Raw genomic sequence first — 57,198 nt, forward strand, 5'->3', positions numbered from 1 at the left:
GCGCGCCATCGTCGTGGGCGACCCGCTGCAGATCGAACCCGTGTTCACCGTGCCGGGCCGCCTCGTGCAAACCTTGTCCGCCCTGTCGCCGCATACGCAGGATGGCAGTTACGCGCCGACTTCCGTTTCCGTGCAGACCCTGGCCGACAAGGCTAACCGCTATGGCGCGACGGTCGGCGCCCATAGCGCCCAGCCCCTGTGGATCGGCAGCCCCCTGCGCGTGCACCGCCGCTGCGTGGAACCGATGTTTTCGCTGGCCAACGCCATCGCCTATGAAGACAAGATGGTCTATGGGCTGGCTGAACGCACGCCGCCGGCCGGCGCGCGGGGCCTGACGCGGGGACCGAGCCGCTGGATCGACGCCGTCGGCGCCGTCAGCTACAAGCAGGTGGTGCCGGTGCAGCTCGATTTCGTGCTGGAAGTGCTATTAAAACTGTATCGCCGCGACGGCAAGCTGCCGGACATGTATGTGATCACGCCGTTCAAGGCCGTGCGCAACGAATTGCGTTCGCGCATCATGGACATGGACTGGGACCGCCGCCTCGGCTACGGCAAGGCGCCGACGGCGCGCGAACTGCGCCAGTGGAGCAGCCAGATGGTGGGCACCGTGCACACCTTCCAGGGCAAGGAACAAAGCGTGGTGATGCTGGTTCTCGGCGCCGACGACAGCACGGCCGGCGCCGCGCAATGGGCGGCAGCCACGCCGAATTTGCTCAACGTGGCCCTCACGCGCGCGCAGCATTATGTGTACATCGTCGGCAATCCGTTGCTGTGGGGCCAGTTGCCGCATTTTGCGCCAGCGTGCGCACAATTGCCGCATACGGGCATGCATGAGTTTTTGGTGGAAATGGGCTGATTGGCAGGCGTAGGTCGGATTAGCGCGCAAGCGCGTAATCCGACACCACCACCGTCAATATTACGCCGGGAAAACCAAGGTAAATGTCGTGGCGGCAGCGTCGGATGCCACGCTCGCGCTGCCGCCATGCAATTGCATGATGGCCGTGACGATGGCCAAACCTAAACCTGTGGAGGCGGCCGAGTCGCTGCGGGCCGGGTCGGCGCGGTAGAAACGTTCGAACAGGTGGGGCAAATGGCGCGCGGGGATGGCGGGCCCCAGGTTGCTCACGCTCAGTTCCACACCCGCGTTCGTCGCGTGCGAACGCAATAAAATCGTGCTGCCGGGCGCCGCGTGGCGGATCGCGTTCGACAGCAAATTGCCCAGTGCACGGCGCAGCAGTTGCGGCTCGGCCGTCACCGTGCCGCTGCCGTGGCAAGCCAGCGCCAGCTCGCGCTCTTCGGCCAGGCCTTCAAAGAAATCGGCCAGGCGCAAGAACTCGTCCTGCACGGGCAAGACTTGCTTGACGAGCACCATTTCATCCTGCTGCGCGCGCGCCAGAAACAGCATGCTGTCGATCATGCGCGACAACCGTTCCAGCTCTTCCACATTCGACGACACCAGCTGTTCATATTCGTGCGCGCTGCGTGGGCGGGCCAGCATGACCTGGCTTTGTCCCAGCAGATTGGTGACGGGCGTGCGAAATTCATGCGCCAGATCGGCGGAAAATTGCGACAGCCTCGCATACCCCTCCTGCAGCCGCGCCAGCATGGCGTTCAAGGCCTGGATCAGGGGCAGCAGTTCCGTCGGCGCGCCGCGCGCCTCCAGTTGCTGGCCCAGCTTGCCGGGCCGCACGAGGGCCGCGTGGGCGGCGATATTGCGCAGCGGCCGCAATCCCCGCAGCAGCATCACGCTGGCCAGTATCGCCGCCACCAGCGCGCTGATGGCGACGGAGACGACGATCTGCCAGCGGTAGGCGGCAAACATGGCCGTGCGGTCGCCGTAGACCCGGGCGACGACAATATCGGCCATCTGCGCCGGATCGCCGATGCGCGCGCTGGCCGCCACCACCCGGGCCGGATAGCCGTCGCGGCTGGTCCAGCTGACAATCGCACTGGCCGTGACGGGCGCATCGACGGCCACGGGAACAGCATGCGCGACGTTCTCGCCGTTCGGATTGACATCGATCAAACGCGTGCCATCGGCGCGCACGATGCGCACCAGGGAATTCTCTTGCCCGCTCATGGTGTCGCGGAAATACTGGGGCCGCTCACGGATGATGTCCAGGGTGCCGGCATTGCCGAGTAATTGCTGAATCTGCCGCAGTTTTCCCAGCAACAAAATGTCGTCGCGGCGCTCGATTTCCGCCACAAAGGAACGGTACAGATGCATGCCCAGCCCGGCCGACACGAGCGCCACGATCAGCACGAACACGAGCGTGACGCGCAGGGTCAGCGAGCGGCGGAGTTGCGCCAGCTTCATGCGGCTGCGCCGCTGTCGGGAGCGCTGGGCGCGCGCAATTCGCAGACATAGCCCATGCCCCGCAAGGTGTGGATCAGCTTGGGCTCGAACGGATCGTCGAGCTTGCTGCGCAGGCGGCGGATGGCCGCGTCGATGACGTTGGTGTCGCTCTCGAAATTGATGTCCCACACTTGCGAGGCGATGATGGAGCGCGAGAGCACTTCGCCCTGGCGCCGCGCCAATAAATGCAGCAAGCCGAATTCCTTGGCCGTCAGGGTGATGCGCTGGCCTTGCCGGCTGACCTTGCGTTTCATCACGTCGATTTCCATGTCGCCGATGCGGATCACGTCGTCTTCACGGGGCGGCCCGCGCCGCAGCAGGGTGCGGATGCGCGCCACCAGTTCGGCAAAGGCGAACGGTTTCACCAGGTAATCGTCGGCGCCCAGTTCCAGCCCTTTCACGCGGTCCTGCACTTCGTCGCGCGCCGTCAGGAAAATCACGGGCACGTCGGCGCCGCCCTCCTGCAGGCGCAGCGCGCGCAGCACTTGCCAGCCATCCATGATGGGCAGCATGACGTCAAGCACGATCAAATCGGGTGCGTCCGTGCCGGCCATGTGCAAGCCGTCGCGGCCATTGCGCGCCAGGCTCACCGTGAAGCCGGACTCGGCCAGGCCGCGCAGCAGATAGTCGCCCGTCTTCGGTTCGTCTTCAATGACCAGGATGCGCATGGCAGCTTTCTAAGGGGAATATAAGACCATTCTACGCCGCGCGCCGGGCACCGCGGATGATAAAAATGTCATGCGGCGATCATCTTCTCGTAGGGCAAGCCTGGCCATACTGACGCCATTCTTTTACATGGATGCCAGATGAAAACCCTACTTTTCGGCAGTACCCTGCTGTGCCTGCTGGCCAGCCCCGCCCATGCCCAGCTGCGCAAGGTCGATGAGCTGTCGCTGGCGGCGGCCAACAAGCTGGCCGATGCGGCCATCGCCGCGTGCCAGGCGCAAGGCCGGCATATCGTCGTCAGCGTGCTCGACCGTGGCGGCAATCTCGTGACCGTGCAGCGCGCCGATGGCGTCGGGCCGCATAACACGGAAGCGAGCCGGCGCAAGGCCTACACGGCCCTGTCGACGAAAAACGATACCCAGGCGCTCGCCGTGGCCGCGCGCGGCAATCCCGACATGGCCAATTTGACGACCGTGCCGGAACTGTTGCTGCTGGGCGGCGGCCTGCCTTTGCGCGCCAAGGGCGAAGTCGTCGGCGCCATCGGCGTCGCCGGTGGCGGTGGCGCCCTGCAAGACCGCGCCTGCGCCCATGCCGCCCTGGCAGCCATCCCTGAACTCGATTCCCCCACCCTGTGAAAGCAACAACGATGACCTATCTGAAAAAACTCACCGCCGCCCTGGCCTTCGCCAGCCTGTCCAGCATGGCGCTGGCCGCCAATCCCTTGAGCGTGCACATCCTCGACCTGCAAAGCGGCCAGCCGACGGCGGGCGTGACGGTGACCCTGGAGCAGAAAAAAGGGGATGCTTGGCAACAGCTGGGCAGCGCCGTGACGAATGCCCAGGGGCGCATCGCGGCCATGTATCCGGCCGATACGCCCATGCAGGCGGGCGATTACCGCATCGTGTTCAAGACAGGCGAACACTATGCACGGCTGAAACAGGAAACCTTCTTCCCGGAAATCCCCGTGCAATTTCACGTGGAAAAGACCGACCAGCACTATCACATACCGCTGCTGCTCAGCCCTTTCGGTTTCTCCACTTACCGGGGCAACTGAAGCTTAGAGCCTATCCCAGTAGATGAATACATCCCCTGCTGGCGCCCCTCAGAAGCGGGGACTGCGTTGATCGTCGTCGCGTGGCTCGCCACGCGTCCTCCTCACGCCTTGTCCGCGCTCCTGATGAACGGCCAGCAGAAGACGCTCCCTACTGGGATAGGCTCTTAGCCAAGCGTCTTCGCCGTCTGCCCGAACAGCACGCTTTTCGCGTCGCCGCTGACGGTGGGCTGCACATTGATTTCGGCCGCGCGGGCATACGCGCGCACGGTGGCGGGACGGGCGGCAATGGCCGCGAACCAGCGCGCCAGGTGCGGGAAGTCTTCCAGCTTCTGGCGCTGGCGCGCGTGCGGCACGATCCACGGATAGATCGCCATGTCGGCGATGGAATAGCTGTCGCCGGCAACGAAGGCCCGGTCGGCCAGGCGCTTGTTCAGCACGCCGTATAGCCGGTTCGTTTCGTTGACGTAGCGCGTGATGGCGTAGTCGATCGGTTCGGGCGCGTATTGCACGAAATGGTGGTTCTGTCCGGCCATGGGGCCAAGGCCGCCCATTTGCCAGAACAGCCACTGCATGACTTCCGCGCGACCGCGCACGTCGGCCGGCAGGAATTGCCCGCTTTTCTCGGCCAGGTATTGCAGAATCGCACCCGACTCGAACAGCGACAGGGGCGCGCCGCCATCGGCCGGCGCCTGGTCGACGATGGCGGGGATGCGGTTGTTCGGCGCGATGGCGAGAAATTCAGGCTTGAACTGCTCGCCCTTGCCGATATGCACGGGAATGATGTTGTAGGGGATGCCCGCTTCTTCCAGGAACATCGTCACCTTGTGCCCGTTGGGCGTGGTCCAGTAATACAGGTCGATCATCGTGGTCTTTCCAGGTAGATGAGTAGGGGCAGGCGCACTTGGCAGAACTATTGTCGCGCCGCAACTGATATGCATGGATATAATGCCACGTAAGCGGAAAACAAGACGGCGCCCCGGCAGCGCAAGCATTCACCAGCGCCGTCACGCAGGCATCCCGACATTCCAGAGCACAAACAAAGAAAGCCGACCATGCGCAAACTCCTGATCGTCACGCTGTCCGTCCTGCTGTCAGGCTGTGTCCAGGACTTCGCCATCTACATGTTCGATGGGCAAGACCATTCCCTGACCGTGCGCCGCCAGCAGCGTTATTTTTGGCAAGATACCGTGGAAGTACAGCTGATGGCCACCAACCTGCCGCAATGCCAGCGCCTGCATACGCTGTCGACCGATGCGCCGGCCGACATCAAGGTCGAGCTGTTCGCGGCCGGCGATGGCTTGTGGAATATCCGCATGGGCAAGCAGCTGTGGCAGGCGGAAACGAATACCTGCAATGAACTGACGGAAATGGAAAACGACCCGAAAGCCGACCTGGGCCAGCCGGTCGGGCAATTCGTGGTCGTCGATGACAAGCTGGAATTCGAGCCGGCACCGCAAGCGGCGGCGCCGGCCCGGTAAATCAGCGCGCCGCCAGACTGCGCAACGGTTTTTTCGCCACGGCGCGCGGCGCGCCAGCCGAGCTTGCCGCCAGACGCGGCGACGTTCCCGGCTCCTGCGCCGACAATTTGAAGCGCGCCACCAGCTGCGCCAGCACGGCCGCCTGGTCCTGCATGCTCGACGCCGCTGCCGCCGCCTCTTCCACCAGTGCCGCATTTTGCTGCGTCACGCTGTCCATTTCCGTGATCGCCTGGTTGACGTGGCCGATACCCGTGCTTTGCTCGTGCGAGGCGGCCGTGATGTCGGCCATGATGTCGGTCACGCGCGAGACGGAAGCGACCACCTGATCCATGGTCGTGCCCGCCTGTGCGACGAGCGTGCTGCCGGCCGCGATGCTGTCGACGGAAGCGCCGATCAGTTCCTTGATTTCCTTCGCCGCGCCCGCCGAACGCTGCGCCAGGTTGCGCACTTCCGACGCCACCACGGCAAAGCCGCGGCCCTGCTCGCCGGCCCGGGCCGCTTCCACGGCCGCGTTGAGCGCCAGGATATTCGTCTGGAAGGCGATGCCGTCGATGACGCCGATGATGTCGACGATCTTGCGCGACGAAGCGTTGATGGTGTCCATCGTGCCGATCACTTGCGCCACCACGGCGCCGCCCTGGCGCGCCACGGCGGAAGCGGACTGCGCCAGTTCATTTGCCTGCACGGCATTGCCCGCGTTTTGCGTCACGGTCGAGGTCAATTCCTCCATCGAGGCTGCCGTTTCTTCCAGCGAACTGGCTTGCATTTCCGTGCGCGCCGACAAGTCCATATTGCCGCTGGCAATCTCGCTCGATGCCGTGGCGATCGTTTCGGCGCTGTGGCGGATTTCGCTGATCGCGTCGACCAGGTTGGCTTGCATGGTTTTCATCGCGTACAGCACGCTGTGGCGGTCGCTGGCATGCGTGCGCACGACGCCGCTCAAATCGTTGTTCGCGATCTTTTCCGCCACGTCGGCCGCATATTCAGGGTCGCCACCCAGCGCATGGCGCAGGCTGCGGTTGATCACGACGACGACGGCCGCCAGCAGGCCGCACACCAGCAGCAGCACGCCCAGCGAGGTGAGCAGCGACTGGCGGAAGGCCGCGTCGATATCATCCATGTACACGCCCACCACCAGGGTCCAGGCCCACGGTTTATAAGCCACCACGCGGCTCATCTTCGGTTCGGGGGTCTTCTGGCCGGGACGGGGGAAATAATAGTGGACGAAGCCCTTGCCCGCATCGCTCTTGCCGACGGCAACGATGTCGCGGTACAGATAGGTGCCGTTGGCATCTTTAAAATCCGACATGTTCTTGCCATTGGTTTGCGGCGCGGCGGGATTCATCACGACGACGGCATCGAGGTTGATGATGGACAAATAGCCGGTCTCGCCGAAACGCATGCTCTTGATGACGGCGGTGGCCTGCTTTTGCGCTTCTTCCTTCGTCAGGGCGCCGCTGGCGGCCAGGTCGCCGAACATCTTGACGGCGCCCAGGCCCAGGTCGGCGGCATTGCTCAGGTCGGCGCTGCGCTCTTCGATGCGGATCTTGCGGATTTCCAGGGCGTTATAGACAAAAATAACGGTGATGCACAACAGGCTGCAAATCAGGGGAATCCATAACTTCTGCTGGAACGTCAATTTCTTCATGCTGTGTCTCCAACTCTCTATTGTGCGGCGAAGGGGCGTGGCCCGCTTCCAGCTCTGCAGGCCAGGAATGCGGCGGCGACGGTGCTCTGGCGGCACCGTTCAGACGTCTCCAGCATACGCTCGAACGACCGATATTTACAATGCCGGGAAGCAATGAATTTTGCCCGGTGTTGTTAATGCGTTGCGACAATTGATGAGAATTCATGCTGCGTCGCAATAAAAATGCTGGCTGCGGCCGCCCTTCTTTTACGCTACAGTCATTACAGTTGCTTACCGCGCAGGGAGTCCCATGTCGACCACGTTAACCTGGCAAGGCTTTGCCATCCTGTCGGCCGTGTTTGCGGCCCTGACGGCCATCCTGGGCAAGCTGGGCGTGGCCCATCTGAACAGCAACATGGCCACCCTGATACGCACGGGCGTCATCCTGCTGGTGACGGCGGCCATCATCTCGCTGCGCGCGGAATGGCAGCGCCCCAGCGGCGGCAACTGGGTGGGCTGGACCTGCCTGATCGCCTCGGGCGTGGCCACGGGGCTGTCGTGGCTGTGCTATTTCCGCGCGCTGCAGCTGGGGCCCGTCTCGCTGGTGGCGCCCGTCGACAAGCTCAGCGTGGCGCTGGTGATGCTGGCCGGCTGGCTGGTGCTGGGCGAGCCGTTCACCCTGAAAGCGGCGGCCGGCGGCGGCTTGATCGTGCTCGGTTCGCTGATTTTGCTACTCTGAGGCATTCCACGGCACGCGGCGGCGCGCCTGTGTCAGAATGCACGCCGCATAGATCGAATCACGAAAGAACAGCATGACCAAGAATGAAGCCATGAAACGCATCAACGACCGCCTGGGCAAACCCACGCTGACGGACAAGAACACGCATTTTGCCAGCGTCGCCAGCTATGGCACGGACGAAGGCTGGTGGCTGAAGATCCCCTTCCTGACGTTCAAGCAGGAATTGCACTTCATCCTCAACAACGAAAAGACGAAAAGCTTCCAGCACCTGAAGATCGGCGCCAACCAGATCCTCAGCCCGGGCATGAAGTTCCGCAGCACGGGCGGCGCCGCCGACGCCTTCATGTCGGCCTCGGCGCCGAAACGCCTGGTCGACTTGCTCGACGGCGGCAGCAAATACAACTTCACAAAACACTTTGTCAACGATTATCGCTACTAAAACACCTGACCAAACCTACTGCGCGGCGCGCTTTGCGGCCTGCGATGCTCACCGTACTAGAAGTACGGTTGCGCTTCTTAGCCACAAATCACTGCCGCTCGCTACGGTTTTGTCAGGTGCTCTTGAGTTTGCCAGCCCTCCCTTGGCGGCAGCCACGCCTTGATCAAATGCTGGGCGATGTCGAGCGCGTCGTCGCGGCTGGTGCCAAAGTGTAAAGGGTAGCCCCAGAACTGGCCGAACATGACGGCGAAGGCCTTGCCGGCCAGGCGTTTGGCCGCGCTCGGCTCGACCAGCACCATGCCCTGGATATACGCGCGCAGGGCGGCCTTGTGCCGTTTCATCCACAGCACGGCGCGCTTGCGCGCCTCCTGCGGATGGTCATGGCCATCCTCGTCCAGGCCTTCGTCGCTGAGAATCACAAACGCCTGCTGGCGCGCCAGCAGGGATTCGAACTGGGCGAACAAGGCTTCGTCGTGGCGCTCCGCGGCAGGATCGCGGCGCATCCAGACGAGGGGAAAATCGGTGATATCGAGTTGCATGGGAGACTCCTTCAAGGGGGTTGCCGTTCCTCCTGGCCTTCATCAGAACTCTGGCGGCGGCGGTTGCCGTTGAAGCGGGGCTGCGGATAGCCATACGATACCGATGACGGCGTCCGACGTCATTGCATACAATAGCCACAATATTGTTCAATCCAGCCAAAGTATTCCCATGCCCCACCCCCTCTTGCCCAGCATGCTGACGGCCCACCTGGGCCTGGACACCGGCGCCTCCATCATCGATTTCGACGTCGACGGCGTGCTGCGGCCCCTGCTGGCCGTGGGCCTGGCCAGCGTGCCCGAGGATGCGGAGCAGGCGCCGCACCAGCACCGCAAGGGGCAGCTGCTGTACGCCACGCGGGGCGTGATCCATTGCGAAGTAGAAAGTGGGGTGTGGATCGTGCCGCCCCAGTGCGCCGTGTGGATACCGGGCGGCCTGATGCATTCAGCGCAGGGCGTGGGCGAGGCCGAGTGCTACTGCCTGTTTGTCGAGCCGGCCACGGCGCCGGCCTTGCCCGCCGTCTGCTGCACCGTGGCCGTCTCGCCCCTGTTGCGCGAACTGATCGCCAAGGCAGCCGGTTTTCCCACCCTGATCGCGCTGCAGGGCGCGCAGGAACGGCTGGTGGCCACCCTGCTCGATGAATTGGCGGTCGCGCCCGTGGAAGACTTGCATCTGCCGATGCCGCGCGATGCGCGCCTGCGCCGCCTGGCCGCCCTGCTGCTGGCGCAGCCCGCCGATAAAAGCACCCTGGCCGAGTGGGCCGGGCGCATCGGCATGAGCGAGCGCAGCATGACCCGGCAGTCGCTGGAGGAAATGGGCATGAGCGTGGGCCGCTGGCGCCGGCAACTGCACGTGATCCTGGCCTTGCAACGGCTGGCGCAAGGCCACAGCGTGAAAGCGGTGGCGCTGGAACTCGGTTATGAAAACACCAGCGGTTTTGTCACCATGTTCCGCAAGGCGGTGGGCAAGCCGCCGGCCCGCTACCTGGCGGAACGCGAATCCGGACGCGCATGAAAAAAGGCGGCATATGCCGCCTTCGTCCCGCATCGTCGCCGAAAATCAGACTTCGCGCGCCAGGGCCAGAAATTCCGTGCGCAGCGCCAGGTTCGGCTGCATCTCGCCCAGCATGGCCGAGGTGATGGTTTCTTCGCCCGGCGTGCGGATGCCGCGGCTTTCCATGCACAGGTGACGGCAGCGCACGACCACGCCCACCGATTTCGGTTCCAGCACTTCCATCAGCGCATTGGCGATCTGCATCGTCATGCGTTCCTGCACTTGCAGGCGCTTGGAGAAGCAATCGACGAGGCGCGTCAGTTTCGACAGGCCGACGATCTTGCCGTTGGGCACGTAGCCGATGGTGGCCTTGCCGAAGAACGGCGCCAGGTGGTGTTCGCAATGGCTGTAGACGGGGATGCCGCGCACGACGATCAGCTCGTTGTACTGTTCCGCGCCATCTTCAAACGCTTTCAGCAAGTCCACCGGGTCCTGGCCGTAGCCGGACGTCCAGTGCTTCCACGCCTTGGCCACGCGGGCCGGCGTTTCCAGCAAGCCAGGACGCTGCGGATCTTCACCCAGGCTGCTGATCAGCCGGCGCCAGTCGTTTTCGGAGAATTCTTCTTGAGACATGCTAAACCACCCTAAAATTTTCAATTGCCGCCAGTATATAGAAAATGCGGCAGGCTGCCTGAGCAGCCTGTGGTTTACGACTGCGCCGGCGGCCGGTGCGCGCCGACCAGCAGCGCGGAAATCGACACGCTCGAACTCGCTTCCGGCCACGCATCACCGGGGCCGAACCAGCGCGCCTCGGCGATCTCATTTTCGTCGAGGCGAATCTCGCCATCGAGATAATCGGCCGTAAACGCGATCATCAGCGAATGGGGAAACGGCCAGGATTGGCTCATGAAGTACTGCAAGTTATGCACGCGCAAGCCCACCTCTTCCATCACTTCGCGGTGCACGGCTTCCTCGATCGATTCGCCCGCCTCCAGGAAACCGGCCAGCGGACTGAAGCGCTGCGATGGTGAATGCTTGTGCATGGCCAGCAACACCTGCTCGCCCTTGCGGATGAGTACCATCATGGCGGGCGAGATGCGCGGGTAGGCCAGCATGCCGCAGGCGGCGCACGTGAAACAGCGTTCGCCGCGCGTGCGCTGCATGGGCGTGGCGCACACGCCGCAATGACGGTGCGTGCGCGCCCACTCGGCCAGCTGCACGGCGCGGCTGGCCAGGCCCAGGAAGGTATCGTCGACGGCGTTGAACAGCGAACGCATGCCGTGATACGCCAGGGGACTGTCGGCGGGCAGCAATTCCGTATCCGTCCAGACGGTCTGGCAATAGCGGCCCTGCCACCAGCCCACGGGCTGGGCACGGCTCAGGTCGATACCGAGCGCGGCCGCCTCGGCGGCCGTGGGCAAGAGCAACGCGGGCGTACGCAACAGCAGGCGTCCGCGGTGAAAGACGAAGGTGAGCGTCTCGGTGGCGGCCGGGGCCGGTTCGGGCGTGTCGATCAGGGGGACGAAGGCATCGGGAGTCTGGAGCATGCTGGAGGTCGCTTGTAAAGGTTGCTCATCATACTCCCGCCGCCGGATGCCTGCGCGCGTAGCAGCGACGGGGCCGCAAGGCAAGTATTCATGCGCCATCACCGTGTTTTTTTTGCGGCACACGCAATTCGTTGCGTAAACGAGACTGATAACGATTCTCATTTACGAATTAGCGCCCGATAATTACAATGTCTGCCAACCCGTCCATCGCCAGCCACTTGCCCGCGTGCCACCGCACCGCCGCGCAGCGCCAGCCAGGAACCACTACCTGACCTTATCGAGAGAGCAAGATGGCAATCAAGAGCCGCAAACACGCCCCAACCCGTTTCAACCAGCACATCGGCGCCGCCCTGGCCGTGATGCTGCTGCCCGTCGTCGCCCAAGCGGCCGACCCGGCCGGCCAAAGCGCCCCGGCATCGCAGCAAACCCTGAACGAAATCAAGGTCGTGGGCTCCAAGGAAAATGATTTCAAGGCCGAAAAAGCCTCGTCGCCGAAATACACGGAAGAGCTCGTCAATACGCCGCAAACCATCGTCGTGATCAAGAAGGAATTGATCGAACAGCAAGGCGCGCTGACCCTGACGGATGCGCTGCGCAACACGCCGGGCGTCGGTACCTTCTTCCTCGGTGAAAACGGCAACACGAACACGGGCGACGCCGTCTACATGCGCGGTTTCGATTCGTCGGGCAGCATCTATGTCGATGGCGTGCGCGACGTGGGCTCCATCTCGCGCGACGTCTTCAACATCGAACAGATCGACGTATTGAAGGGCCCGGCGGGCACCGATAGCGGCCGCGGTTCACCGACCGGTTCGATCAACCTGGTCAGCAAGACGGCGACCATGGAAAACAAATTCAACTCCCTGCTGACGGCCGGCAGCGGCAAGCAGAAGCGCGCCACGGCCGACTGGAACCGCGTCCTCGACAGCGATACCGGCACGGCGCTGCGCCTGAACCTGATGACGCAGGACAGCGGCGATCCGGCGCGCGACGAAGTCAAGAACAAGCGCTGGGCCTTCGCGCCGACCGTTACCTTCGGCATCGGCAAACCGACGCGCATCACGGCCAGCTACCTGCACGTGGACCAGGACAACGTACCCGACGGCGGCGTGCCGACCATCGGCTTGCCTGGCTACTCGACGCCGGATGTCGCCACGAAGGAAAAACCGGTCGTCCGCACCTTCCTGAATGGCGCCGCCAAGGTCGATCCGAAGAATTTCTACGGTTCCACGTCGGACTACAACAAGGTCAAGGCCGACATGGGCACCTTGCGCATCGACCATGATTTCTCGCCCAACGTGCAGATTCAAAACACCACGCGCTATGGCAAGACCAAGCAGGATTACCTGCTGACGGCCTTCATGGGCAGCACCGCCAACCTGAAGACGCCGGTCGCCACCGATCCGTCGACCTGGACCCTGGCGCGCTCGCTGCGCACCGTCAAGGACCAGGAAAACACGATTCTGACCAACCAGACCGTGGTCAGCGCACAATTCGACACGGGCGTGCTGAAGCACTCCGTGGTGGCCGGCGCCGAATTCACCAGCGAAAAACAGACCAACTACAGCTATGTGCCGGCCAGCCTGGGCACCTTGCCGGACGCCAATCTGTACCATCCGAACCCGCGCGATCCCGTTACCGGCCACAAGCCCGTGCGCAGCGGTGCCTTCACCGAAGGCGAAGTCAACACGCAAAGCCTGTATGTGTTCGACACCGTCAAGTTCGGCGACAAGTGGCTGTTCAACGGCGGCGTGCGTTTCGACCATTTCAACACCACGTATGACGCCGTCACCCTGCAAACGGCCGTGACGCCGCCCGCGGTACAGCCATTGCCAGTGGGCACGCCGATTCCGACCCATCTGACCCTGAGCGACACCTTGGCCAACGGCAAGATCTCGGCCATGTACAAGCCGACGCCGGACAGCAGCGTGTATGCCTTGCTGGCCACGTCGAAAGCGCCACCTGGCGTCAACTTCGCCCTGAGCAGCGGCGCCAGCAGCGCGCAAAACCCGAGCTATGACCCGCAGGAAACCCTGACCAAGGAAATCGGCACCAAGTGGGACTTCCTGAAGCAAAAACTGTCGTTCTCGGCCGCCGTCTACCAGACCACCGTCAAGAATGAAGTGGAACAGGATCCTGTCATCCCCACGATTTACTATCAAACAGGCAAGAAGCGCGTGGAAGGCCTGGAACTGGGCGTGGTGGGCGAGATCATGCCGAACTGGCTGGTCAGCGCCGGCTATACGCGCATGAATACCAAGGTCGAGTCGGGCAAGGTCGTCACGGCCAGCGGCGTAAATAACCTCAGCTACACGCCAAAACAGGCGTTCACCAGCTGGACCTCGTACACCCTGCCCTTCGGCCTGAAGATCGGCGGCGGCGCGCGTTACGTGGGTGAAATGCTGCGCGGTACCGATGGCGCCGTCGGCACCCCGGCCCGCGTGGATGCCTACTGGGTCTTCGACGCCATGGCAACCTACACCGTCAACAAGAACCTCGACTTGCAGCTGAACGCCTACAACCTGGCCGACAAGACCTATGTGGCAGCCATCAACAAGTCCGGATTCCGCTACACTCCGGGCCAGCCCCGTTCGTTCAGCCTGACGGCGAATATCAAGTTCTGACGTCAAGAAAACAGGTATTACGCCACATCCAGCCCCTCCTCGCAGGGGCTTTTTTATTGTCCTGATAATCTTGTCTTTTTGGCGTACCGCCACCCTGCCGCGACTAGCGTATGAAAAGTCATACAGCGATGGCCCGCCGCGTCCAATATTTCGCGCAAACGTGCAAAGTTGCAACATCTAAGCAACAAAAAAGCCTCCTCAAATCAACAACTTAAGAAGTTAGGTCCCAAATTCCGATTTCAGGCATATCCTTTGCTATGTACAGGTTTTGCTGCAAATAATCGCTGGCACGCAAGGGCTTGTTTTTGAGAAATATTGGCTCCAAGCTTGAGTTGCTCGCAATCAATAATCCGCTCACAGCGGCGTTTCACCGGAGGAGTCAAAATGAAAAAGAAACGGCCATTAACCCTGTACATCCTGATTGCCATGATCCTCGGCATTGCCGTCGGTTATGGATGCCATTCCGCTTTCCCCGATGCGGACATGAGCAAGCAAATCGCTGGCAATATTTCCATCGTCACCGACGTCTTCCTGCGCCTGATCAAGATGATCATTGCGCTGCTGGTGTTCTCCACCCTGACGGTCGGCATCGCCCACATGGGCGACGGCAAGACAGCGGGCCGCATCGGCCTGAAAGCCATGTGCTGGTTCGTGGTCGCCTCGCTGGTCTCGCTGGCGCTGGGCATGGTGCTGTCGAACCTGATGCAGCTCGGTACCAACCTGGGCTTGCCATTGCCGGACGTACACGCTTCAACGAATCTGAAAACGGCCGCCTTCACCTTGAAAGATTTCTTCACGCACCTGGTGCCGAAGTCGCCGATCGAGGCCATGGCCAACAATGAAATCCTGCAAGTGCTGGTGTTCTCGATCTTCTTCGGCGGCGCATTGGCCGGCCTGGGCGAGTCGGGCAAGACCCTGACGGCCGTCGTCGACCAGCTGGCGCAAGTCATGCTGCGCATCACCGGCACCATCATGAACCTGGCCCCACTGGCCGTGTTCGCTGCAATGGCTTCCGTCATCACCACGCACGGCCTGGGCGTGCTGGTCACGTTTGCCAAGTTCATGGGCGGCTTCTATCTGGGCCTGATGTGCCTGTGGGCCCTGCTGATCGGCGCAGGCTTCGTCGTCATCGGCCCGCGCATCTTCAAGCTCGTCGGCCTGATCCGCGAACCATTCCTGCTGGCATTCTCGACGGCCAGCTCGGAAGCGGCCTATCCAAAACTGCTGACGGCGCTCGACCAGTTCGGCGTGGACCGCAAGATTTCCAGCTTCGTGTTGCCGATGGGCTACTCCTTCAATCTGGACGGCTCGATGATGTACTGCACCTTCGCCGTGCTGTTCATCGCGCAAGCCTACGGTATCGACCTGTCGATCGGCACGCAGATCACCATGCTGCTGCTGCTGATGCTGACCTCGAAAGGCATGGCCGGCGTGCCGCGCGCCTCGCTGGTGGTGATTGCCGCGACCCTGAACCAGTTCAATATTCCGGAAGCGGGCCTGCTGCTGCTGATGGGCGTCGACCAATTCCTCGACATGGGCCGTTCGGCCACCAACGCGGTCGGCAATGCCGTCGCCACGGCCGTCGTCGCCAAGTGGGAAGGCGGCCTGGCCACCGAGGAGGAAGCAGCCGCGGCCAACGCGGCCAGCCAGAACACGGAAAGCCATTGGGGCGAAGCGGATCACGCTAGCAAAGCCTGATAGCGCCATGGCCCGCCACAAGCGGGCTATTTATTTGTTGTCCATGTTGAGTAACAAGCAGTCAGGTAGTGCGATCAGTAGTCATTCCAACTTATTAGAGAGATTTTCATGAAAAAAGTCCTGTTTACCCTGCTGACCCTCGGCGCCGCCTCCACCGGCGCCATGGCCCAATCGAGCGTGACCGTCTACGGCGTGGCTGACGCCGGCCTGGTGTTCGACAAGGATGCGGCCGGAGACCGCCTGAACCGCGTCGCTTCCGGCGTCGCCTCGGGTTCGCGCATCGGCTTCAAAGGCAAGGAAGACCTGGGCGGCGGCCTGGCCGCTACCTTCGTGCTGGAAAGCGGCTTCAATATCGACACTGGCACCTCGGGCCAGGGCGGCCTGCTGTTCGGCCGCCAGGCCTATGTCGGCCTGACCGGCAGCGCCGGCGCCGTCACCCTGGGCCGCCAATATTCTCCGTACTACCTGGCCCTGCGCGACGTGGCCGATCCGTTTGTCATCGGCCTGGCCGGCACGGCATCGAACCTGATGGTGACGAATATCCGCGTCGACAACATGGTGCAATACAGCACGCCGACCTGGAGCAAGCTGTCGGCCGACCTGGCCTACGGCTTCGGCGAAGTGGCTGGCGACAATGCGAAAAACCGCAGCATGGGCGGCGCCGTCCATTACATCGATGGTCCGCTGAACGTGACCCTGACGCACCACCGCAAGGAAAATGCGCTGGCGACCCAGCAAACGCGCAACACCCTGCTGGCCACGCGCTACGACTTTGGCGTCGTGCAAGGCAACTTCGGCTATGCCGACAACCGCGCCCTGGACAACAGCAAGAGCAACGACATCCTCGTCGGCTTCAGCGCCCCGTTCGGCGCCACCAAGCTGGTCGCCTCGTACATCCGCCACAACGACAAGAGCAACCTGAACCGTGATGCCCAGCAGTGGGCCATCGGCGCGTTCTACTCCCTGTCCAAGCGCACCGACCTGTACACCGGCTATGGCCACATCAGCAACAAGAACGGCGCCACCTTCGTCGTCGGCAACGCCACCGACAATGGCACCGGCAACAGCGGTTTCAATTTAGGTATGCGCCACACCTTCTGATCGCGGCTCACGCTAGCGCAGGCCGCCGGATGCACATCCGGCGGCTTTTTTATTTCCGCGATTACTTAAATGCGATACTGTGGGTTCTTGCAAGTTGGCAGCTGATTTTATGAATAGCAGTAGTACCAAATCCTCCCTTTCCTGGCGCCAGCGCCTGTCGCAACGGTCCGGCCGCGAAACGCTGGCCTGGGGCGTGGTGCTGGCCGCCTGCCTGGCCACCGTCTGGCTCGTGTATTTCTGGACGGAACGCATCGCCATCGGCAAGCTACAGGCGAGCGGCGCGCAGCGTCTCGAGGTGTATGTGAGCAGCCTGGAAAACGCGCTGGAGAAATACGACTTCCTGCCCAAGACGCTGGAACTGAACCGCGACGTGATCCGCCTGCTGCAGCACCCGGAAGACCCGGTGCTGGTCGACACGGTCAACCATTACCTCGAGCAGATGAATGCCCAGGCGAAATCCTCGACGATTTTCATCAGCAACCTTGACGGCAACACGCGGGCCGCCAGCAACTGGCAACAGCCCGACAGCTTTATTGGCGACAACATCTCGTTCCGTCCCTACGCCCAGGATGCGCTGCGCGGCACGCCGGGCCGCTTCTATGGTGTGGGCACGACGCGGCTGGAACCTGGCTACTTCTTTGCCCACGGCATCTACCAGAATGGCCACATGCTGGGCCTGGCAACGGTCAAGGTGAACCTGGAAAACCTGGAAAAACGCTGGGTGCAGGGCGCCGACAAGGTGATGCTGGCCGACGAGCACGGCGTGATCTTCCTCAGTTCCATGGCGGACTGGAAATACAAGACCCTGGCGCCGCTGTCGCCCGCCATCGTCGAGGAACTCAACCGCACGCGCCAGTATTATTCGAAGCAGCTGGAAGCCATCCCCTTCGTTTCCGACCGCCAGCTGGGCAATGGCGCGCGCGTGATCAGCGTGCGCGAGCAGGAACACGCCGACACGCCACCGAAGACCAGCTCGAGCGTCATGACGCAGATCAAGCTCAAGTCGCCGCAAGGCTGGACCTTCATTTACCTGTCCGACCTGGCGCAGGCCAAGGCCAGCGCGCGCGCGGCGGCCGCCTTCTCTTGCGTGCTGCTGGGCTTTTTCATGCTGCTGTTCTTTTACCTGCGCCAGCGCCGCGCGGCCGTGGCGCAAAAACTGCGCGCCCGCGAAGACTTGCAGCATGCCTACGACAACCTGGAAGCCATGGTCGAGGAACGCACGTCGGAACTCAATGCCATGACGCAAAGCCTGAGCCAGGAAATCGAGGTGCGCAGCAAGGCCGAGCAGAAACTCCACATCACGCAGAATGAACTGTTTCAAGCTGGCAAGATGGCCGTGCTGGGACAGATGTCGGCCAGCATCACGCATGAGCTGAACCAGCCGCTGACGGCGCTGCGCACCATGTCCGACAATGCCGTCATCCTGCTCGAGCGGGGCCGGCTCGACGATGCGCGGCGCAACCTGGCGAAGATCTCGCAAATTGCAGCCAGGATGGGGACCATTACGGGTCAATTGAAGATTTTTGCGCGCAAGTCGACGACCAGCCTGACCTCCGTCTCGATCCCCACGGCGATCAGCAACGCCCTGTTCCTGGTCGAGCGCCGGCTGCAGGTGGAAAATGTGCGTTTTACTTTGCAACTGCCGCCCGAAGACATCTTCGCCATGTGCGAAAGCAACCGCCTCGAGCAGGTGCTGGTCAACCTGTACGCCAATGCGCTCGACGCCATGAATGGCAGCGACGTGCGCAGCCTGCGCGTGGCCGTCGAATGCACGTCCGAGCACGTGCTGATCCACGTGGCCGACACGGGGCCGGGCCTGTCGACGGAAGTGTATGAACACCTGTTCGAACCGTTCTTCACGACCAAACCGCAAGGCCTGGGCCTGGGTTTGGGACTGGCCATTTCCGAACAGATCACGCGCCAGTTCGGCGGCGTGCTGCGCGCCGAAAACGCCCCCGGCGGCGGCGCCATCTTCACCATCGAACTACAGATTGCAACGCAGGAGGAAAAACATGTTTGACGGCTTGAAGGTCTTGCTGGTCGAGGACGACCCCACCGTACGCGAAGGCAGCGAACAGGCACTGCAGCTGGCCGGCCTGGACGTGCTGGCCTTCCACTCGGCCGAACTGGCCTATAAACTGCTGACGCCCGATTTCCCCGGCATCGTCGTGAGCGACGTGCGCCTGCCCGGCATGAGCGGCCTGGAATTGCTGCAAGCGGTCAAGACGCTCGACGCCAACCTGCCCGTGATCCTCGTCACGGGCCACGGCGACATCACGATGGCCGTGCACGCCATGCGCACCGGCGCCTACGATTTCATCGAAAAACCGTATTCGTCCGACCAGTTGGTCGACGTCATCCTGCGCGCGCTGGAAACCCGGCGCCTGACCCTGGAAGTGCACAGCCTGCGCCGCCAGCTCGAGGACGGCGGCGGCATCGAAGCGCGTTTATTGGGCAATTCCGTGGCGATGCGCGACATACGGCGTCTGATACTCGACGTTGCCGACGAACCAGCCGACGTGCTGATCTATGGCGACACGGGCACGGGCAAGGAAATGGTGGCCCGCTGCCTGCACGACTTCAGCCACCGCCGCAAGCACAACTTTGTCGCCGTCAACTGCGGTGCGATTCCCGAAAGCATTTTTGAAAGCGAAGTCTTCGGCCACGAACCGGGCGCGTTCACGGGCGCGGCCAAGCGGCAAGTGGGCAAGATCGAGCATGCGGACCAGGGTACGTTCTTCCTCGACGAAATCGAAAGCCTGCCCCTGTCCCTGCAAGTGAAATTGCTGCGCGTGCTGCAGGAACGCTATATCGAGCGGCTGGGTTCGAACGTGCCCACGCCCGTTGACGTGCGCGTCATCGCGGCAGCCAAGCTGGACCTGGAAGACTTGTCGCAGCAGCAGAAATTCCGCAGCGACCTGTACTACCGTTTGAATTTGATCGTGCTGCACCTGCCGCCGCTGCGCGAACGGCGCGAAGACATTCCCATCCTGTTCGAACACTTCGTGCTGGCCGCCGCCGCCCGCTACAACCGCGCCGCGCCCGTGGTCTCCAGCGCGCAGATGCGCAACCTGATGGCCCATTCCTGGCCCGGCAATGTGCGCGAATTGCGCAATATCGCCGACCGCTTCGTGCTCGGTATCGCCGGCGGCGCCTCGAGCCTGCTGGCGGGCGGCCAGACCAGCCCGTTGTCGCTGGCGGAGCAAGTGAACGGCTTCGAACGCGCGCTGATCGAGCAGGAACTGCGTGCATATTCGGGCAACGTCAGCGAAGTGAGCACGGTGCTGGGCCTGCCGAAACAGACCCTGTATCACAAGATGCAAAAGTACAATCTGGTGGCGGAAGAGTTCAGGTAAGCACGCCGACCCGGCCCGTGCGCAAGGGCGTGACCCAGTCGGGCCGGCCGTTGGCCAGCGCCAGCCGGGCCGCCTTGTCCCAGTCATATTCCACGGCATGCAATTGCGCCGTCCAGGCGCCATCGGCACCCTGTTCGGCGATGGCATAGCGCGCGTGCGGCGTGCAGTTTTCCATCACGTGCGGATAGCCGTGGTCGTCGTCGTAGGCTTGCAAGCCCACGCTGCCCGGATTGACGATCAGCCTTCCATCGGCCAGGCGCACCTGGCGCGGCATGTGCGTGTGGCCGCACAGGATCAAGGCCGCGTCGGCCTCGCCGGCCCGTTCGGCCACCTCCTGCGGCGTGGCGGCGCGGCTGCCTTGCGGCGTGACGCTGTCGAGAAAATATACGAGGTCGCTTGTCGGCGTGCCATGCACGAGCAGCACATCTTTGCGCAAGCGCAAGGTGGCGGGCAGCGCCGCGATCCAGACCAGTTGCTCGGGTAACAGTTGCGCGCGCGCAAAAGCGTCGGACACGCCCATGCGGGCCGGGTCGCCGAACAGCTGGCGCTCGTGGTTGCCACGGATGGTGGGCAAGCCGAGCCCCATCAGTCGCGCCGCCGTGGCGCTCGGCTGCAGATGGCCCGAGACGATGTCGCCCAGGTTGACGGTCACGTCCACGCCACGCCGGGCGATGTCGGCCAGCACGGCGTCAAGCGCATCCAGGTTGCCGTGGATATCGGAAATGGCGGCGATTCTCATATTCCCTCCTGTGCGCACCATTCTGCGCGCGTCAGACGATACAGGCAATGCGTGCGCAATGCGTGTCCTGGCGGCAGGGCCGGATGCTCGAAGGTGGCGGCATCGCGGCGCATGCCCAGGCGCGCCATCAGGGTGCTCGAGCGCACGTTGGGCAAGGCCGTGAACGAGACGATCTCCGGCAGTTGCAAACGCCCGAAACCGGCCTGCAGGGCGGCGTGCGCCGCCTCCTGCGCGTAACCTTGTCCCCAGTAATCGAACGCCAGGCGCCAGCCGATTTCCACGCATGGCGAGCACGGCAATTGCGCGTCGGGACTATGCAGCCCCGTCATGCCGATGAAGGTATTGTTTTCACGCAAGGTTACCGCCCATAAACCCCAGCCCCGCCCGGCGATCAGGCCGCTGCAGCGCCGCGCCATGGCGTCGCTGGCGTCGCGCGACAGGGCCGCCGGGAAATATGCCATCACGCGGGGATCGGCATTCAGCGCTGCGAATGGCGGCAAGTCGCTGTCGCGCCATTGGCGCAGCAGCAAACGCGGTGTCGCCAGCTCGATGATTGCTTGCATCGTTTTCTTCTCCTCTAACCAGGTCTTACATACGGTAGGACAAATCCGACGGTAATTTGCGCCGTGCGGCTACGTAATCCAAAAGTAACAATTGCTACCATTTCCTCATTGCACTGTTGCCCAAAACGTCGCGACAGTTTTCACTTTATTTTGAGGAGTTACCCCATGTCTGTCATGTCCGTGTCCACCCGCCTGTCCCCACCACGCCCGCACCACCTCGCCTTGCGCGGCGCCATGATGATGGGCGTGCTGGGCATTGCCACGGCGGCGGCCACGGCGCGGGCCGAGCCATCTCCCGCGCTGGACCGTGTCAGCATCTCGGTGGGCGCGTTTTCCGCCGATCCGCGCATCAATATCGGCGCCGACACGCAGTTTGGCCGCATCGACGCGCCCGAATCGAAGCAAAGCCATACGACCATCCCGCGCATCAAGGCGGACTTGCTGATCGGCGACCGCCATGGCCTGGCATTCGACTACTACCGCTACGACAAATCCTACACGCCAAGCCTGACTGGCGAGACCATCATCAATGGCCAGCCCGTCACGGGCACGGCGACGGCGAATGCCGATCTGAAGCTGGACCTGGCCAAGCTGGCCTATAAATGGTGGCTCGGCAGCGGCAACGACACCTTCGGCATCGGCCTGGGCGCCGCCTACTACCACGCCAGCCTGAACGGCACGGCCACCGGCATCGTCAATGGCGAAACGGCCACGGCACGCGACTCCATCGGCGAACACGCGTTTGCGCCGTTGCTGGAAGTGGGCTGGCGCCACGCCTTCACGCCGGACTTGCGCATGTATGCGGAAGCGTCGGGCATCAAGAAAAACGGCGGACGCATCAACGGCCACATCTACGGCGGCAATGTCGGCGTGGAGTGGTTCCCGTTCAAGAATATCGGTTTCGTGGCCGATTACGGCATCTCGAAAATCAAGCTGCACCGCGACAGCGAACGCGATGCCGACCTGAACATCCGCCTGACGGGACCGTCGGCGTATGTCAAAGTACGCTTCTAAACGGGCTCACGCCGCCGGTTTCAGCAAATAGAGCTGAAACTGCGGCAAGTCCGGAGCGTCGTACGCCTCGACCCTGGCAAACGGCAGGCGCGCAAACGCCTGCCGCCAGAACGCATTCGCATCCGCATCGGCGCGGAACATCGCCACCAGCCAAGTCTGCTCGCTGCCCAGCAGCACGCGCCGCACCACTTCCAGCGCCAGCCCCCGGCGCCGGTATTTCTGCAAGATGAAAAAGTCGCTGAACTCCTGCACCGGCAGCCCGCCCGCCACGCCGGGTTCCGTGACGAAAAAGCCCGCCAGCGCGCCATCGACCTCGATCCAGACGGCCGCATGTCCGGGCGCATGCACGTACTCGGCCAGCCCGGCATCGCACACATCGTAGCGGCCGTCGGCCAGCACGTCTTCGCCGCTCCAGGCGGTATTCTCGTAGCAGTACAGCTGGAACAGCCGCGCCAGCGCCCCTGCTTCGCCGGGCGCAACGGCGCGCAATGTCATGTTCTGTGCGACTGGCATGGTCCCCTCTTTCCGACGCCTGGCGTCGCTGAAAATGGCGAGTGTAGCACCACGTCATTCATCCCTCTCTCCTGCATTTCAGCCCCGCATTGCCACACCTGGTCGCAAAAACATTAATTTTCTTCCAATTGGTTATATATTATTGTTTTTGAGTAACATCCGCCATCGCGGCTGAAAAACAAGGGGGATCCCCTTCCACAGACCGGCAGACACGTATCTGCCGGCTTTCATACCCAAGCTCTGGAGAGTGCTGCACATGCTATCGATCAAACAGCTGAACAAAACGTATGCCAATGGCGTCAAGGCCATCAACAATGTCAGCCTGGACATTCCCAACGGGATGTTCGGCTTGCTGGGACCGAATGGCGCGGGCAAGTCCTCGCTGATGCGCACCATCGCCACCTTGCAGGATCCCGATAGCGGCAGCATCCACTTCGATGGCGTCGATGTGCTCAAGGACAAGGAAGGCTTGCGCCGCCAGCTCGGCTATTTGCCGCAGGATTTCGGCGTGTATCCGAAGGTCAGCGCGGAAACCCTGCTCAACCACTTTGCCGTCTTGAAAGGCTTGACGGAAAAGGGACCGCGCAAGGAAGCCGTGGAAGCCTTGTTGCAGCAAACCAATCTGTGGGAAGCGCGCAAGCGCAATCTGGGCACGTATTCGGGCGGCATGCGCCAGCGCTTCGGCATCGCCCAGGCGCTGCTGGGGGCGCCGCGCCTGGTAATCGTCGACGAACCGACGGCCGGCCTGGACCCGGACGAGCGCAACCGCTTCCTGAACCTGCTGGCGAAGATCGGCGAGCAGGTGGTGGTGATCCTGTCGACGCACATCGTCGACGATGTGACGGACTTGTGCCCGCGCATGGCCATGATCGTCAAGGGCCAGGTGCTGGTGCAGGGCGAGCCGCAGGCGGCCATCGACACCTTGCACGGCAAGGTCTGGCGCCGCAGCGTCAGCATGGACGAGCTGGCGCAATACCAGCAATCCTTGAACGTGCTGTCGACGCGCCTGGTGGGCGGCAAGCCGCAGATCAATGTGTTTGCCGACAGCCAGCCCGACAGCGGCTTCGCGCAGATCGCCGCGGACCTGGAAGATGTGTATTTCTTGCACGTACGCAACGCTGCCCGCAGCGGCGCCGCCGCTCCCGCCGCCGCGCCGGCCGCCGTCGCAGCGTAAGGGGCCGCCATGTGGAAGGAATTTTTCAAGTTTGACCTCGGCTACCAGCTGAAACAGCCGCTGCTGTGGATATTTGCCGTCATCCTGGCCCTGATGGCCTTTGGCGCCAGCAGCAGCGATTCGATCCAGATCGGCGGCGCCATCGGCAACATCAACCGTAATGCGCCCACCGTGGTGGCGCAGCTGCTGACGATGTTCAGCCTGCTGTCGATGTTGCTCATCACCATCTTCATCGCGGGCGCCGTACTGCGCGACAGCGAAGTGGGCATGGCCGACATGCTGTTCGCCACGCCCATGCGCAAGTGGGATTACCTGTTCGGCCGCTTCGCCGCCGGCTTTGTCGCCTGCCTGGTGATCTTTGCCGCCATTGCCCTGGCGCTCATGCTCGGCCCCCTCATGCCCTGGGTCGACCCGCAGCGAGTGGGTGCGTTCTCGCTGCATGCGTATGCGTGGAGCTTCGCCGTGATGGTGATCCCCAACCTGCTCTTCATCGGCGCCCTGCTGATGCTGCTGGCGGCCACGACGCGCTCGATGCTGCTCGTCTACGTGGGCGTGCTGGGCTTTTTCGTGCTGTGGGGCATGGCTGGCGCCTTTACGCGCGACATCAACAACGAATGGATCGCCGTCCTGCTCGACCCCTTCGGCATGCGCGCCCTGGGTCGCATGACGCGCTACTTCACGTCCGCCGAAGCGAACGCGGGCCTGCCGCCGTTCTCCGGCTTCCTGCTGGCCAACCGCCTGCTGTGGCTGGGTATCACGGCCGTGCTGTTCGCCGCCACCGTGCTCCTGTTCAAGCCGCAGCGCACGGGCACGGGCAAGCGCTGGTTCGGCAAGCACAAGGCCGAGCCCGCCGCACCGGCCGTGGCGGCGCCGCTGCACCTGCCGCGCAGCGTCCCCGCCTTTACGGCCGCGACAGCCTGGCGCCAGTGGTGGCAAATCCTGCGCTTCGACGCCGCCGGCGTGTTCAAGAGCGTGCCCTTCCTCGTCATGCTGCTGTTCGCCGTAATCAATCTGATTACTACCGCCAATGTCGGCAAGAACATGTATGGCACGGCCGTGTATCCGATGACACATTTGCTGTTGCAGCAGATCAATAACAGCTTCAGCTTCATGCTGATCATCATCGTCACCTTTTACGCCGGTGAACTGATCTTCAAGGAACGGCAAGCCAGGATCGCCGATGTCAGCGACGCCATGCCCGTGCCCGGATGGGTACCGCTGCTGGCCAAGTGCACGGCCCTGGTCGGCGTCATCGCCGGCTATTTGCTGGTGGGCATCGTCGCGGCCATCGGCTTCCAGCTCTACAAGGGCGGCGCGCCCGTGGAACTGGGGCTGTACCTGAAAGGCACGCTGCTGGGTGCCCTCTTCTTCGTGCTGATGGCCTTGTGCGCCCTCACCCTGCAAGTGCTGTCAAATAACAAGTTCATCGGCTACCTGCTGGTGATCCTGCTGATGGTGGCGCAAATGGTGCTGGGCATGCTGCACTTCGAACACAATCTGTACGCCTTCGGCGGTACCCCGGCCATCAAGTATTCGGACATGAACGGCTATGGCCACTTCCTGACGGGCTGGTCCTGGTTTGCGCTGTACTGGAGCCTGTTTACCGTGGCCCTCGTCATGCTGGCGCAGGCGTTCTGGGTGCGCGGCCTGTCCGCCGACTGGCGTGCGCGCCTGCGCCTGGCCCGCCAGCGCCTGCAGGGTGGTGCAGGTATTGCACTGGCCGTGGTCCTGCTGTGCTGGGCAGGTACGGGCGGCTGGATCTACTACAACACGAATGTGCTGAACCAGTATGAAACAGCCAATATCGGCATGGACAAGCAGGCCCGCTACGAGAAATTGTACAAACAATACAAGGACTTGCCACAGCTGAAGATCACCGACATCCAGGCCGACGTGGATATTTATCCAGAGCAACGTCAAGTGTTGATCAAGGGCCACTACGTACTGCAAAACAAGACGCAGCAGCCGCTCGACACCCTGCGCATCCAGCTTAACCCGGACCTGGAAACGCAGTGGGTGAACTTGCCGGCGCACAAGATCGTGCTCGATGACAAGGAACTCGGCTTCAGCATCCTCAAGCTGGCCCAGCCCTTGGCGCCGGGCGCCACCTTGCCGCTCGATTTCACGGTGGCCGTCACGCATGAGGGCTTTACCAACAGCGGCACGCCGGACCAGGTCAACCTGAACGGCAGCTTCTTCAACAACCAGGCCTTTTTCCCCCACTTCGGCTATGCCAAGGAAATGGAGTTGACGGACCGCAATGAGCGCCGCAAGCGGGGTCTGGGCGAACCGCAGCGCATGGCCAAGCTGGAAGACAGCTCCGCGTACGGCAATACGGTGCTGGGCGGCGATGCCGACTGGATCCATTTTGACACGACGGTGTCCACCAGCGGCGAGCAGACCGCCCTGGCGCCCGGCTATCTGCAAAACAGCTGGGAAAAGGATGGCCGCCGCTATTACCGCTACAAGATGGACCAGCCGATGCTGCCCTTCTTCGCCTACCTGTCAGCGCGCTGGGAAGTCAACAAAGGCGACTGGCGCGGTTTGCCGATCGAAGTGTATGTCGATAAAAAGCATGGCTACAATACGCAGCGCATGATTACCTCCGTGCAAAAGTCGCTCGACTATTACACCACCCAGTTCACGCCCTACCAGCACAAGCAGGTGCGCATCCTGGAATTCCCCGGCTACCAGAGCTTCGCGCAGTCGTTTGCCAATACGATTCCGTATTCGGAAGGCATCGGCTTCATCGCCGACCTGCGCGACAAGGATGACATCGACTACGTGTTCTACGTCACGGCGCATGAAATGGCGCACCAATGGTGGGGCCACCAGGTGATCGGCGCCAACGTGCAGGGCGCCACCATGCTGATGGAGTCCTTGGCGCAGTATTCGGCCCTGATGGTGATGGAAAAGGAATACGGCCGCGACAAGATGCGCCGCTTCCTGCGCTATGAACTGGACCGCTACCTGAGCGGACGCGGCGGCGAAGCCATCGAGGAATTGCCGCTGGCGCGCGTGGAAGGACAGCAATACATTCACTACAACAAGGGCAGCCTCGTGTTCTACCGCCTGCGTGACGAGCTCGGCGAAGAAGCCCTGAACCGTGCCCTGAAGCGCTACCTGCAGGACAAGGGCTACCAGCAGGCGCCGTTCACCACCTCGCGCGAACTGCTGGCGTACATCCGCGCCGAAGCGCCGCAGGACAAGCAGGCGCTGATCACGGACCTGTTCGAGAAAATCGTCTTCTACGACAACCGCGTGACGCAAGCGACGGCCGTGCAGCGCAAGGATGGCCAGTGGGATGTCACCCTGCAGCTGCACCTGGCCAAGCTGGAGTCCGACGGCAAGGGCAAGGAAAGCCCGCGCATCTACGACGAACCGGTGGAAATCGCCATCTTCGCGCGTGCACCCGGCGCCAAGGAAAAAGACGAAAAAATCCTGTTCACGGACAAGCGCATGCTGTCGGGCAGCGAGCCCGTGGTGACGATTACGGTAAAAGAAAAACCGTTTGAAGTGGGCGTCGATCCCTACAACAAGATGATCGACCGCGTTCCACGCGATAACCGCAAGGAAATCACGTTCAATTAAACCTTGAGTTAACGCAAACAGGCCGCGCATTCCAGGAATGCGCGGCCTTTTTTTGCATGTTGAAGCGTGGGCAATACTGGCCATGCGCACGCTGCCGTACAGGCCCATGGCAGCAGCTGGCGTAAGATGGATGACAGCACCATCGACTGATTTTGATCTACATATAAAGGGGAATAGCATATGCCGCTTCGTCACCTGCCCATGCGCGCCAGCCTGCTGCTGGCGGCACTCGTTTTCACCACGCCGGCCTGGAGCGCGGACCCCGTCCACAAAGAAACAGTGGCACTGACCGCAGGCACAAGCGCGCACAGCGTGAAAGGCAAGATCCAAGGCTACGCCACGGCCGAATACACGGTGACCGGCAAGGCGGGCCAGATCCTCGGCGTCAAGCTGAAAACCAATCAGCCATCGAATTACTTCAACATCCGCCAGGCTGGCCACGATGACGCCCTGTTCACCGGCTCGAGCAGCGGCAACAGTTACGAGGCCAAACTGCCGGCCGATGGCGAGTACACGGTGCAGGTATATCTGATGCGCAATGCGGCGCGCCGGAATGCGGTGGCCAGCTATAGCCTGGAGCTGGCCTTGCGCGACTGAGGTCGCGGCGCAGAAGGCCCCGGCAGTTGCGTGGCCAGGCCAGCAAAATGAGGGGCGACAAAAGAGACGACAAGAACGGACAGCAAGGGTCTAGCGGCTCCTAGCGAAGACTATTACTGGCAACAATGTAACGCGGTATGCCGCCCACGGAAATTTGCGCCAACCAGACGACCGTCACGTTGCTGCTGGCATCCCTGACAGCAATAGGCGCATTGGCAAACACGTTCTGGCCGCCATCCGGGCTAGCGATGGCCTTGGGTGTCATCCACTGCGCCTGCGTCGCGGAATATGGCATCGCCAAGATGGCGCCATCCTGCTCATACAGCAATGCAACATTGCCGGCAATATCGGCTGTGATGGCAAAGCGCGCGTTGCCGGGTATTGCTGTTCCGAGACGCTGGGCCACTGTCCAAGCGGCAGACGTACGAGAGGAACGCACGCCGTAAATGCCGCGCTGCTGTGCCCAGACCACTGTGGCGATACCGCTGGCGTCGATTGCCACCGCGGGACTGTTCGCGCCTAAGCCATCCGCGGTAATGCTGAGCACAACCGGCAGGCCCCAGGCCATGGCGCTGGCATCAAACCTGGCAGCATGAATGGCGGGCGTATCCATGATGCCCGAACCATGCGTCCAGGCGATGGTGGCGCCGCCCTGCGCATCCGCCACCAAGGCATAGGGCTCCGAGATCAGATTATCGTCCAGCACATGGGGGGCGCTCCAGTTGCCCGTGTCCGCGCTGTAGCGCACCACATTCAAGCCATTGGAGGCATCGCCGACGTTGCCACGCTGTACCCATCCCAGGAAAAGATTGCCGACGCCATCCACCGCCAGATCGAGATTGTGGACAAAGTTATCAGCGCTTGGCGGCAATATCTCACGCGGCACGCTCCATGCGCCAGAGGCAACATCGTAGCGCATGCTATATAAACCATCCCACACATACGAACGCAGCACCACCGTCAAGATACCCTTCGCATCGACGACAGGAAGGACGGCATTGAAAGATGTCCCGCCAGGCAAGCCCTTGATGGCGACGGGAGCAAGCCACGCCGATGCCGCCGCCACATACCGCGCCATCCAGACTGACTGCTGAGGGTCCGCCGCGTCGAACCACAGCACGTACACATTGCCGCTACCGTCGGCCACCATACTCAATGGGCCCATCCCTCCAAACATGTTCGCGGCCGAGTGGATGCTCACTGGTGCGCTCCAGTTCCCCGTCCGGTGATCCATGCGAGCGGCAAAGACAGTCGCAATGCCGCTTACATTGTGCTGCCAGACAACGGTCACATCGCCGGCTTTATCGACTGCCACCGCGGGTACGACACCTCCCGTGAAATGCGGCATCTCTGCAAGCTGGCGGCTCGTCGCCCCCCAGGTTTGCGCAGCCGTCGTAAACGAGCGGCCAACGGCCGCACTCAGGGGGCGGCCCGCCATGTCCTTGATACCGGTGGCAAAATTGAGCGTGTATTGGGTACCGCCAGGCAGTGCCATCGCAGGCTGCAGCCTGATTTCATTGCCGGATACGGACAGCGTGCCGGGCACAGGGTTGCCTTGCGGCCCGAGCAAGCTCACGCTGCTGGCATGGATCGAAACAGGATCGGGTGCCACGCTGAGCGTCGCGGCCAGGCCGCTGCCGCGCGGTACCTCTGTTGCAGCATCGGCGGGCGTGCCGGACAACACGGCAAACGCCGGCTGTGGCGGCGTGATGACGGGTGGTGGGGGAGGCGGCGCGTCCGGCGACGTTGAACTCCCTCCGCCACCGCAACCGGCCAGGAAGGACAGCGCCAGAATCAAGGTTACAGCCAATGCACGTTGAGTCATATCTGTTTGTCATGAGAAGATTTTTGATGGCAAAATTATACATATTTATCAAATGCAAAAAAAATGTATTTTCACGCAAAAAAAAGCCCTGCAAGTAATGAACTTGCAGGGCTTTGATGACAAACGTCGAATGACTGGATATCAGAACGGAATATCGTCATCCATATCCGAGAAGTTCGGTGCTGGCTTCGGTGCCGGGCGTGGTGCCGGGGCCGGAGCTGGGCGCGGGGCTGGCGCCTGGCGCGGGGCCGGGGCGTCGTAACCGCCGCCGCCACCGCCGTAGCTGTCATCGCCACCGCCGGCGTCGCCGCCCATGCCGGAACGGCCGCCCAGCATTTGCATCTGTTCCGCGATGATGTCGGTTGCGTACTTCTCGACGCCGTCCTTGTCCGTATATTTACGGGTTTGCAGACGGCCTTCGACGTAGACGGACGAGCCTTTTTTCAGGTATTGGCCGACGATTTCCGCCAGGCGGCCGAAGAACGAGATACGGTGCCACTCTGTCAATTCTTTTTGTTCGCCCGTGTTGCGGTCCTTCGATTTGTACGAAGTGGCCACGGCGATGTTGGCGATCGCGTCGCCGCTAGGCATGTAGCGGATTTCCGGGTCACGGCCCAGATTGCCGACGATGATGACTTTGTTGACTGATGCCATGAATAACTCCTGATGAACTGCAGCGGGAGCCGGTGTCCCGCGCGTTAGTTTAGTGTACTAAACGAGGATTATAAGCGACCACGCGGCGCAAAGCACCCGCTTTCTGGCGGACGCCTTCTCCCGTGCGGCAGCACGTTTTTTTCACAGCAGAGGAAAACAAGAAACTTAAATACTGGTATTATATACAGTATTCAAACGTCAGTACGCATCTGCATCAAACTTTGTCAGGGCACGTTCGCCCGGCGGCGCAATCCGCCCATGGACGCCTCAGGCATGCAGAGCAAAACCCGGCTATAGTTACAGGTTGACCCGTTGTGGCTCCTCATCTGCACCCAGGCACAATGCGCCGGCCGCACCACTCACTGAAAGCAAGGCAATCACATGGAACAGATCCGCATTCGCGGCGCTCGCACGCATAACCTCAAGAATATCAATCTCGATTTGCCGCGCAATAAGCTGATCGTGATTACCGGCTTGTCCGGCTCCGGCAAGTCCTCGCTGGCCTTCGACACCCTGTATGCGGAAGGCCAGCGCCGCTATGTCGAGTCGCTGTCGGCGTATGCGCGCCAGTTCCTGCAATTGATGGAAAAGCCCGATGTCGACCTGATCGAGGGGCTATCTCCCGCCATCTCCATCGAACAGAAGGCAACGTCGCACAACCCGCGCTCGACGGTGGGCACCGTCACGGAAATCCACGATTATCTGCGCCTGCTGTATGCGCGCGTGGGCACGCCGTACTGCCCCGACCATCCGGAAAACGCGCTGGCCGCCCAGTCCGTATCGCAAATGGTCGATGCCGTACTGGCCATGCCGGAAGACACCAAGCTGATGATACTGGCGCCCGTCGTCGCCAACCGCAAGGGCGAACACGTGGACCTGTTCGAGCAGATGCAGGCGCAGGGCTTCGTGCGCTTCCGCGTGCAGAGCGGCACGCATGCGGCCAAGATCTATGAAGTCGATGACCTCCCGAAGTTAAAGAAAACGGAAAAACACACGATCGACGTCGTCATCGACCGGGTCAAGGTGAACCAGGAGATCAAGCAGCGCCTGGCGGAAAGTTTCGAAACGGCCCTGCGCCTGGCCGACGGCCGCGCCATCGCCTACGAAATGGATACCGCCCAGGAACACGTGTACTCCAACAAGTTCGCCTGCAATGTGTGTGGCTATTCCCTGCAAGAACTGGAACCGCGTCTGTTCTCGTTCAACAACCCGATGGGCGCCTGCCCGGAATGCGACGGCCTGGGCCACATTGAATTCTTTGACCCGAAACGCATCGTCGCGTTCCCGAACCTGTCGCTGGCGTCGGGCGCCGTCAAGGGCTGGGACCGCCGCAACCAGTTTTATTTCCAGATGCTGTCGAATCTGGCCGCGTATTACGAGTTCGACCTGGACATGCCGTTCGAGCAGCTGGCACTGAATGCCCAGCAAGCCGTGTTGTACGGTTCCGGCAAGCAAGTGATTCCGTTTAGCTATGTCAACGAACGGGGCCGTACCGTCATCAAGGAACACACGTTCGAAGGCGTGGTCAACAATCTGCAGCGCCGCTACCGCGAAACGGATTCGATGGCCGTCAAGGAAGAACTGGCCAAGTTCATCAATGAAAAATGCTGCCCGTCCTGCGATGGCGCGCGCCTGCGCGTGGAAGCGCGCTTCGTCAAGGTCGGCACCGGCAAGCAGCAGCGCGCCATCTATGAAGTGGCGGGCAAACCGCTGCGCGAAACGCTGGAATTCTTTGAAAAGCTGAAACTGACGGGCGCCAAGAAAGAGATCGCCGACAGGGTCGTCAAGGAAATCATTTCGCGCCTGAAATTCCTCAACAATGTGGGCCTCGATTACCTGTCGCTGGACCGCAGCGCCGATACGCTCTCCGGCGGCGAAGCACAACGCATCCGCCTCGCATCGCAAATCGGCTCCGGTTTGACGGGCGTCATGTATGTACTCGATGAACCGTCGATCGGCTTGCACCAGCGCGATAATGACCGCCTGATCGAAACCTTGAAACACTTGCGCGACATCGGCAACAGCGTGCTGGTGGTCGAGCATGACGAAGACGCGATTCGCACGGCCGACTACATCGTCGACATGGGCATCGGCGCGGGCGTGCACGGCGGCGAGATCATCGCCGAAGGCACCCTGCAAGACATCCTGAAAAACAAGAAATCGCTGACGGCGCAGTACCTGAACGGCAAGCTGAAAATCGCCGTACCGGCCAAGCGCCACGCGAGCAATCCGGAAAAGCAGCTGGTGATTACTGGCGCAACGGGCAACAACCTGAAAAAGGTCTCGCTGAGCTTGCCGGTGGGCTTGATGACCTGCGTCACGGGCGTGTCCGGTTCGGGCAAATCCTCGCTGGTCAACGATACGCTGTATCCTGCCCTGTCGCGCCATTTGTACGGTTCGCAGACGGAACCGGCGCCGCACGAATCGATCAGCGGCCTGGAACATTTCGACAAGGTCATTTCCGTCGACCAGGCGCCGATCGGCCGCACGCCGCGCTCGAATCCCGCCACGTACACGGGCTTGTTTACGCCGATCCGCGACTTGTTCTCCACCGTGCCGACGGCCAAGGAACGGGGCTACAGCGCGGGCCGCTTCTCGTTCAACGTGAAGGGCGGACGCTGCGAAGCGTGTCAGGGCGATGGCGTGATCAAGGTCGAGATGCACTTCCTGCCCGACGTCTACGTGCCGTGCGACGTGTGCCACGGCAAGCGCTACAACCGCGAAACGCTGGAAGTGCACTACAAGGGCAAGAACATCACGGAAGTGCTGGGCATGACGGTGGAAGAGGCGCATGAATTCTTCAAGCCCGTGCCCTTGATCGCGCGCAAGCTGCAAACCCTGCTCGACGTGGGCCTCGGCTACATCAAGCTGGGCCAGAGCGCCACCACCCTGTCCGGCGGCGAGGCGCAGCGCGTGAAATTGTCGCTGGAACTGTCCAAGCGCGACACGGGCCGCACCCTGTACATCCTTGATGAACCGACGACGGGCTTGCACTTCCACGACATCGACTTGTTGCTGAAAGTCATCCACCGCCTGCGCGACCAGGGCAACACCCTCGTCATCATCGAGCACAACCTGGACGTCATCAAGACGGCAGACTGGATCGTCGACCTGGGTCCGGAAGGGGGCGCCGGCGGCGGCCAGATCATCGCCACGGGCACGCCGGAAGACGTGGCCGTCAACCCGGCCAGCGTGACGGGCAAGTACCTGGGGCCGCTGCTCAAGCAATAAGAGCGGCAACCCAATAAAAAACGGCGCGGATTGCTCATGCAATCCGCGCCGTTTCTCTTCTTGCTAGCACCCCAGTCATTGCCGGCGTGTCATTTATCGCACGCCAGTCTTTGCCGGCGTGTTTCTCCCCCACTACAACTCTCGACACCTGACAAGCTACTGCGCGGCGCGCTTTGCGGCCTGCGATGCTCACCGTGCTACAGCACGGTTGCGCTTCTTAGCCACAAATCACTGCCGCTCGCTACGCTTGTCAGGCGCCGTCGTACGTTAACTTATTTACGCACTCAGCCGCTTTTCCAGTGCAGCCTTGTGATCTGCCAATTCTTGCGGCAGATGATACGCGAGTTTTTCAAACAATTCCGTATGCAATTTCAATTCTTCCACCCACGCGGCCTTGTCGATCGAGGTGATGGTATCGAACTGTTGCTGCGTGAATGGCAAGCCATCCCAGTTCAGGTCGCCATACTGCGGCGTCGTGCCGAACAGGTTTTCCACGCCGCCCGCCTTGCCTTCGATGCGCTCCAGCATCCATTTCAGCACGCGCATGTTGTCGCCAAAGCCAGGCCAGACGAACTTGCCTGCCTCGTCCGTGCGGAACCAGTTGACGCAGTAGATCTTCGGCAGGGCCGCCGCGTTGACCTTGCCCACCTTGACGCCCATGTCCAGCCAGTGCTGGAAGTAATCACTCATGTTATAGCCGATAAACGGCAACATGGCAAACGGATCGCGGCGCACGACGCCCATCTGGCCCACGGCCGCAGCCGTCGTTTCCGAGCCCATGGTGGCAGCCATGTAGACGCCTTCGACCCAATTGCGCGCTTCGGTGACGAGCGGCACGGTGGTCGAGCGGCGGCCGCCGAAGATGAAGGCCGAGATCGGCACGCCAGCAGGATCGTCCCAGGCCGAGTCGATCACGGGGTTTTGCGTTGCAGCCACAGTGAAGCGCGCATTCGGATGCGCCGCCTTGGTGCCGGACGCTGGCGTCCAGTCCTTGCCTTGCCAGTCGATCAGGTGGCTTGGCGCTTCCTTGGTCAAGCCTTCCCACCAGACATCGCCATCGTCCGTCAGCGCCACGTTGGTGAAAATCGTGTTGTCGCGCATGGACGCCATGCAGTTGTAATTGGTTTTTTCGTTGGTGCCCGGCGCCACGCCGAAGTAGCCAGCTTCCGGGTTGATGGCGTACAAACGGCCATCGGCGCCCGGCTTGATCCAGGCGATATCGTCGCCGATGGTGGTTACTTTCCAGCCGTTAAAACTTGCCGGCGGGATCAGCATGGCGAAGTTGGTCTTGCCGCAAGCCGACGGGAACGCTGCCGCGACGTAATGCTTCTTGCCTTCCGGCGACTCCACGCCGAGGATCAGCATGTGTTCGGCCAGCCAGCCCGGGTTGTTCTCGGACGCTTGCGCTTCCTGGTAGCCCATGTTCGAAGCGATGCGCAGGGCGAAGCATTTCTTGCCCAGCAAGGCGTTGCCGCCGTAGCCGGAACCGAAAGACCAGATTTCGCGCGTTTCCGGGAAATGCACGATGTACTTGGTGCTGTTGCACGGCCATTTCACGTCGGCCTGGCCGGCAGCCAGCGGGGCGCCCGCGCTGTGCACGCACGGCACGAACTCGCCATCGGTGCCCAGCACGTCGTACACGGCACGGCCCATGCGGGTCATGATCTTCATGTTGACGGCGACATACGGCGAATCGGACAGTTCCACGCCGATGTGCGCGATCGGCGAACCCAGCGGGCCCATCGAGAATGGCACGACGTACATGGTGCGGCCGCGCATGCAGCCATCGAACAGGCCATTCAGGGTGTGGCGCATTTCGCCAGGTTCGGTCCAGTTGTTCGTCGGACCGGCCGCTTCTTTCGTTGCCGAGCAGATATACGTGCGGTCTTCGACGCGGGCCACGTCGCTCGGGTCGGAGCAGGCCAGGTAGGAATTCGGGCGCTTTTCGGCATTGAGTTTTTTCATGGTGCCGCTGGCAACCATTTCAGCGCACAGGCGCTCGTACTCTTCTTGCGAGCCGTCGCACCAGTAGATGCGGTCTGGCTTGGTCAGCGCGGCGATGTCGGCGACCCAGTTGATCAGTTTCTGTTGTTTAATATAAGCTGGGACGTTGAGTGCGGCGACGCCACCCATGACGGGCTGATTCATATTACCTCCAATACCAATAAAAGAAATTCTGGTCGTTCCGGCAAGACAGGCAGCATCGTTGAGAAGTGGCTGCGGCTCACTGCGGGCGGCATGTTCACGCGGGCAGGGCTCTGGTGTCGTTTACCTGGATCATGCACCCAGGCGGCAGGAACAGTTTGCGCTATAACTATAATCAGGAAGCTTCAAAAGTGCCGGCGATTGTACACCCGCGTAACGGCTATTTTCGCAAAAATGTAGGAGAATAGCCTGACTAATGTAGTAGGCTATTCAGCATTTCCCGTATCCTGTTATTTCCCTACCAAATCCTTAATAAAATCGGCCATCCACCATGAAAATTGCCATACTCGATGATTACCAGGATGCCGTGCGCGGCCTCGATTGCGTTCAATTGCTCGATGGCCACGAGGTCAAAGTGTTCAGCAACACGGCGCGGGGACTGGGCCAGCTGGCGATCCGCCTGGCGCCGTTCGACGCGCTGGTGCTGATCCGCGAACGCAGCAGTTTCAACCGGGCCTTGCTGTCGAAACTGCCGAACCTGAAACTGATTTCGCAAACGGGCAAGGTCAGCGGACACATCGATGTGCCGGCCGCCACGGAACTGGGCATCGCCATCGCTGAAGGTATCGGCTCGCCCACGGCGCCGGCCGAACTGACGTGGGCGCTGATCATGGCGGCGCAGCGCAAGATCGTGCCGTACGCGCAACATTTACAGGAAGGGCTGTGGCAGACGTCGTCGCTGGAGCCGGCACGCAATACGCTCGGCACGGTATTGAAAGGGCGCACCCTGGCGATCTGGGGCTATGGCAAGATCGGCCAATTGATCGCCGGCTATGGCCGCGCCTTCGGCATGACCATCCTCGTGTGGGGCAGCGAAGCGAGCCGCGCGGCAGCCGTGGCGGCCGGCGATACGGCGGCGGCGTCGCGCGAGGCCTTCTTTGAACAGGCCGACGTGCTCAGCCTGCATTTGCGCCTGTCCGACAAGACACGCGGCCTGGTGACAGCCGAGGACCTGGCGCGCATGAAACCGACGTCCCTGTTCGTCAACACCAGCCGCGCCGAACTGGTGGCCGAGGGCGCACTGGAAGCGGCACTGCCCCAGGGGCGCCCGGGCGCCGCCGCGCTGGACGTGTTTACGGACGAGCCGCTGCCGCCCGGCTCGCCATTGCTGCTGCTACCGAACGTGCTGGCCACGCCACACCTGGGCTACGTCGAGCGTGACAGCTATGAATTGTATTTCCGCTACGCCTTGCAAAACATCGTCGATTTTGCGCAGGGTCAATGCACGCGCCTGCTCAATCCGGAAGTACTGGCGCATGCGCGGCAAGTTCCTCAGGAGCGCTGAAACCCCTTGAGGAGGTCCGGCTCGCCCGTAATGCGGATGGCGGGCGCGGGCAGTTCGTGCCGGCCGCGCCACAGGCCGGCCCAGCCGGGCGGCCAGGCGATCTGCGGGCCCGCATACGGCGCCACGCCGGCGCGCACGGCCACCACCGGCACGGGCGGCATGTCTTGCAAAGGCTCGCCTGCCGTGCGCTGCATGTCCAGGCTGTACATGTAATCGGGTAATAAAGCGTCGCAGACGCGGCCGAACCAGTCGCTATGGTCGTCGTCGCGCCCCAGCGCCTGCGCCAGGCCCTGCGGATCGAAACGGGCCAGGGCATCGATCAGCTCGCCAGTGGAAGCGCCGGGAGAGTCTCCCCAGCCCATCACGGGGTTGACGTTGTAATCGGCGCCCGAGCCATACCAGCCTTCGCGCCACGGCCGCTGCATCCAGTCGCGCGGCCCCGTAAACAAATGCCAGCGCCAGTGCAGGCCGGACGGCTTGGGCCAGGAATACAGATACAGTTTTTGATAGCCGGCCTGGTGCAGCTCGCGCACCATGGCCATCAGGCGCGCGTGCGGCATGCGGTCCGGCGGCGCGCGGCGAAACAGGATCGCTTCGCCATCGGCGAACTGCACGTCGTCAGTCGACAGGTTCAGGTCCAGGGTCCGCGCTTCGCTGCCGAAACGGGCGGCGATCCAGCCCGTCAGCAAATTGACGGACGTGATCACCCCGTAGCCGCGGTGGCGGTGAAAAATGACGGTGCCGGGAGCGAGCGCTTTCATACGGAATCGGGCCGGTAGGCGAACAAAGAAACAAGTGTACTCACAGATGGCTGAATTTTCCAGGTGCGATCCGCACCGGCCCGCCATTCACGCAAGGGACACAATCCACGCTATCATGCGCGTCATTCTCCACTGACATCGTGACCACATCATGACTTTGCGCATACTCGCCACCGGCGGCACTTTCGACAAACACTACAACGAATTGAACGGTACCCTGGGCTTTTCCGACAGTCATTTGCCGGCAGCGATTGCCCGCGCGCGCATGACGGCGCCCGTGGCGCTGGAGCAGTTGCCGTTGCTCGACTCGCTCGACATGCAGGATGCGGACCGCCAGCGCGTGCTGGCCTCGTGCCGCGCGGCGCAGGAAAAAGCCATCGTCATCATCCACGGCACCGATACCATGCGCGAAACGGCGCAAGTGCTGGGCGCGGCGAACCTGCAGCAGACGGTGATTTTGACGGGCGCCATGATCCCCTACGAAATCGACAATTCCGATGCCCTGTTCAACCTGGGCTTTGCCTGCGGCGTGGCGCAAACCTTGCCGGCCGGCGTGTACGTGGCCATGAATGGCCAGATCTTCGCCTGGGACAATGTGCAAAAGAACCGCGCCGCCGGGGTATTCCAGCCGTTGTGATGCTATTGCGCTGTGGCAACGTCGCAGCGCAACAACAGAAAGCACGTGCAACATTTCCAGAAAAATAAAGAATCACGCCATTAATTCCCATGCGGAAATAAAGAAAGCAAAAAAACAATAGATTTGTTCATAATTGCAATTTTTTTCTGGCGTTCGATGCTATATTCGGGTCATCGACTAACCTCATCTGGAAAACCCATCATGATCAAGCGCAAATCGGCTGCACAACTGTTCCAACTGGGCGCCTTGGCCGCCGCGTTTGCGCTGAGCGGCGCCGCCCACGCGACGACCAACCTCACCAATGAATATACGGTAACGGCATCGGCCACGGCCGCAGGCGCGAACACGTGGACCTTCGATTACAGCGTCTTGAACAATAACCAGGGCATCGGCGGCCAGACGGGCCTGGACGGTTTCACGATTTTCGTTCCCGTCTCGGCCACGCTGGTCGGCTCCACCGCCCCTGCGCCATTGAACGGTGCCCCCGGCTTCTGGTCGCAAGGCGCCAGCGCCCAGCTCGACCTGGGCGGCAACGGCTCGCAAAACCTGGTGGCACCCTCGGGCTACGCGGCCTACACCTGGTGGGGTCAAAATACGCAGTCCGTGTACACGCCAGGCTCGACCGCCAACTTCAGCATTACCCTGAGCAATGTTGCTGTTGGCACCAACACGGTCGGCATCAGCACCTATTTCGGCTATGGCGCCGCGACCGCACAATCTGCCAGCAACCAGTATGGCAATTACTCTACCTTTACCGGTACTTTCGCTTCACCGGTGGCCGCAGTGCCTGAACCGGAAACATACGCCATGCTGCTGGCCGGCCTCGGCCTCGTCGGCTTCATGGCACGCCGCAGAAAAACAGGCAAGCACAGCGCCTGATTTCCACTCTGCTGCACCTCGACAAGCCCGCTTCCAGCGGGCTTTTTTTACATTTTTTTGCTTTGCATAAATTCTGCAAAACACGAGTTTTCCTCGAATTATTATAGGCAAAACATAGAATTGCCAATATAATAATTTTATGTTGTAAAAAAACGCCATTATTCATTTTTTAAAACATTGATATTTAAAAATATAAAACTGCAATTTAACAAATAAATCAAATATTCTTCAGCATCTGCAATTTCTTGCCAAATCCGACACGGTTGACATGCATTTTTCCTTGCTGAGACGACATAATGTTTGCCTCGACAAGTCAAAAGTGCATTTATAACAATATTGCGCTAAGTAGTCTTCCACCTCCCACCGACGTGGTTCCGCCTACCGTACACGCCTCCGCTGGCCCTCTACCCGATGGCCTGAGCGGTGCTCGTGTACTGCTTGTCGTTATTAAAACTACTACGGAGTAATTGTTACAATGGCATTTAAAGAAAAAATCGGCGTACGCAGCGTACGCCTGGCCCTGACCGTCCTGGCAGGTAGCGTCTTGTTCTCCGGCCAATCCATGGCGGACGAAGCAATTCAAAAAGTTGAAATTACCGGTTCGAGCATCAAGCGTATCGCTGTCGAAGGCGCCCTGCCTGTGCAGCGCCTGTCGCAAGAAGCGATCGCCAAATCGGGCGCCACCTCGGTAGCGGACCTGATCCAGGCCCTGCCAGCCATGCAAGGCTTCACCATCGGCGCAGTCGCCGCCGGTTCCGACTCGGGCGGCAATACCAGTGCATCGCTGCACGGTATCGGCGAAACCTACACCCTGGTGCTGCTGAACGGCCGCCGCATCGCGCCACAAGGTTCCGGCACCACGGTCAACCTGAATGCCATTCCAATGAGCGCCGTCGAGCGCGTCGAAATCCTGACCGACGGCGCTTCGGCCCTGTACGGCTCGGACGCCATCGCCGGCGTACTGAACTTCATCCTGAAGAAAAACGTCCAAGGCGCCACCCTGGAAGCCACCTACGGCGGTCCGGAAGACAAGGGCGGCAACGCCTGGAATACCAGCGTCACCTACGGTTTCGGCGACCTGGACGAAGACCGCTTCAACGTGCTGCTGTCGTACCGCCACGACGAGCAGTCGAAACTGCGCGCCACCGACCGCAAGTTTGCCGCCAGCTCCTTCGTGCCATTCAGCCGCAACGGCAATAACTATGTCTGGGACCGCACCAGCACCTCGGCTTCGCCAGCAGGCGCCACCGTTGCCTACAATAGCGGTGCCCCATCGACCGCGTTTTCGCCTTACCTGGCGATGAACGGCAAGTGCCCTGAAGACTCCTACAAGACAACCAGCAATGCACGCGCTTGCGGCTTCGACACAGGTTCCACCGTGGAAGTCGTGCCGCAATCGAAACGCGACAGCCTGTTCTCCAAAGCAACGTACAAGCTGAACGACAACCTGAACGCATTCGCCGAACTGGCCTACTCGCGCTACGATCTGACGGCGCGTATCGCCGCCAATCCGATCCCCATCTCGATCGCGCAAACGGTGAAAGATCCTGTCACCGGTGTTGACAAGCTGGTGTTCAGCAATCCATCCGCCTACGCTAACTACGTACAGCCCTACCTGACGCCAGCGCAACGTGCCGACGTCAAATCCGTCACGGCCAACTACCGCAGCACCGACTTCGGTTTGCGCGCAAGCCAGACCGTTACCCAAACCAAACACATGGTGGTTGGCGTGGAAGGCGAACTGGGCGCATGGAACTTCGAAAGCGGCCTGACCTGGTCGCAAAACTCGATCGACGAACGCTACACGGGCGGTTACCAGAAGAATCAGGCATTCAAGGATATCCTGGCCAATCCGGATTTCAATCCGTTCGCCGTGACGCAAAAGCCATCCGTGCAAGCGCAGATCGCTGGCGCGCAGTTCGTCGGTTCGGTGCGTACCGCATCGACCACGATGCGCGGCATCGACACGCACGGTTCGCGTGAGCTGTTCAGCCTGCCCGGCGGCAAGGCCAGTCTGGGTATCGGCGGCGACTACCGCACCTATATCTATGAGCAATCGCCAGGCAGCAATGCCACCGGCAACGACATCTACAGCTTCAACACCAAGGCCGCCTACGACATGAGCCGCGACACCTACGGCGCGTTCGTCGAGTTGCTGGCACCGCTGACCAAGTCGTTCGAAATGACCGTTGGCGGCCGTCACGATACCGTCAAGGCCATCGATGACAAGCTGAACAACAAAACCGTCGGCAAAAAAGACAGCGCCAATACCTACAAGGTATCGGCACGCTGGCAGCCGGTACAGACCGTGCTGATCCGCGGTTCCTACGGCACGGGCTTCAAGGCGCCAAGCATGCTGGAGATCGCTCAGCCGCTGGTCAACGCCAGCTTTACCGCCAAGAAATTTGACTGCCCATACCCAGGTACGCCACTGTGCCGCGCGGAAGCAACGCAATACAACGCCGTCTCGCAAGGCAACCCGGATCTGCAATCGGAAAAATCGAAGCAGTTCACCCTGGGCTTCCGTGTCGAGCCTAGCTCGGCCTTCTCGTTCGGCGCCGATCTGTGGGATGTGAAACTGCGCAATGCCGTATCGGAAATCACCGAAGAGCAGGCATTTGCCGATCCGGTCAAGTACGCAACAAGCTTCACGACCTACCAGGAGCCATCGACCGGCGATACCTACTACGCGTTCAAGAAACTGTCGGTCAACATCGGCAAGAAGGAATACCGTGGTATCGACTGGGATCTGTCGGCCAACCACAAGTTTGACTTCGGCAAGCTGACCGCCCAATTGAGCGGTACGCACATGTTGCACGCCAACTACACCAAGGCAGGCAGCGACAACGTGTTCACCAGCAACATGAACTTCTTCGGCGACACCAACGAAGTCACGTTCCGCAACCTGATGAAGCTGACGACGACGTTGGATACTGGCCGCCTGAGCAACACGGTCACGGTCAACTACCGTAACGGCTACACCGATGCAGCCGCGACCGTATACAACCTGGCAAGCAAAAAAGAAGAGAAAAACTTCCGCCTGCAAGTACCGTCGTACACGACGTTCGACTGGCAAGCACGTTTCGCCTTTGACAAGCAAACCACGATCCGCGCAGGTATCAAAAACCTGTTCGACCGTGCACCGCCGCTGTCGCTGCGCGCCTCGTCGGGCCACCAGGTTGGCTTCGACCCACGCTACGCCGATCCAATGATGCGTTCGTTCTACATCACCGGCAACTACAAGTTCTAATTTGACGTTGTGAATTAGCTTGTCCGAAAGCGCCTTGCACTTCACCGTGCAAGGCGCTTTTTTTATGCATCCGCATATTGCCCAGGCGAAAAAAAAGGAGCCGCAGCTCCTTTTCCGTACCAGCATGCCTGCTGTTATGCCGTCGCTTCGCCGCCCAATGCCTCGACCACGTCGGCCATCAGCTTGGAGAGCTCGCCCGTCATCAGCATCACGTCGCCGTCGAAACGTTCTTCGTCGTTCTTCGTGCTCGATTCCGTTTCCTTGATCACGTCGAGCGGCTTGACGCTCTTGATGGCCAGCGACTCCGTCAGCACGAACGAGATCTTGTCGTTCCACGTCATGGCCAGGCGCGTGCACTGCTTGCCGGCCGCGATGTGGCGGCGCACGTCGTCCGCTTCCAGCGTGTGGCGCACGTAGCGCACGGTGGCCTTGCTCTCGCCCGTGGCGCGCAATTCCGTATCCATGTCGACCGTGAAGCCGGCCGGCGCGTCGTCCGCCTGCAGCCACTCCGTCATCACCGCCACGGGCGAGCGCTGCACGCGCAGGCTTTCCAGCGGCAGCTTGTCGACGGCTTTCAACAGCAGCTTGATGACTTCATCGGCTTTCGCCGGGCTGGCGGCATCGACCACCAGCCAGCCATTGACGGGATCGATCCACGTCCAGACATTGCTGCGGATGCTGAAGGCGCGCGGCAGCAGTTCGTCGGACACGCGTTCCTTCAATTCCTTCATGGCTTTCTTGCCAGGCGCAAAGCCTTGCGCTTCTTCCATCTCGGCGGCGCGGGCCTTGGCGACCTGGTTGATGACGGTCGCTGGCAGCAATTTCTTTTCCGTGCCCAGCAGAATCAGCATCTGTTTGTTGACCACGTGGACCAGGCCGCCGTTCGGGCGCGGCGTATCCCAGCCCTGGCGCATCAGATCCATGCTGGTCGCCGGCGTAAATTTGTTCGAGGACAAGGCCTCTTCCAGTTGTTCTGGCGTGTAAGCCCACGGTGCGGGCAGGCGGTAAATCTGAAGATTCTTGAACCACATAGTTTTTGTCTTCCGTTTGTTTCAGTAGTGCCAGGGGAACGCCATTCTACACTTTCGACGTGAAAATGCCGTCAAAAGCGCCGTCTGGCGCGGTATGTATCTTGTAGGAAACGCCGCTACAGGGCGGGAAACAGCTCCGCCTGTGCTGGCGCCTGCCGCGTCACGACGGCCGGATCGGACAAGGTCGAGATGCGCACGCCCAGCAGGCGGATTTTCTTGTCAAATGGCACGCGCCGCAAACAGTCGCGGCTGGCGCGCAGGATGGCGGCGGCGTCCGCCGTGGCACTGGGCAGGGTGATGTCGCGCGTCACCGTGCTGAAATCCTCGAAGCGCAGCTTGATGCCCACCGTGCGCCCCGCCAGCGACTGCTTGTCGAGGTCGCCCGCCACGCGCGTGCACAGGCTTTCCAGCTTTTCCGACAGGGTGGCGCGGTCGCGCACCACCTGCAAGTCGCGCTCGAACGTCGTTTCGCGGCTGACGGACTTGGTTTCCCGGCTCGTCTGCACGGGCCGCTCGTCGATGCCCAGCGCCGCCTGGCGCAGCCAGCCCGTGTACAGGTCGCCGAACTGCGTGCGCAGCATGGCCATGTCGGCTTGCGCCAGCTCGCCGATGGTGATAATGCCCAGCGCTTCCAGCTTGGCCGTGGCTTTCGGGCCGATGCCATTGATCTTTTTCGCCGGCAAGGGCCAGACCCGCGTTTCCACATCTTCGGGCGACAAAATGGTGAGCCCGTCGGGTTTTTCCAAGTCGGAACAGATTTTTGCCAGCAATTTGTTCGGCGCCAGGCCGATCGAGCACGACAGGCCCGTCGCCTCGAACACGGCCGCCTTCAGGCGCGCCGCCATGGCCGGCGCCTGCTCGCCATGTTCGGTCAGGTCGACATAGATTTCATCGATGCCCACGTTCTGGATGATGGGGCACAACTGGGCCACGGCTTGCTTGAAGCGGGCCGAATAGTCGCGGTAAGCCTCGAAATCGGCGGGCAGCAGGATGCTGTCGGGCGCCAGTTTCGCCGCCTTCATGATGCCCATGGCGGAAAACACGCCAAACTTGCGCGCCGCATACGTCGACGTGGTCACGACGCCGCGCCCCACATAGTCGCGCATGCGTGCAAACTGCCGCGTGCCATCTTCCTGCAGCACCGGTTGCTGTAAGCGCCCGCCGCCGATGACGACGGCTTCGCCACGCAATTGCGGATATTTCAACAATTCCACGGAGGCAAAGAAGGCGTCCATGTCCAGGTGGGCGATCCAGCGGCGCGCGGCGGGCGGCTCGGGAAGTGGGGAGGCAGATGTGGTCAAGGACACCTCGCGGCGAGATACTGTAATTATATACAGTATCGCTGGAAATGCCCATGGATGCAAGTTGAAACGCATGCGCTCCGCAGTTGCTTTTCTCAATAGCAAGATTACAATCCTGACACGACTATAAAAAGGAGTTGCCTTGTCTACAGCCCATCAAGCTTTGCGCCGCCTGGCCGTCTGCTCATCCATCCTGCTGTCCATGCTGGCGCCATCCGCGCTGGCCGCCGATGCCGCCGCCACCGCGCCGGTCGCCGCCAAGACGGCCTGGCAGGAAACGCGCCACGGCACCGTCGTCACGGACGACTACCGCTGGCTGCAAAAGAAGACCGATCCTGCCGTGATCGACTACCTGAATGCGGAAAACGCCTACACGGCAGCCGTCACGGCCCCGATACAGCCGCTGGCCGACAAGGTGTATGCGGAAATCAAGGGACGCATGCAGGAAGTGGACCTGTCCGTGCCTGCGCGCCAGGGCAACTTTTACTATTACACGCGCGTGGAAGCGGGCAAGCAATATCCAATTCACTGCCGCCGCCCCGTCGGCGCCAGCGGCGCCTACGATGCGCAGGCGTTTGAAGAAATCCTGCTGGACCAGAATCAATTGGCCGAAGGCCACAAATTCTTTGCCGTGCGCGCGTTTGCCATCAGCCCGAATGAACAATTGCTGGCCTACACCACCGACACGACGGGTTTCCGCCAGTACGAGCTGCATGTCAAGGATTTGAAGACAGGCAAGTTGCTCACAGACAGCATGCCACGCGTGACGTCCCTGGCCTGGGCGGCGGACAATGCCACCCTGATGCTGGCGCAGGAAGACGCCACCACCAAGCGCTCGGACCGCGTGTTCCGCCTGGCCCTGGGCGGCGCGCCGCAACAGGTCTACCACGAGCCGGTGGAACAGTTCGCCATCCACGTGGACCGCACGCACGACAGGCAGTTCTTCGTGCTCACCTCGGGCAGCACGGATACGACCGAAGTGCTGCTGTTGCCAACGAGCAAGCCGCAAGGCAGTTTCCAGAGCGTGCTGAAACGCGAAAAAGGCCACCGCTACGGCATCGAGCACCGCGACGGCCAACTGTACATTCTCACCAATAAGGATGCGAAGAATTTCCGCGTCGTCAGCGCGCCCCTGTCTGCGCCGCAGCCGAAGAACTGGAAGAGCGTCGTGCCGCACAACAAGGATGCCGTGATCCAGTCCATCGACGTCTTCCAGGGCTACCTGGTGGTGATGGAAAAGGCGCGCGCCCTGAACCGCGCGCGCATCTTTGATTTTGCGCAAAAAAACTGGAAGACGGTGCAGTTCGACGACCCCGTCTACCTGGCCACGGCCGTCGGTACGCCGGAGTTTTCGGCCACGCAATTTCGCATGTCGTACCAGTCGCCTGTCACGCCGCCCACCATCATCGATGTCAGCATGAAGGATGGCCAGCGCACGGTACTGAAGCAGCAGGAAATCGTCGGCGGCTTTGACGGCAACCGCTACACCACGCAGCGCCTGTGGGTGACAGCGCGCGATGGCGTGCAAGTGCCGCTGTGGGTCGTCTACAAGAAGGGCGTCAAGCTCGACGGTTCTGCGCCGCTGCTGCTGTACTCGTATGGTTCGTATGGCATCTCGACGGAAGCCACTTTTTCCATCAGCCGCATCAGCCTGCTGGAGCGCGGCGTCATCTATGCGCAAGCGCATATCCGCGGCGGCACCGACATGGGCGAAGCGTGGCATGAAGACGGCATGCTGATGAAGAAGAAAAACACCTTCCATGACTTCATCGACAGCGCCGACTACCTGGTGCGCGAAAAATGGACCAGCCCGAACCGCCTGATCATCCAGGGCGGCAGCGCAGGCGGCTTGCTGATGGGCGCCGTCGTCAACATGCGCCCCGAGCTGTTCCACGCCGTGCACGCGGCCGTCCCGTTTGTCGACGTGATGAACACCATGATGGATGCCAGCCTGCCCCTGACGACGGGCGAGTACCTGGAATGGGGCGACCCGAACCAGAAGGCTGCCTACGACTACATGCTCAGCTACTCGCCTTACGACAACATTGCACGCAAGAATTATCCCGCCATGCTGGTGACGACGGGCCTGAACGACAGCCAGGTCATGTACTGGGAACCGGCGAAATATGTTGCCAAGTTGCGCGCGTACAAGACGGACAGCAATCCATTGCTGCTGAAAACGAATATGGGCGCCGGCCACGGCGGCGCTTCGGGCCGCTACAACGCCATCCAGGAAAACGCCTTCAATATGGCGTGGATGCTGTCCCAGTGGGATATCACGGAATAATGTGAAAAAAGCGCTTGCAGAAGGATTTTAGCCATCCTATAATAGCGCCTCTTCCAGACGTGGTGACAAACGTCGGGATGGTTTTCTGAGACAAGCAACGGGTGCTTAGCTCAGTTGGTAGAGCGGCGCCCTTACAAGGCGTAGGTCGGGAGTTCGAGCCTCTCAGCACCCACCAAATCAGAAAACTGTCCAGTGCTTCATGGATCAGCAACACAGATCATACGAGCTTGGAGTGGTAGTTCAGTTGGTTAGAATACCGGCCTGTCACGTCGGGGGTCGCGGGTTCGAGTCCCGTCCGCTCCGCCAATAAAAGAAAAGCCCTTTGGTTCCTGGAACCGAAGGGCTTTTCCCATTTCAGCAGCAGAAATCACGCCAATACTCCCTTCCTTGAACATTTTTGCGCTTTTCAGCAAAAAAACTGCCATTCCCCCTCAAGAATAGTTGCACAAGGGCGAAAGCGCCCCCTATAATAGTGCCTCTTCCAGACGTGGTGACAAACGTCGGGATAGTTTTCTGGGTATGCGGGTGCTTAGCTCAGTTGGTAGAGCGGCGCCCTTACAAGGCGTAGGTCGGGAGTTCGAGCCTCTCAGCACCCACCACCAATACAGAAAATTATCCAGTGCTTCATGGATCAGCAACACAGATCATACGAGCTTGGAGTGGTAGTTCAGTTGGTTAGAATACCGGCCTGTCACGTCGGGGGTCGCGGGTTCGAGTCCCGTCCGCTCCGCCAATAAAAGAAAAGCCCTTTGGTTCCTGGAACCGAAGGGCTTTTCCCATTCTGGAACAGCAAATGCACTAGAATCAGCGCTACCCTGACTCCGCCCCTGCTCGCATGCGCTTGCCCCGTAGTACTCCTCCCTATATCGCCCTGCGGCTGCGCCTGGCCCATCATGCTTTGCTGCAATTTGCCGCCAGCCTGGCCAGTTCCATGGAAATTCTCGTGTTCCTGGCCGGCCCCGTCCTGCTGGGCTTGCTCAGCGTCATCGCCCTGCCCGGCTTTCTCGCCGCGAACCAGCCCTGGCCCGCCGCACTGGGCATCATCGTCACGCAGACCGTGCTCACCTGCCTGCCCGCCTGGCTGCTGCGCAAGCGATTGTTGCCGGCGCATACCGCCGCCTGGCTGCGCCAGCTGCCCTTGCCGCCGCGCCTGCGCTGGCAAGCCGATATCGCCGTGGCCGGCATGCTGATGCTGCCGCTGGGCCTTGCCTATGCCGTCTCTGCCGGCATCTGGCTGCTGCAGTCGCCGCCCTGGCTGCACCCGGTTGCCGCGCCCGGCATGGCAGCCACCCTCGCCGCCTGGCTGCTGGCCTGGCTGCTGACGACGCTCATCGTGGCGCAGCGCCTGCGCGCGCCGCGGCCCGCACAAAAGGCGCGCCCGCCCACGATGACGGCATACGTGCCGCAACGTCCACGCTGGTCTACCCTGTTCCTGTGGCGCCAGCTGTTCTGGCTGCCGTTCTGGCGCAACGAGAATGTGATCGGCCTGCAGCAAAGCGTGCTGCTGGCCACGGCGGGCGCCAGCATGCTGGCATGGCTGCTGCGCGCGCCCCTGCTGCCCGCGCCGCTGCTCGGTTTGCTGGCCAGCGCCAGCCTGATCATCGTGACGGACCGGGGCGACAAGGCCGTGCGCGAGCAGATCGCCGTGCTGCGCCCCGTGCTGAACGCCTGGCCCCTGGCCAGCACGGCCCTGACGCGCCTGGCTTGCGCGGCCAGCCTGCTGCCCGCCTTTGCCGTGCTGCTGGCGGGCGCTGTCTTGCTGTACGCCACCGATCCCGATGCCTTGCAGCAGCGCGTGACCAGGGTGTACGCCCTCACGGCCGGCGCGGCCCTGCTGGCCATCGTCGGCCTGCCCCGCCTGACGGCGCGCGGCCGCGTCGCCCTCGTCGTTTTCTCCATCCTTGCCTTGAGCGCCATCGGAAGCGAATTATGGAATTGAACCTGCCTTCTCCCGTGCTGCACATCGAGCACCTCGATTTTCACTTCCCCACGCACAGCGTGTTCCAGGGGTTCAACCAGCAATTCGGCCCCGGCGTCACCTGGCTGCGCGGCGCGAACGGGGCCGGCAAGACAACCCTGCTGAAGCTGGCGGGCGGAGCCCTGCTGCCCGCGCGCGGCGCCATCCGCCTGAACGATATCGACAGCGGTTTCATGCCGCTGGCCTACCGCGCCCAGGCCTTCTATTGCGGCGGCGATGCACCCGCCCTGCCCTGGCTGCAGGTGCACGAGTTTCTCGACCTGCACCTGGCCCTGTACCCGGGCAGCGACCAGGCCCTGCTGAACGACGAGCTGAGCGCGTTTTCCCTGCTCCAGACCTTGCAGCAAAGCATCACCGCCCTGTCCCTGGGCCAGCATAAAAAACTGCAGCTGGCCTTGGCCCTGGCCTTGCCCGTGCGCCTGCTGCTAATCGATGAGCCGTTCAATGGCCTCGACGCGGCCGCCATGGCGCACCTGCGCGCGCGCCTGGCCGAGCCATCGCGCCTGGCGCGCCAGTGCATCGTGCTGACCAGCCACCTGGCGCCGGACGTGCCGCTGGCGGCCACCGTGGAAATATAGACAGGAAATACAGCTTTGCAGATCGGCAAGAACCGCTTAGGATGCCGTGTTGCAAAAACCGGCGATCCCGGTGCAGCCACGACGACAAAACAACGGCGCGCTGACGCGGCGCGCCTGGCTTATTCTTGGAGATTAATATGTTGAACACCCACCGCAGCGCCCTGGCGATTTTGTGCGCCGCCTTCGCCACCTGTGCCGCCTCGGCCCTCGCCGCCGGCCCCACGGGCACGGCCGCCGACTATGGCACGCCCGCGCACCACGCCGCCGCCCAGCGCAGCATCGAGCTGCAGGCCGATACCCGCCACATCAACGTCACGCGCGGCGAAACCGTCACCATCGCGCGCGCCGGCCAGCGTTTTACGTGGCACGTGCAAACTTTTAACCATCAAACGACATTCGCCCTGAGCGACATCGCGCCGAAGGACATGGCCGTCGACGGCATTCAAGTGTACGTCGCCGCCAATCCCCTGTACGCGGGCAGCTGATTTGCTCCACGCATAAAAAAACCGGAACCACCTTGCGGCGTTCCGGTTTTTTTACGGCGGGACAGCTTACGCCGTCAGCGCTTCCTTCGCTGCCGCTTCATCGACCACTTCCTCGTCATCCGAGCGGATCAGGTGGTCAAAGGCGGACAAAGCTGCCTTGGCGCCTTCGCCGGTGGCGATGATGATCTGCTTGTACGGCACCGTGGTGACGTCGCCGGCCGCAAACACGCCGGGGATCGAGGTCTGGCCGCGGGCATCGACTTCGATTTCGCCGTGGCGCGACAGCGCGACCGTGCCCTTGAGCCACTCCGTATTCGGCACCAGGCCGATCTGCACGAAGACGCCTTCCAGCTCGACCTTGTTCGACTCGCCGCTGATGCGGTCCGTGTAGCTGAGGCCATTGACGATCTTGCCGTCGCCGTGGATTTCGGTGGTCTGCGCCGACGTAATCACGGTCACGTTAGGCAGGCTGTGCAGCTTGCGCTGCAGCACCGCATCGGCGCGCAATTCCGCGCCGAACTCGATCAGGGTCACGTGTTTCACGAGGCCGGCCAGGTCGATCGCCGCTTCCACGCCAGAGTTGCCGCCGCCGATCACGGCCACGCGCTTGCCCTTGAACAAAGGACCATCGCAGTGCGGGCAGTAGGCGACACCATGGTTGCGGTATTCCTTCTCGCCCGGCACGTTGATTTCGCGCCAGCGGGCACCGGTGGCCAGGATGACGGTCTTAGCTTTCAGCACGGCGCCATTCGCCGTTTCAATCTCGATCAGCTTGCCTGGCGTTAATTTCGCGGCGCGCTGCGTGTTCATGATATCGACGTCGTATTCCTTGACGTGCTGTTCCAGCGCCACGGCGAACTTCGGACCATCGGTTTCCTTGACGGAAATAAAATTCTCGATCGCCAGGGTATCGAGCACCTGGCCGCCGAAACGCTCGGCCAGCACGCCCGTGTTGATGCCCTTGCGGGCCGCGTAGATGGCCGCTGCCGCGCCGGCTGGGCCGCCGCCGACGATCAGCACGTCAAACACATCTTTCTTGTTCAACGCTTCCGCCTGGCGGGCGCCGGCGTTGGTGTCGAGCTTGGCGAGGATTTCCTCGACATTCGTGCGTCCCTGGCCGAAGTGCTGGCCGTTGAGGAACATCATCGGCACGGCCATGATCTGGCGCGCTTCCACTTCTTGCGGGAACACGCCGCCATCGATGGTGGTGACCTTGATGCGCGGATTGATCACGGCCATGGCATTCAAGGCCTGCACCACTTCGGGGCAGTTATGGCAGGAGAGCGAAATAAACGTTTCAAACTCGTAATCGCCGTCGAGATTGCGGATCTGCTCGATCACGGCGTCGTCGAACTTGATGGTGTGGCCACCCACTTGCAGCAGCGCCAGCACCAGCGAGGTAAATTCGTGGCCCAGCGGCACACCGGCGAAACGCACGCCGATGTCGGAGCCGGTACGGTTGATGCTGAACGACGGAACCCGTACGCCAGCGTCAAGGCGCTCGACCAGCGTGATCTTGTCGCTCAACAGGACTATTTCCTGGAGCAATTCTTTCATCTCGCGGGCTTTTGCGCTGTCATCGAGAGAAGCGACCAGCTCAAGCGGATACACCACTTTTTCCAGGTAGGATTTCAGTTGGGTTTTGAGGGTTGCATCTAACATGATTTTTTCTTCCTTTACAAATATTTAGGCGAATGCCGGGCCGGACGCCCGGTCCGGCATCGCGGTAACTACTTGTTTGCTACGTCGTGCATCGAGACTTAGATCTTGCCGACCAGGTCCAGCGATGGGGTCAGGGTTGCTGCGCCTTCCGTCCATTTGGCTGGGCACACTTCGCCTGGGTGAGCGGCAACGTATTGAGCTGCCTTAACTTTGCGCAACAGTTCCGATGCGTCACGGCCGATGCCGTTGTCATGCACTTCCAGCACTTTGATGAAGCCGTCCGGATTGATGACGAAGGTACCGCGCAGTGCCATGCCTTCTTCTTCGATCATGACTTCGAAATTGCGCGACAGGGCGCCGGTTGGGTCGCCGATCAGTGCGTATTGCACTTTCTTGATCGCGTCCGAGGTGTCGTGCCAGGCTTTGTGCGCGAAGTGCGAATCGGTCGAGATGCCGTAGACATCGACGCCCAGCTTCTGGAATTCAGCGTGGTGATCGGCCAGATCTTCCAGTTCGGTTGGGCAAACGAAGGTGAAGTCGGCTGGGTAGAAGACGAATACCGACCACTTGCCTTTCAACGACGCTTCCGTCAGGTCGACGAATTTGCCATTGTGGTATGCGGTTGCCTTGAATGGTTTAACTTGGGTATTGATCAGCGACATTTCATTTCCTCTCGTGTGGTGAATCAGTAAGACTCTAGTGTAAGGGGTTTTAACCCATATGCAAAATTGATTGTCACAATAGTTTCAATTGGTTTTAGCTATCATGACGTTATGGGAACTCCATGATAGGCAGTTCCCACAGGATTGGATAGCGGTGACAGTGGATACCCCTGCCGCCGCCAGGTGTTTCCTTCTTAGTTCTTTAACTCTTCCGGTACCTTGCCGCCGTTTTCCGCCAGCTTGATCATCACCTGGCGGTGCAGCCAGATATTCATGCTGGCCGAATCGTTGGTGTCGCCCGTGAAGTGCAGTTCTTGCGCCAGTTCCTTGCGCGCGGCCAAGCTGCTGTCGAGTTGAAGCAGTTTCATCAGGTCAACGATGGACGTGCGCCAATTGAGTGTTTCCGCATTCTTGCTGGCCAGGTCGACCAGCACCACTTCCACGTCCACCACCGGCGCGGCAGCGGCGGGGGCGGCTGCCGGTGCGGCTGCTGCTGGCGCGTCGGTAGCGGCAGCCGGCGTGGCTGCCGGGGCAGCGTCGGACGAATGGTGGAAGATTTTATTGTAGATATTGCTGAAAATGCCCATGAGGTCACCTCGAGTTGAGTGAATGGAAGAAGGTTTGCCTGCGTAAGGTCCAGGACCCATGACAGCAAAGCCGGACGCAGGCGCCAGCCCGTCGAGTATAAGCCCGTTCAGGCCGGGAGCCCTGTCCCGCAGGCTCGCGTAACATCTGGTAGCGCGGCGTGCCTGTTTCAAGGGTGCAAAGGCCGCTGGGCGTGCAGCAGCGCATCGAACGCTGCGATGGCCAGCGGCGGCGCAAACAGATCGCCTTGCGCAAAATCGCAGCCGATCTCCAGCAGCCGCGCGCGCTGCTCCGGCGTCTCCACCCCTTCGGCGATGACTTGCAAACCCAGCTTGTGGGCCATGGTGACGATGGCTTCGCACAGCGCCAGTTCGCTGGCCCCGGGCGCCAGCTTGCGCACCAGCACGCCATCGAGCTTCAGGTAATCGATGCCGCACTGCTGCAATTGCGTCAGCGAGGCATGGCCGCTGCCGAAGTCGTCGAGGGCGATCTGCAAGCCCGCCTCGCGCAAGTGCTGCAGGCGTGGCGCCATGCTATTGCCACTAGGTAAAAGTACATCTTCGCGCATGTCGAGCACGATGGCCGAAGGCGGCACCTCGAGCGCCAGCAGCTGGCGCAGCCAGGTGCCGGGCGCCTCGACTTCACGCTGCAATTCCAGCGACGACTGGTTCAGGCACAGCTGCAGCCCCGGCAAGCCGATGGCCTGGCCCTGCGCGCGCCAGTGCAGCAGCTGCGCGGCCGCCGTGCGCAGCACCCAGTCGCCGATCTCCACGATCAAGCCGCTGCTCTCGGCCAGCGCCAGGAAATCGGGCGGGCACACGACGCCCCGCTGCGGATGGTGCCAGCGCAGCAAGGCTTCCGCTTTGACAAGTTTGCCGCTATGCAGCTCGACGATGGGCTGGTAATGCAGCTGCATCTGCTGTTCGCGCAGGGCCGTGCGCAAGTCCGCCCCCATGCGCATGCGGTTGACGGCCGCCACCTGCATGGCGGCCGTGAAATAACTGTAGCGGTTGCGCCCCGCGCCTTTCGAGACATACATGGCCTGGTCCGCATGCTTGAGCAAGTCCTCGATGTTGCCCGCGTCATCGGGATACAGGGTGATGCCGATCGAGGCCGACACGAAGGCCTGCTCCTGCCCCAGCAGGAATGGCGACAGCAAGCCGTCGAGGATTTGCCGCGCGATGCGGTCGACTTGCTGCAAATCATCGAGGTCCGACAGGATCACCGTGAATTCATCGCCGCCCAGGCGCGCCACCGTATCCGTCTCGCGCACGCCCACGCGGATACGCCGCGCCGCCTCGATCAGTAAGATATCGCCCTGGTGGTGGCCGAGGGTATCGTTGACTTCCTTGAAGTGGTCGAGGTCGATGAACAGGATGGCCACGCGGCTCGCGTCGCGCCGGGCCTGGGCCAGCGCCAGGCGCAGGCGCTCGTGGAACATGCGGCGGTTCGGCAATTGCGTCAAGGTATCGAAATTGGCTTGCTGCCAGATCAGCGCTTCCGTTTGCCGCTTGTCCGTCACGTCTTCCAGCATGCACAGGTGGTGCGGGCCGCCATGGCGCGCCGTGGCGATGGCCGTCACCGAGGCGTCGACCCACACCACGCCGCCATCGGGACGCACGATGCGCTTGGCGTGGCGAAAGCCCTGCATGCGCCGCGCCAGCAGCTGCGCCACGTGGGCCTGCTCGCCCGCCACGTCGTCGGGATGGCTGATCTCCATCCAGCTCGTCTGCTTCATGTTCTCCAGCGTACGGCCGGCGATGGCCAGATAGCGCGGATTGATATCCAGGAACTGTCCGCTCACGGTATCGATCAGAGCGATGCCCATGGGCGCCTGCTCGAACATGGTGCGAAAGCGCAACTCGCCCTGGCGGATGGTATCTTCCGTGCGGCGCCGCTCGCGCGCCAGGTTGCTGAAGTGAAAGGCCGCCGACACGGCCAGCAGGCTGCCCGCCACGCCCAGCGACAGGTACAGCCAGCCCAGGTCCGCGCCTGGCACGGGGCGATACAAAAAACCCTGGTAGGCGCGGCTGTCCGTGGCATTGGGCGGCAGCACGCCCATGGCCGCATACGTGTCGGCGATTTGCTGCCAGCGCTGGGGATTCATGTAGCCCGGCTCCACCAGCGTGGGCTGCAGCAGCAGCTCCATCTGCTGCGCCTCGTACAGCAGGTGTGCGCGGTCGTGGCGCTGGCTGTATTTGACATGGATCAGTTGCGCCATTTCCTCGCGGTGCGCCATCGCGTATTGCCAGCCGCGCAGGCTGGCCGCGCGGAACGCTTGCACGCGCTCGGGATGGCGGCGCAGTTCCTGCTCGCTGGTAAACAGGTTGTCGCCATAGAAATCGATGCCGGCCGTGCGCGGCGTAAACTGGTAATAGGGAAAACCCGCCCGGTCCAGATAGTCCGGTTCGTTGGTGGAATACGCGGCAATCGCATCGACCTTGCCCTCGATCAAATCCTCGACCCGGTAGCTGGGCGGCAAGTGGCGCATCTGCTGCGGCGCGACGCCCATTTTCTGCAGGAATAGCGACACTTCGTCGGATGCGGACGCCACGTCGGTGGGCGCGCCTATCATCACGGGGGCGCCCGCCAGCCGGCGCACGTCGGGCGCGCCGCCATGCTGGCGCATCAGCAGCACGCCGGGCGAATGCTGGAACACCACGGCCAGCACCACCACGGGCTTGCCGGCCAGGCGACTGAGCAGCAAGGTGCTGTTGCCCACGCCATATTCGGCCTGCCCCGCCAGCACGGCCGCCTCGGCACGCGGCACGCCGCTGCCTTCGAGCAGTGTCACGTCGAGGCCAGCCTCGCGGTAATAGCCTTGCTCGATGGCCGCGTAATAGCCGGCAAACTGGAACTGGTGCGTGAAATTGAGCTGCAGGGAGACAGGTTCCAGCGCCCGGGCTTGTGTGGCCAGGCACAGCAGCAGGAAGAACAGGCCGCACCAGCCGCGCGCCAGCCTGCCGGCGGGCGGCAAGACAAAGCGGAAAGCGTCGGGGGCTTTCATCGGCATGGCGGAACACCACAGGAAGCTGCCGAGCTGGCAGGGGTAAGGCTATTGTAGCCGCCCCTTTTGCCAAAGGATAATTATTTCAGAGAGGACAATAATGTTGATGTTTTTGGCAAACAATCTGACGATTGTTTGCGCTAGAACACGACGCCAGCCACCAAAATGATGTTGGCATACGGACTGCACTCGCCCGTACGCACGATGGCGCGCGCGCCCTTGCTCAATTGCTTGAACTCCTCGTGCGTCACCTGGCGCGCATCGGGCAAGGCCAGGGCCGCCACCTGCGCCGCCATGGCCGGATTATGCTGCGGCAATTCGCTGGCGAGCAAATGGTATTCCACCTGCATTTCGCTGAGCACGGTATTGACGGTATCGATGAAGCCGGGAATGCCGCGCGTCAGGGCCAGGTCGATCAGGGGCACGCCCGGCTGCGACGGCAAGCCCGCGTCGCCGATGACGAGCATGTCGCCATGACCCAGCGACGCG

General features: G+C 61.7%; 46 protein-coding genes and 4 tRNA genes (2 of these 50 running past the window's edge). 29 read left to right on the forward strand and 21 right to left on the reverse strand.

Annotated elements, in window-relative coordinates:
- Positions 1-856: the 3' portion of a DEAD/DEAH box helicase gene (locus ACQ4WQ_RS26430; RefSeq protein WP_436501137.1), read on the forward strand. Its footprint begins 2,483 nt before the window's first position; 856 of the gene's 3,339 nt are visible here — the last part of the coding sequence; its start codon lies beyond the left edge, outside the window; it ends in the stop codon at positions 854-856.
- 60 nt (positions 857-916) lie between these two features.
- Here the strand turns inward: ACQ4WQ_RS26430 and ACQ4WQ_RS26435 are convergent, their stop codons facing one another.
- Together ACQ4WQ_RS26435 and ACQ4WQ_RS26440 are read right to left on the reverse strand one after the other, a co-directional pair.
- A complete protein-coding gene (locus tag ACQ4WQ_RS26435) occupies positions 917-2,317 on the reverse strand; it encodes a heavy metal sensor histidine kinase (protein WP_436501139.1) in 1,401 nt (466 codons plus the stop codon).
- Positions 2,314-3,024 carry a heavy metal response regulator transcription factor gene (locus ACQ4WQ_RS26440; protein ID WP_326456787.1) on the reverse strand — a complete coding sequence of 237 codons (711 nt, stop codon included), beginning with the start codon at positions 3,022-3,024 and terminating at the stop codon, positions 2,314-2,316. The genes ACQ4WQ_RS26435 and ACQ4WQ_RS26440 overlap by 4 nt, the downstream gene beginning before the upstream one ends.
- Before the next feature lie 138 nt (positions 3,025-3,162).
- Here ACQ4WQ_RS26440 and ACQ4WQ_RS26445 point away from each other — a divergent pair, with 138 nt between their 5' ends.
- Both ACQ4WQ_RS26445 and uraH read left to right on the forward strand, forming a co-directional pair.
- Positions 3,163-3,657 (forward strand): GlcG/HbpS family heme-binding protein, encoded by a 495-nt coding sequence (locus ACQ4WQ_RS26445; protein WP_326456788.1) that lies wholly within the window; start codon positions 3,163-3,165, stop codon positions 3,655-3,657.
- A gap of 11 nt (positions 3,658-3,668) precedes the next feature.
- The gene (gene uraH / locus ACQ4WQ_RS26450; protein WP_436501142.1) at positions 3,669-4,076 is read left to right on the forward strand and encodes a hydroxyisourate hydrolase; all 408 of its coding nucleotides are present in this window, start codon (positions 3,669-3,671) and stop codon (positions 4,074-4,076) included.
- 164 nt (positions 4,077-4,240) lie between these two features.
- On the opposite strand, the gene ACQ4WQ_RS26455 is transcribed toward uraH, so the two are convergent.
- Positions 4,241-4,939, reverse strand: a complete 699-nt coding sequence (locus ACQ4WQ_RS26455) for a glutathione binding-like protein (protein ID WP_326456790.1) — start codon at positions 4,937-4,939, stop codon at positions 4,241-4,243.
- Positions 4,940-5,128: 189 nt separating this feature from the next.
- On the opposite strand from ACQ4WQ_RS26455, the gene ACQ4WQ_RS26460 reads away from it, so the two are divergent.
- The gene (locus ACQ4WQ_RS26460; RefSeq protein ID WP_326456791.1) at positions 5,129-5,554 is read left to right on the forward strand and encodes a hypothetical protein; all 426 of its coding nucleotides are present in this window, start codon (positions 5,129-5,131) and stop codon (positions 5,552-5,554) included.
- Between the two features lies 1 nt (position 5,555).
- Here the strand turns inward: ACQ4WQ_RS26460 and ACQ4WQ_RS26465 are convergent, their stop codons facing one another.
- The gene (locus tag ACQ4WQ_RS26465) at positions 5,556-7,202 is read right to left on the reverse strand and encodes a methyl-accepting chemotaxis protein (RefSeq protein WP_436501144.1); all 1,647 of its coding nucleotides are present in this window, start codon (positions 7,200-7,202) and stop codon (positions 5,556-5,558) included.
- Between the two features lie 289 nt (positions 7,203-7,491).
- Here ACQ4WQ_RS26465 and ACQ4WQ_RS26470 point away from each other — a divergent pair, with 289 nt between their 5' ends.
- Both ACQ4WQ_RS26470 and ACQ4WQ_RS26475 read left to right on the forward strand, forming a co-directional pair.
- The gene (locus ACQ4WQ_RS26470; RefSeq protein ID WP_436501146.1) at positions 7,492-7,920 is read left to right on the forward strand and encodes an EamA family transporter; all 429 of its coding nucleotides are present in this window, start codon (positions 7,492-7,494) and stop codon (positions 7,918-7,920) included.
- A 73-nt stretch (positions 7,921-7,993) separates the two neighbouring features.
- The gene (locus tag ACQ4WQ_RS26475; protein WP_034781254.1) at positions 7,994-8,359 is read left to right on the forward strand and encodes a hypothetical protein; all 366 of its coding nucleotides are present in this window, start codon (positions 7,994-7,996) and stop codon (positions 8,357-8,359) included.
- A 101-nt stretch (positions 8,360-8,460) separates the two neighbouring features.
- Here the strand turns inward: ACQ4WQ_RS26475 and ACQ4WQ_RS26480 are convergent, their stop codons facing one another.
- Positions 8,461-8,898, reverse strand: a complete 438-nt coding sequence (locus ACQ4WQ_RS26480) for a hypothetical protein (RefSeq protein ID WP_436501148.1) — start codon at positions 8,896-8,898, stop codon at positions 8,461-8,463.
- Between the two features lie 193 nt (positions 8,899-9,091).
- Between ACQ4WQ_RS26480 and ACQ4WQ_RS26485 the strand changes: the two genes are divergently transcribed.
- On the forward strand, positions 9,092-9,910 hold the full coding sequence (locus tag ACQ4WQ_RS26485; RefSeq protein WP_436501291.1) for an AraC family transcriptional regulator: 819 nt from the start codon (positions 9,092-9,094) through the stop codon (positions 9,908-9,910).
- Between the two features lie 45 nt (positions 9,911-9,955).
- Here ACQ4WQ_RS26485 and folE read toward each other — a convergent pair whose 3' ends face one another.
- Together folE and nudC are read right to left on the reverse strand one after the other, a co-directional pair.
- Complete coding sequence (gene folE, locus ACQ4WQ_RS26490; RefSeq protein WP_034781250.1) at positions 9,956-10,522, reverse strand: GTP cyclohydrolase I FolE; 567 nt, start codon at positions 10,520-10,522, stop codon at positions 9,956-9,958.
- 74 nt (positions 10,523-10,596) lie between these two features.
- Complete coding sequence (gene nudC, locus ACQ4WQ_RS26495; RefSeq protein WP_436501150.1) at positions 10,597-11,436, reverse strand: NAD(+) diphosphatase; 840 nt, start codon at positions 11,434-11,436, stop codon at positions 10,597-10,599.
- 290 nt (positions 11,437-11,726) lie between these two features.
- Between nudC and ACQ4WQ_RS26500 the strand changes: the two genes are divergently transcribed.
- The 5 genes from ACQ4WQ_RS26500 to ACQ4WQ_RS26520 all read left to right on the forward strand — a co-directional run bounded on the left by ACQ4WQ_RS26500 (position 11,727) and on the right by ACQ4WQ_RS26520 (position 20,215).
- Entirely contained in the window at positions 11,727-14,060 is a 2,334-nt protein-coding gene (locus tag ACQ4WQ_RS26500) for a catecholate siderophore receptor Fiu (RefSeq protein WP_436501152.1), read from the forward strand.
- Between the two features lie 384 nt (positions 14,061-14,444).
- Positions 14,445-15,758, forward strand: a complete 1,314-nt coding sequence (locus ACQ4WQ_RS26505) for a dicarboxylate/amino acid:cation symporter (RefSeq protein ID WP_326456797.1) — start codon at positions 14,445-14,447, stop codon at positions 15,756-15,758.
- A gap of 108 nt (positions 15,759-15,866) precedes the next feature.
- The gene (locus ACQ4WQ_RS26510; protein ID WP_436501155.1) at positions 15,867-16,859 is read left to right on the forward strand and encodes a porin; all 993 of its coding nucleotides are present in this window, start codon (positions 15,867-15,869) and stop codon (positions 16,857-16,859) included.
- Between the two features lie 109 nt (positions 16,860-16,968).
- Complete coding sequence (locus tag ACQ4WQ_RS26515; RefSeq protein ID WP_436501157.1) at positions 16,969-18,879, forward strand: sensor histidine kinase; 1,911 nt, start codon at positions 16,969-16,971, stop codon at positions 18,877-18,879.
- The gene (locus ACQ4WQ_RS26520) at positions 18,872-20,215 is read left to right on the forward strand and encodes a sigma-54-dependent transcriptional regulator (RefSeq protein WP_326456800.1); all 1,344 of its coding nucleotides are present in this window, start codon (positions 18,872-18,874) and stop codon (positions 20,213-20,215) included. The genes ACQ4WQ_RS26515 and ACQ4WQ_RS26520 overlap by 8 nt, the downstream gene beginning before the upstream one ends.
- On the opposite strand, the gene ACQ4WQ_RS26525 is transcribed toward ACQ4WQ_RS26520, so the two are convergent.
- Together ACQ4WQ_RS26525 and ACQ4WQ_RS26530 are read right to left on the reverse strand one after the other, a co-directional pair.
- Complete coding sequence (locus ACQ4WQ_RS26525; protein ID WP_436501159.1) at positions 20,208-20,954, reverse strand: metallophosphoesterase family protein; 747 nt, start codon at positions 20,952-20,954, stop codon at positions 20,208-20,210. The genes ACQ4WQ_RS26520 and ACQ4WQ_RS26525 overlap by 8 nt on opposite strands.
- On the reverse strand, positions 20,951-21,517 hold the full coding sequence (locus tag ACQ4WQ_RS26530; protein WP_436501161.1) for a GNAT family N-acetyltransferase: 567 nt from the start codon (positions 21,515-21,517) through the stop codon (positions 20,951-20,953). The genes ACQ4WQ_RS26525 and ACQ4WQ_RS26530 overlap by 4 nt, the downstream gene beginning before the upstream one ends.
- Positions 21,518-21,682: 165 nt before the next feature.
- Between ACQ4WQ_RS26530 and ACQ4WQ_RS26535 the strand changes: the two genes are divergently transcribed.
- Positions 21,683-22,531 carry a porin family protein gene (locus ACQ4WQ_RS26535; protein ID WP_436501163.1) on the forward strand — a complete coding sequence of 283 codons (849 nt, stop codon included), beginning with the start codon at positions 21,683-21,685 and terminating at the stop codon, positions 22,529-22,531.
- Positions 22,532-22,537: 6 nt separating this feature from the next.
- Here ACQ4WQ_RS26535 and ACQ4WQ_RS26540 read toward each other — a convergent pair whose 3' ends face one another.
- Positions 22,538-23,044 carry a hypothetical protein gene (locus tag ACQ4WQ_RS26540; RefSeq protein ID WP_436501165.1) on the reverse strand — a complete coding sequence of 169 codons (507 nt, stop codon included), beginning with the start codon at positions 23,042-23,044 and terminating at the stop codon, positions 22,538-22,540.
- Positions 23,045-23,300: 256 nt separating this feature from the next.
- On the opposite strand from ACQ4WQ_RS26540, the gene ACQ4WQ_RS26545 reads away from it, so the two are divergent.
- From ACQ4WQ_RS26545 to ACQ4WQ_RS26555, 3 genes are all read left to right on the forward strand, one after another.
- Positions 23,301-24,218, forward strand: coding sequence for an ABC transporter ATP-binding protein (locus tag ACQ4WQ_RS26545; protein ID WP_436501167.1), 918 nt, complete (start codon positions 23,301-23,303; stop codon positions 24,216-24,218).
- Between the two features lie 9 nt (positions 24,219-24,227).
- A complete protein-coding gene (locus ACQ4WQ_RS26550; protein ID WP_436501169.1) occupies positions 24,228-27,809 on the forward strand; it encodes an ABC transporter permease/M1 family aminopeptidase in 3,582 nt (1,193 codons plus the stop codon).
- 180 nt (positions 27,810-27,989) lie between these two features.
- On the forward strand, positions 27,990-28,406 hold the full coding sequence (locus ACQ4WQ_RS26555; RefSeq protein ID WP_436501171.1) for a hypothetical protein: 417 nt from the start codon (positions 27,990-27,992) through the stop codon (positions 28,404-28,406).
- Positions 28,407-28,506: 100 nt separating this feature from the next.
- Here the strand turns inward: ACQ4WQ_RS26555 and ACQ4WQ_RS26560 are convergent, their stop codons facing one another.
- Both ACQ4WQ_RS26560 and ssb read right to left on the reverse strand, forming a co-directional pair.
- Positions 28,507-30,231 carry an Ig-like domain-containing domain gene (locus ACQ4WQ_RS26560; RefSeq protein WP_436501173.1) on the reverse strand — a complete coding sequence of 575 codons (1,725 nt, stop codon included), beginning with the start codon at positions 30,229-30,231 and terminating at the stop codon, positions 28,507-28,509.
- A gap of 141 nt (positions 30,232-30,372) precedes the next feature.
- Complete coding sequence (gene ssb / locus ACQ4WQ_RS26565; RefSeq protein ID WP_058050329.1) at positions 30,373-30,885, reverse strand: single-stranded DNA-binding protein; 513 nt, start codon at positions 30,883-30,885, stop codon at positions 30,373-30,375.
- Positions 30,886-31,266: 381 nt separating this feature from the next.
- Here ssb and uvrA point away from each other — a divergent pair, with 381 nt between their 5' ends.
- On the forward strand, positions 31,267-34,116 hold the full coding sequence (gene uvrA, locus ACQ4WQ_RS26570) for an excinuclease ABC subunit UvrA (RefSeq protein ID WP_436501175.1): 2,850 nt from the start codon (positions 31,267-31,269) through the stop codon (positions 34,114-34,116).
- 276 nt (positions 34,117-34,392) lie between these two features.
- Here the strand turns inward: uvrA and ACQ4WQ_RS26575 are convergent, their stop codons facing one another.
- On the reverse strand, positions 34,393-36,264 hold the full coding sequence (locus ACQ4WQ_RS26575) for a phosphoenolpyruvate carboxykinase (GTP) (RefSeq protein WP_436501177.1): 1,872 nt from the start codon (positions 36,262-36,264) through the stop codon (positions 34,393-34,395).
- 328 nt (positions 36,265-36,592) lie between these two features.
- Here ACQ4WQ_RS26575 and ACQ4WQ_RS26580 point away from each other — a divergent pair, with 328 nt between their 5' ends.
- Positions 36,593-37,606, forward strand: coding sequence for a D-2-hydroxyacid dehydrogenase family protein (locus ACQ4WQ_RS26580; protein WP_436501179.1), 1,014 nt, complete (start codon positions 36,593-36,595; stop codon positions 37,604-37,606).
- Here the strand turns inward: ACQ4WQ_RS26580 and ACQ4WQ_RS26585 are convergent.
- Positions 37,594-38,367 (reverse strand): L-asparaginase, encoded by a 774-nt coding sequence (locus tag ACQ4WQ_RS26585; RefSeq protein WP_436501181.1) that lies wholly within the window; start codon positions 38,365-38,367, stop codon positions 37,594-37,596. The genes ACQ4WQ_RS26580 and ACQ4WQ_RS26585 overlap by 13 nt on opposite strands.
- Before the next feature lie 151 nt (positions 38,368-38,518).
- On the opposite strand from ACQ4WQ_RS26585, the gene ACQ4WQ_RS26590 reads away from it, so the two are divergent.
- The 3 genes from ACQ4WQ_RS26590 to ACQ4WQ_RS26600 all read left to right on the forward strand — a co-directional run bounded on the left by ACQ4WQ_RS26590 (position 38,519) and on the right by ACQ4WQ_RS26600 (position 43,133).
- Complete coding sequence (locus ACQ4WQ_RS26590; RefSeq protein ID WP_034781194.1) at positions 38,519-39,004, forward strand: asparaginase domain-containing protein; 486 nt, start codon at positions 38,519-38,521, stop codon at positions 39,002-39,004.
- Between the two features lie 201 nt (positions 39,005-39,205).
- Positions 39,206-39,883 carry a PEPxxWA-CTERM sorting domain-containing protein gene (locus ACQ4WQ_RS26595; RefSeq protein ID WP_436501182.1) on the forward strand — a complete coding sequence of 226 codons (678 nt, stop codon included), beginning with the start codon at positions 39,206-39,208 and terminating at the stop codon, positions 39,881-39,883.
- A gap of 475 nt (positions 39,884-40,358) precedes the next feature.
- Complete coding sequence (locus ACQ4WQ_RS26600) at positions 40,359-43,133, forward strand: TonB-dependent receptor (RefSeq protein WP_436501183.1); 2,775 nt, start codon at positions 40,359-40,361, stop codon at positions 43,131-43,133.
- A 134-nt stretch (positions 43,134-43,267) separates the two neighbouring features.
- On the opposite strand, the gene ACQ4WQ_RS26605 is transcribed toward ACQ4WQ_RS26600, so the two are convergent.
- The gene (locus tag ACQ4WQ_RS26605; protein WP_436501185.1) at positions 43,268-44,164 is read right to left on the reverse strand and encodes a recombination-associated protein RdgC; all 897 of its coding nucleotides are present in this window, start codon (positions 44,162-44,164) and stop codon (positions 43,268-43,270) included.
- Between the two features lie 116 nt (positions 44,165-44,280).
- Positions 44,281-45,465, reverse strand: coding sequence for a DNA polymerase IV (gene dinB, locus ACQ4WQ_RS26610; RefSeq protein WP_436501187.1), 1,185 nt, complete (start codon positions 45,463-45,465; stop codon positions 44,281-44,283).
- A gap of 142 nt (positions 45,466-45,607) precedes the next feature.
- Here dinB and ACQ4WQ_RS26615 point away from each other — a divergent pair, with 142 nt between their 5' ends.
- The 8 genes from ACQ4WQ_RS26615 to ACQ4WQ_RS26650 all read left to right on the forward strand — a co-directional run bounded on the left by ACQ4WQ_RS26615 (position 45,608) and on the right by ACQ4WQ_RS26650 (position 50,793).
- On the forward strand, positions 45,608-47,752 hold the full coding sequence (locus ACQ4WQ_RS26615; protein WP_436501189.1) for a S9 family peptidase: 2,145 nt from the start codon (positions 45,608-45,610) through the stop codon (positions 47,750-47,752).
- Between the two features lie 99 nt (positions 47,753-47,851).
- Positions 47,852-47,927 (forward strand) — tRNA-Val (locus tag ACQ4WQ_RS26620).
- A gap of 54 nt (positions 47,928-47,981) precedes the next feature.
- A tRNA-Asp gene (locus ACQ4WQ_RS26625) sits at positions 47,982-48,058 on the forward strand.
- Positions 48,059-48,275: 217 nt separating this feature from the next.
- Positions 48,276-48,351, forward strand: a tRNA-Val gene (locus tag ACQ4WQ_RS26630).
- A 57-nt stretch (positions 48,352-48,408) separates the two neighbouring features.
- Positions 48,409-48,485, forward strand: a tRNA-Asp gene (locus ACQ4WQ_RS26635).
- Positions 48,486-48,593: 108 nt separating this feature from the next.
- Complete coding sequence (locus ACQ4WQ_RS26640) at positions 48,594-49,691, forward strand: hypothetical protein (RefSeq protein ID WP_436501191.1); 1,098 nt, start codon at positions 48,594-48,596, stop codon at positions 49,689-49,691.
- A complete protein-coding gene (locus ACQ4WQ_RS26645; protein ID WP_436501193.1) occupies positions 49,682-50,308 on the forward strand; it encodes an ABC transporter ATP-binding protein in 627 nt (208 codons plus the stop codon). Before ACQ4WQ_RS26640 ends, ACQ4WQ_RS26645 begins: the two co-directional genes overlap by 10 nt.
- A gap of 137 nt (positions 50,309-50,445) precedes the next feature.
- Complete coding sequence (locus ACQ4WQ_RS26650) at positions 50,446-50,793, forward strand: CzcE family metal-binding protein (RefSeq protein ID WP_436501195.1); 348 nt, start codon at positions 50,446-50,448, stop codon at positions 50,791-50,793.
- 66 nt (positions 50,794-50,859) lie between these two features.
- On the opposite strand, the gene ahpF is transcribed toward ACQ4WQ_RS26650, so the two are convergent.
- From ahpF to rbsD, 5 genes are all read right to left on the reverse strand, one after another.
- The gene (gene ahpF, locus ACQ4WQ_RS26655) at positions 50,860-52,455 is read right to left on the reverse strand and encodes an alkyl hydroperoxide reductase subunit F (RefSeq protein WP_436501197.1); all 1,596 of its coding nucleotides are present in this window, start codon (positions 52,453-52,455) and stop codon (positions 50,860-50,862) included.
- Positions 52,456-52,553: 98 nt separating this feature from the next.
- Positions 52,554-53,117 (reverse strand): alkyl hydroperoxide reductase subunit C, encoded by a 564-nt coding sequence (gene ahpC, locus ACQ4WQ_RS26660; RefSeq protein WP_092717461.1) that lies wholly within the window; start codon positions 53,115-53,117, stop codon positions 52,554-52,556.
- A gap of 194 nt (positions 53,118-53,311) precedes the next feature.
- Positions 53,312-53,704, reverse strand: a complete 393-nt coding sequence (locus ACQ4WQ_RS26665) for a DUF3597 domain-containing protein (RefSeq protein WP_326457588.1) — start codon at positions 53,702-53,704, stop codon at positions 53,312-53,314.
- Positions 53,705-53,871: 167 nt separating this feature from the next.
- Positions 53,872-56,715 (reverse strand): EAL domain-containing protein, encoded by a 2,844-nt coding sequence (locus ACQ4WQ_RS26670; RefSeq protein ID WP_436501199.1) that lies wholly within the window; start codon positions 56,713-56,715, stop codon positions 53,872-53,874.
- Positions 56,716-56,849: 134 nt separating this feature from the next.
- Positions 56,850-57,198, reverse strand: partial view of a D-ribose pyranase gene (gene rbsD, locus ACQ4WQ_RS26675; RefSeq protein ID WP_035823039.1) — the 3' portion only. It continues 44 nt past the right edge of the window; the window shows 349 of its 393 coding nt (coding positions 45-393); its start codon lies off the right edge, out of view; the stop codon is at positions 56,850-56,852.

Origin of the sequence: Janthinobacterium goodfellowi (genome assembly GCF_051380695.1) — a bacterium.
GTDB lineage: Bacteria > Pseudomonadota > Gammaproteobacteria > Burkholderiales > Burkholderiaceae_D > Janthinobacterium.

What these genes read in the sequence shown, in the direction of transcription:
- ACQ4WQ_RS26435 (WP_436501139.1), bottom strand. Translation starts at nt 2,317, where the DNA reads ATGAAGCTGGCGCAACTCCGCCGCTCGCTGACCCTGCGCGTCACGCTC.
- ACQ4WQ_RS26440 (WP_326456787.1), bottom strand. Translation starts at nt 3,024, where the DNA reads ATGCGCATCCTGGTCATTGAAGACGAACCGAAGACGGGCGACTATCTG.
- ACQ4WQ_RS26445 (WP_326456788.1), top strand. Translation starts at nt 3,163, where the DNA reads ATGAAAACCCTACTTTTCGGCAGTACCCTGCTGTGCCTGCTGGCCAGC.
- uraH (WP_436501142.1), top strand. Translation starts at nt 3,669, where the DNA reads ATGACCTATCTGAAAAAACTCACCGCCGCCCTGGCCTTCGCCAGCCTG.
- ACQ4WQ_RS26455 (WP_326456790.1), bottom strand. Translation starts at nt 4,939, where the DNA reads ATGATCGACCTGTATTACTGGACCACGCCCAACGGGCACAAGGTGACG.
- ACQ4WQ_RS26460 (WP_326456791.1), top strand. Translation starts at nt 5,129, where the DNA reads ATGCGCAAACTCCTGATCGTCACGCTGTCCGTCCTGCTGTCAGGCTGT.
- ACQ4WQ_RS26465 (WP_436501144.1), bottom strand. Translation starts at nt 7,202, where the DNA reads ATGAAGAAATTGACGTTCCAGCAGAAGTTATGGATTCCCCTGATTTGC.
- ACQ4WQ_RS26470 (WP_436501146.1), top strand. Translation starts at nt 7,492, where the DNA reads ATGTCGACCACGTTAACCTGGCAAGGCTTTGCCATCCTGTCGGCCGTG.
- ACQ4WQ_RS26475 (WP_034781254.1), top strand. Translation starts at nt 7,994, where the DNA reads ATGACCAAGAATGAAGCCATGAAACGCATCAACGACCGCCTGGGCAAA.
- ACQ4WQ_RS26480 (WP_436501148.1), bottom strand. Translation starts at nt 8,898, where the DNA reads ATGCAACTCGATATCACCGATTTTCCCCTCGTCTGGATGCGCCGCGAT.
- ACQ4WQ_RS26485 (WP_436501291.1), top strand. Translation starts at nt 9,092, where the DNA reads ATGCTGACGGCCCACCTGGGCCTGGACACCGGCGCCTCCATCATCGAT.
- folE (WP_034781250.1), bottom strand. Translation starts at nt 10,522, where the DNA reads ATGTCTCAAGAAGAATTCTCCGAAAACGACTGGCGCCGGCTGATCAGC.
- nudC (WP_436501150.1), bottom strand. Translation starts at nt 11,436, where the DNA reads ATGCTCCAGACTCCCGATGCCTTCGTCCCCCTGATCGACACGCCCGAA.
- ACQ4WQ_RS26500 (WP_436501152.1), top strand. Translation starts at nt 11,727, where the DNA reads ATGGCAATCAAGAGCCGCAAACACGCCCCAACCCGTTTCAACCAGCAC.
- ACQ4WQ_RS26505 (WP_326456797.1), top strand. Translation starts at nt 14,445, where the DNA reads ATGAAAAAGAAACGGCCATTAACCCTGTACATCCTGATTGCCATGATC.
- ACQ4WQ_RS26510 (WP_436501155.1), top strand. Translation starts at nt 15,867, where the DNA reads ATGAAAAAAGTCCTGTTTACCCTGCTGACCCTCGGCGCCGCCTCCACC.
- ACQ4WQ_RS26515 (WP_436501157.1), top strand. Translation starts at nt 16,969, where the DNA reads ATGAATAGCAGTAGTACCAAATCCTCCCTTTCCTGGCGCCAGCGCCTG.
- ACQ4WQ_RS26520 (WP_326456800.1), top strand. Translation starts at nt 18,872, where the DNA reads ATGTTTGACGGCTTGAAGGTCTTGCTGGTCGAGGACGACCCCACCGTA.
- ACQ4WQ_RS26525 (WP_436501159.1), bottom strand. Translation starts at nt 20,954, where the DNA reads ATGAGAATCGCCGCCATTTCCGATATCCACGGCAACCTGGATGCGCTT.
- ACQ4WQ_RS26530 (WP_436501161.1), bottom strand. Translation starts at nt 21,517, where the DNA reads ATGCAAGCAATCATCGAGCTGGCGACACCGCGTTTGCTGCTGCGCCAA.
- ACQ4WQ_RS26535 (WP_436501163.1), top strand. Translation starts at nt 21,683, where the DNA reads ATGTCTGTCATGTCCGTGTCCACCCGCCTGTCCCCACCACGCCCGCAC.
- ACQ4WQ_RS26540 (WP_436501165.1), bottom strand. Translation starts at nt 23,044, where the DNA reads ATGCCAGTCGCACAGAACATGACATTGCGCGCCGTTGCGCCCGGCGAA.
- ACQ4WQ_RS26545 (WP_436501167.1), top strand. Translation starts at nt 23,301, where the DNA reads ATGCTATCGATCAAACAGCTGAACAAAACGTATGCCAATGGCGTCAAG.
- ACQ4WQ_RS26550 (WP_436501169.1), top strand. Translation starts at nt 24,228, where the DNA reads ATGTGGAAGGAATTTTTCAAGTTTGACCTCGGCTACCAGCTGAAACAG.
- ACQ4WQ_RS26555 (WP_436501171.1), top strand. Translation starts at nt 27,990, where the DNA reads ATGCCGCTTCGTCACCTGCCCATGCGCGCCAGCCTGCTGCTGGCGGCA.
- ACQ4WQ_RS26560 (WP_436501173.1), bottom strand. Translation starts at nt 30,231, where the DNA reads ATGACTCAACGTGCATTGGCTGTAACCTTGATTCTGGCGCTGTCCTTC.
- ssb (WP_058050329.1), bottom strand. Translation starts at nt 30,885, where the DNA reads ATGGCATCAGTCAACAAAGTCATCATCGTCGGCAATCTGGGCCGTGAC.
- uvrA (WP_436501175.1), top strand. Translation starts at nt 31,267, where the DNA reads ATGGAACAGATCCGCATTCGCGGCGCTCGCACGCATAACCTCAAGAAT.
- ACQ4WQ_RS26575 (WP_436501177.1), bottom strand. Translation starts at nt 36,264, where the DNA reads ATGAATCAGCCCGTCATGGGTGGCGTCGCCGCACTCAACGTCCCAGCT.
- ACQ4WQ_RS26580 (WP_436501179.1), top strand. Translation starts at nt 36,593, where the DNA reads ATGAAAATTGCCATACTCGATGATTACCAGGATGCCGTGCGCGGCCTC.
- ACQ4WQ_RS26585 (WP_436501181.1), bottom strand. Translation starts at nt 38,367, where the DNA reads ATGAAAGCGCTCGCTCCCGGCACCGTCATTTTTCACCGCCACCGCGGC.
- ACQ4WQ_RS26590 (WP_034781194.1), top strand. Translation starts at nt 38,519, where the DNA reads ATGACTTTGCGCATACTCGCCACCGGCGGCACTTTCGACAAACACTAC.
- ACQ4WQ_RS26595 (WP_436501182.1), top strand. Translation starts at nt 39,206, where the DNA reads ATGATCAAGCGCAAATCGGCTGCACAACTGTTCCAACTGGGCGCCTTG.
- ACQ4WQ_RS26600 (WP_436501183.1), top strand. Translation starts at nt 40,359, where the DNA reads ATGGCATTTAAAGAAAAAATCGGCGTACGCAGCGTACGCCTGGCCCTG.
- ACQ4WQ_RS26605 (WP_436501185.1), bottom strand. Translation starts at nt 44,164, where the DNA reads ATGTGGTTCAAGAATCTTCAGATTTACCGCCTGCCCGCACCGTGGGCT.
- ACQ4WQ_RS26645 (WP_436501193.1), top strand. Translation starts at nt 49,682, where the DNA reads ATGGAATTGAACCTGCCTTCTCCCGTGCTGCACATCGAGCACCTCGAT.
- ACQ4WQ_RS26650 (WP_436501195.1), top strand. Translation starts at nt 50,446, where the DNA reads ATGTTGAACACCCACCGCAGCGCCCTGGCGATTTTGTGCGCCGCCTTC.
- ahpF (WP_436501197.1), bottom strand. Translation starts at nt 52,455, where the DNA reads ATGTTAGATGCAACCCTCAAAACCCAACTGAAATCCTACCTGGAAAAA.
- ahpC (WP_092717461.1), bottom strand. Translation starts at nt 53,117, where the DNA reads ATGTCGCTGATCAATACCCAAGTTAAACCATTCAAGGCAACCGCATAC.
- ACQ4WQ_RS26665 (WP_326457588.1), bottom strand. Translation starts at nt 53,704, where the DNA reads ATGGGCATTTTCAGCAATATCTACAATAAAATCTTCCACCATTCGTCC.
- ACQ4WQ_RS26670 (WP_436501199.1), bottom strand. Translation starts at nt 56,715, where the DNA reads ATGCCGATGAAAGCCCCCGACGCTTTCCGCTTTGTCTTGCCGCCCGCC.